A 57671-nucleotide genomic window follows, 5' to 3' on the forward strand; every position below is an offset into this window, starting at 1 on the left:
TATCTCTGGGGTGGCATCCGGCAAGGCATTGGTAAGGCCTTCGCCTCAGATCCGACCATCGCCTCCATCGGCGTCGATAGCTGGGCCGTGGACTTCGTGCCCGTGGATGAGGATGGAGCGGCCTTGTTGCCCTTTGTAAGCTATCGAGATGCCCGCACCGAAGGCATCATGCCCGATTTCTATCGCAGAAGCAGGATCAGCGCCCATGAGCTGTTCGAGAAGACCGGCATCCAGTCGCTGGAACTCAACAGTCTCTATCAGCTTTATGCCCTCAAGGATCATCCGCTGGAAAGCTACAGCCGGCTCGACCGCTTCATGCTGCTGCCCGACTGGATCCATTTCCAGCTGAGCGGCATCTGGTCCAGCGAATATACCAATGCCACCACCACCCAGATGCTCAGCGTGCATGACAAAAGCTGGGATCCGGATCTCCTTCAGCAAGTCGCCATGCCCCCCAAAGTGATGCCGCGCATTCGCAATGCTGGCGATATCCTCGGACCGCTCAAACCGGACTGGTGCTCTGAATGGGGCCTTGGCGAGGGCGCAGACCAGGCCCCGAACGTCGTTCTGTGCGGCACCCATGACACGGCCTCCGCCGTTGCCGCCCTGCCCTCCCTGACGCCAGAGCCCTATTTTATATCCATGGGCACATGGGCGCTGGTGGGCCGCGAGGCGCAGGTGCCCGATCTCTCCGACTATGCCTTCCGCCATGGCCTCTCCAATGAGGGCGGCGTGTTTGACACCTATCGCCAGCTGCGCAATGTGTCCGGCCTTTGGCTGATCCAGCGGGTGCGCGAAGAACTGGCCCCTGACAGCGATTTTGCCGACTGGGTCGCCGACGCCGAACAAGCCGAACCGGGACGATCCCTCATCGATCCCATGGCCGATCGCTATTTCCGCGCAGCCTCCATGGTCCAGACCATACAGACAGCCTGCCGGGAGACGGGCCAACCCGTGCCGCAGAGCCGGGGCGAGCTGGCCCGCTGCATTTTCGAAAGCCTGGCGCTCAATTTCGCCGACGTACTCATGGACTTCTCCAAGGGGAAAACGATCTCAGAGCTGCATATCGTTGGCGGCGGTGCCCGCAATGGCCTGCTTTGCCAGCTGACCGCCGATTTCCTCGGCAGTCCGGTGATCGCCGGGCCGTTTGAGGCATCCGCTCTGGGCAACGCCGTGGTGCAGATGATCGGCCTTGGCTGGATTGCGGATCTTGATGAAGGGCGGCGGATCATTCGCAACAGCGAAGACCTGCCCCAATATCAGCCGCATACCTCCCGCAAGCAGACATGCATTCGCCAGCGTTATCACATGCTATTTCACAAAGAAAAGGAACTGGCCAAATGACCCGCCTAAATTATGATGCCGCCCGCGACGCTTTTGCGGAATGGGGCGTAGATGCCGATGCTGCCATCAAACAGCTGGCCGATATTCCCATCTCCATGCATTGCTGGCAGGGCGATGATGTTGTCGGCTTTGAGCAAAGCGAAGGCGGCAGCGCCGGTGGCATCCAGATCACCGGCAACTATCCCGGACGCGCCCGCACAGCAGCAGAGCTGCGCGCCGATCTCGAATTTGCCTATGGCAAGATCCCGGGCAAGCATCGCCTCAATCTGCATGCAAGCTATCTCGACACAGACGAGACGCCGGCCCGGGACGAACTGGACTATCACCATTTTGCCAGTTGGGTCGATTGGGCAAAGGACAACGGCCTCGGGCTCGACTTCAACCCGACCTTCTTTGGCCACCCCAAGGTGGATGAGAATCTGACCCTTTCGCATCCGGACAAGGACATCCGCAACTTCTGGATTCGCCATGGTCAATGCTGCCGTGCCATTGCTGCCAAATTCGGCGAAGAGCTGGGCAGCCCTTGCGTCAACAATATCTGGGTGCCCGATGGCTACAAAGATACACCGATTGACCGGCTGGCCGCCCGCGAACGTCTGGAAAGCGCCATCGACGAGATGATCGCACAGCCCTATGATGCCGCCCATATGCTCGATGCCGTGGAAGCCAAACTGTTCGGCATCGGGGTGGAAGCCTGCACCGTGGGCAGCCATGAATTCTACATGGGCTATGCCATCCGCAAGGGCACACTCCTGTGCCTTGATATGGGCCATTTCCACCCGACCGAGAATGTGGCAGACAAGCTGTCCTCCGTCTCCCAGTCGGTCAAGGAAATCCTGCTGCATGTCAGCCGCCCGATGCGCTGGGATAGCGACCATGTGATCCTGCTCAACGACGATATTCTGGCCATGGCGCAGGAACTGGTCTTCGGCAACCTGCTGCCACGCACCCATATCGGGCTGGATTTCTTCGATGCGACCATCGCCCGCACATCCTCATGGGTGATCGGCACACGCAACATGCAGAAAGCTCTGCTGCGTGCCCTGCTCATGCCACAGGCCGAGCTGAAGTCGATCGAGGAAAAACTCGACTTCACCCAACGCTTCCTGATGACCGAAGAACTCAAGGATCTGCCTTATGGCGTGATCTGGGATGAATTCTGCGCGCGCAACAATGTTCCAACTGGCAAGGCGCTCATCGCCGACCTCAACAGCTATCAGGCCAGTGTGGCCCCCCGCGGATAAGGATTAAAAGCATGACAGTATTTTCGCACCCGATCCCCTTTGTGCAACAGGTCGCCTCTCTGGCGCGCCTTTGCTGGGAAATGGGATGGAATGAAGCCAACGGTGGCAATATTTCATGGCGTCTGCCAACCGATGAAGTGGAAAGCGTGCTCGCACGCCGCTACCCGAACGTGACACCCGCTGCCCCCGTCACACTGCCCCAGCCGCAGCCGACCCTCGATGGGGACTATTTCATCGTCACAGGCACGGGGCAATATTTCCGCCACGCCACGGAGTTTCCCGATCAGGTCTTCGGCATCGTCCGCATCGTTGAGGGCGGCTCTGCCTATCAGACCGTCTGGGGCTTTAGCAATGGCGGACGCCCAACCTCGGAATTTGCCACCCATCTGGCTGGCCATGCGGTCCGCAAGCGCGTCTCTGAAGGCCGCGAGCGGATCATCATGCATTGCCATGCCCCCGAATTCATTGCCCTCAGCTACATCCTGCCCCTTGATAGCAAGGAGTTGACGATGGCGCTCTGGACCAAGATGCCCGAATGCATCGTGATCTTCCCCGATGGCGTGCGCATCGTTCCCCCCATGCTGCCCGGCACCACACAGATCGCAGATGCCTCCATCAAGGAAATGGAAAAGGGGCGCATCATTTCCTGGTCGCACCACGGCATTTTCGCCTCCGAAGCCACACCGGATTCCGTCTTCGGGCTGATCGAAACCATCGAGAAAGCCGCAGGCATCCACCGCAAGGTGCTGTCCGCCGGTGGCGAAAAACAAACAATCTCGAAAGAACTGCTCGGCCAACTCACCGACTATTTCGAAAAACTGCTCGTCCAGAAACCCGACTTCCTGGACGATTAAAAGGCAACGAAAGAGGCCCTCTCGGGAGGAAAACCAAGGGCCTCTTTCATGCATTGAAAAACATAAATACCCTGAATGAAACCACGTCATCCCCACGTCCAGAGCGAATAAACCATTGCATCAGGGCCCAGCGTTAAAAGACTTGAGCGCCTTCTGAACGCAAACGAGTGCCTCTTCCAGACTCTTGCGGTTGGATGGCGAGCCTATGCAAAGGCGAATGCCTTCAGGGACTTTTACAAAATCTCGGCTGGCGACAAACTGCCTGAGGGGCGAAGCAACCACATTCCTCTCTTTCAACGCAGCCAGAAATTCGCCCGTGCGAATGCCCGAGGGCAAATTGAGCATCACATGCATGCTGCAAGGGTCCGTTATCAGGTCAAATCCACCCAACACACGTCGGACGATTTTTTGCCGCTTGGCAATCTCGCGCCGCTTCAGACTGACAACCGCTTCATAATGGCCTGTTGCGACCAGATCGGTCGCAACGGAAACCATCAAGGGTGTGCTCATCCAGACAGTTGCCCTCTGCGCTTTGTCGATCTGCCTTGAAAAGGCTGTTGGTGCCACCAGATAACAGATGCGCAATCCCGGAGCCCAGCTCTTTGACAATGTCCGGCTATAAAAGACATGATCAGGCGCGAGGTCGCTGAGAGACACTGGCGGCTGCTCCAGCAGGAACCCATAGGCATCATCTTCCAGAGCCAGAATATTGCGTCTTTTCAGGACGTCCGCAATCGCATGGCGCCGTTTGACGGACATCGTAACCGACGTCGGGTTCTGAACATTCGGCATGGTGAACAGCATCCGCACGCTTTCGTCGTCACAAACCGCATCAAGCGATGCGGGGCAAATGCCATCTTCGTCACTCTCGACAGTGACCACATCGAGGTGAAGCATTTCGCACGCAAGCCGAACGACCGGATAGGTATAGTCTTCCACGGCGACCGCCTGCCCCGCGTGACAGGCACTCATCAGCGCCAGCATCAGCGCATGCTGTCCCCCGGAACAGATGGTCAACTGCGCAAGATCAAACGGAGCTCCCTCCCGATCATCATTAAGCCAATCAGCGATCCGGCAGCGATCATATTCCGCTCCAACGCTGTTTCGATAATCAAGACTATCACAGCCCTTGTCGGCCAGCACTCTGGCAACAGAGTCAGCGAATAGCGCGTCCTGCTCGGGTAGGATGAAGCGGTTAAGACTAAAATCCACGATAGATTGATCCGGATCGGCCAAGGCGAAATCTACCGCCCGCCCTTCGCCCTTCATGCGCACGAATGTGCCACGCCCGACTTCCCCCACGGTCAGCCCCATCGCTTCCAATTTGGCAAACACACGTGTTGCCGTACCCTGAGACAAGCCAAAGCGGTAGGCAAGCTCTCGATGGGTGGGCAACCTATCGCCCGGCACCAGTTTGCCTGTCTGTATATCCTGAGCCAATTCAGCAACAACTTTTCGAAACTTGGTTCGCATGGCACCCGTCCGGAAGCATTCTCAGCTAATCACTTGATACAATTTCACATTGTATCACAATTATAATTTAGCCTGGAAGTCCCAGACGAACTGCACTGGTAAGTTATACTAATAATTGTCTTATATACATTCTGTCCGTTGCTCGACCATCTCATGACAATTTACAAATTGTAGCAAATCAGACTGATCCATGTCTGCCATTTCTGCATGAGGCAACCACCATGAAACTCCTTCCGACCCAAAGACATCTTTTCGATATTCCGCAAGACATTGCCTATTTCAATTGCGCCTACAACGCGCCGCTTCTGCGCGAAGCTGGCGCCGCGCTCACTGAGGGCGCCTTATCAAAATGCCATCCCTGGAACCGCACGCCGTCTGACTTTTTCGAGCCGGCAGAGGAATTCCGGCGACTGGCCGCGCAAGCCTTTGGTGGAGATGCTGATTGTTACGCCGTAATCCCTTCCGCTAGCTATGGCACATCAGCCGTTGGGCGGATTTTTGAAACCATTCTGTCCAAAGGCGACGAAATTCTAGGTCTCGACGAAGCATTTCCTTCCAACTATCTGCCATGGTTGCGCGCAAGCGAGACAACCGGGGCAAAACTGATCATTGCCCCAACGCCACAAGATCTGGACTGGACCCGCACGGTTCTTGACAGGATCACCACCAAGACAAAGCTGGTCGCTGTGCCCAATTGCCACTGGACCAATGGTGCCATTCTGGATCTGGAAGCCATCGCCGATGCCACCCGGTCAGTTGGCGCCTCCCTCGTTCTCGAGGTTACCCAGTCTTTAGGTGCCGTGCCGTTGGATCTTGACAGGGTCCGACCGGATTTCATGATCGCCGCGGGCTACAAATGGTTGCTCTTTCCCTATGGCCTCAGCCTGTTTTACGCCGCTCCCCAATGGCACCACGCACGCCCTTTGGAGGAAACATGGCTGGGACGTGATGGGGCCGAGGCATTCGAGAATCTGGTCAACTACACCGATCAGTACCAACCGGGCGCCCGTCGCTTTGACATGGGACAGAAATCCATTCCGACCCTACTGCCGGCGGGCCTTATCGGCCTGCGCCAATTGGGAGATTGGGGCATAGAGACGATCGCCACCTCTCTTCGCAGTATCAATGAGCGCATTGCCCAATTGCTGGAACCGGTCGGGTTTCAGCCCGTGCCGGAAGCCTTCCGTAGCCCGCATATTCTGGGCGCCTCCTCAGAAAAAGCCCTCTCGCCCAGCATCACCGCAGATTTGGCCGCCAGAAAGATCTATATCAGTCGTCGGGGCAATGCCTTGCGCTTCGCTCCGCATCTGCATGTCACAGAAAGCGATCTTGAGCAACTTGCCGACGCAATCAAAACGCTGTGCCCTTAAGCGACCAGCCAGAAGGCACGCACCGAACATCAAGACCAGTGGCACTTGATGCGCTGAAAACTCAGGAAAGGCGCTCTAAATCTGTGCGCCTCTCGCACACGTGAACGAACTTCCGTTGACATTAGACTTTAGATGGAGAGAATGGCACTTATCGGTTTCCTTATGGAATGAAAAGGGAATCCGGTGCGTGACCGGTTTTCATCGGCCATAAATCCGGAGCTGTCCCCGCAACTGTAAGCGACGAGTATTCCCCATGATACCACTGGATCAGGAAGGATCCGGGAAGGTGGGAGAGTATGACGACCCGCGAGCCAGGAGACCTGCCGATCACTGTTTCAACCAACCCGGGCGGGGCGTCCTGGTAGAGGGTAGCATGGCAGATCTGTTGCTTCCGCTTGCTGAGAAGGCGAGCCACATTGACCGTTCCATTCCCACCTCCTTGAGCCCTGTCGCAAAAGGAGCACGGGATTATGCTTGATGCCACAAACTCTCCCCCAAAGACCCCAGGCCGAAAGTGGTACCACCAATTGAAAACCGATCATTCAGACCGTTTCGTTGGTCCATTTCCAGAGCTGCGCGTGAGCACCCACCTGTAACCCATTTTTAGAAAGCGGGCCGACTTGCAGGTATTTGCCATTGCAGGGAGCAGACATTTTGTCCCTTTGCTCCCTTAAATGCGCTGTCCTTGTCAGTTCTTTGCCTCATCCAACAGGAAGTAATTTATGCCCTGGGATATGATTTTCACCTTCATCGTGCTCGGCGTCGCGGTGGTTCTTTTCCTTGCCGACAAGCTACGACTGGATCTTGTCGCCATCATCGTCATGCTGTCTCTTGGCCTGAGCGGCGTTCTTACCCCTTCGGAAATGCTTTCCGGCTTCGGCTCCACCGTGGTCATTCTGATCGCCGGCTTGTTCATTGTCGGCGAGGCGTTGGCCCAAACCGGCATCTCCTATGCCGTGGGCGACAAGATCGTTCAGATTGCCGGCGACAAGGAATGGAAACTGATCACACTGCTCATGCTGGCTGTTGCTGCGCTGGCGTCGGTCATGAGCGTTACCGGCTCGGGCGCTATCTTCATTCCGATTGCCATTCGTCTGGCCAACCGGGCAGCCATCTCGCCTTCCCGCCTGCTTTTGCCACTGGCCTATGGCGCCCTCATCGGCGGTATGCTAACGCTGATCGGCACGCCTCCCAACCTTGTGGCCAATGCGGAGTTGCAAAAGGCTGGTATGGAGCCGTTCAACTTCTTCATCTTCACCCCCATCGGCCTCATCATGCTGGCAATGGCCATCATACATATGCTCATCTACGGCCGGTTTCTGCTTCCCAGAAAAGCCAGTGGCGAACATGTGACCAACAAGGGTCGACGGACACTGCAAAGCCTGCTGAGGACTTACGATATCGAGGACAAGATTGTTCGCCTCACCGTCAATGCCGAGTCAAAGCTGGTGGGAGAAACCGTGGTCAGTGCCAGACTGCGCAGCGCCGTTGGCATCACACTATTTGCACTGGAGCGCAGAGGCGAAAAAGGCGACAAGCCTGAAGTGATCTCGGTGGATACGGAAACGACCTTTGAGGCAGACGATGTCCTGTTCGGCGTTGTCGATGCGCCACTATCCGAGGAAGAGGCCGCCTTTCTGGGAGTAAAAATAACGCCCCTGGGGGAACATGACTATCACCTTTCAGCGCGCGAACTCGGCATGGCCGATTTGGTCATTCCGCAGGAATCCAACCTTGTCGGTCAAACCATTCTGGAAGCTGGCTTTCGCTTGAAACACGGCTTGAGTGTTGTTGGAGCCATGCGCCGAGGCAAACCCCTACATGACAGTTTCGGCAAAACGGAGCTGGAATTTGGCGACCAGTTACTCGTCGTGGGTGACTGGGGGCGGATCAGGGAAATGCGGACCTATCGGGAAAACTTTCTGCTCCTGTCTTTTCCCGAGGAAATGGAAAGCTACCTGCCACGGCGAAAATTCGCGCCGATGGCGCTTGGTATTCTGGCCATCATGCTTGCGCTCATCATTTTCCGTATCGTGCCGAGCGTGACAGCTGTGGTTCTGGCAGCAACCGCCATGGTCTGCTCCGGCTGCCTTTCGCCAAAGCGTGCCTATGAGTCCATCAATTGGCCCAGTCTGGTGCTCATTGCGGGCATGATCCCCATGGCGGCCGCCTTGGACAAGACGGGCGGATTGGCGCTGATTGTGGATAGCATCGTGGCGCTCACGGGTGATCGTTCCCCCTATATTATGCTGATCGCCCTCTTCCTGCTCACTTCAATCTTCAGTCAGTTCACCTCCAACACAGCCACCGCCGTGCTGATTGCACCAGTCGCCTTTCAGGTTGCCGGTATCATGGGCGTACGGCCAGAACCGATGCTGATGAGTGTGGCCATTGCCGCTTCAACAGCCTTTTGTACTCCGGTCGCCTCCCCCATCAACACACTTGTGATGGGGCCCGGAAATTATCGCTTTATGGATTATGTCCGCATTGGCGTGCCTTTGCAGATCCTGTCCATCATTCTGTCGGCGTTTATTATTCCTGTTTTCCTGCCATTCTGATGGCATCAAACAAAAAAAGAGGCCGGTTTCAAACAAACCGGCCTTTTAAAATGTACCTTTAGCCTCAAGAACAGGCTGGACATATCGCAGCCAAAAACGACCCTCATGCCTCAAGCTTCTGCTCGGTGATATGATAGGCACATCGGCGGGCATCACTCAGGATATGCTCGACGCGCTCGATAGCCACGCCCGGCCCGAGCAAGGCGCGAAACACCTCCAGCTCGGAACGGCAAAAGCCCCGACACAAACGCGCAGCTGCACAAATGGGGCAGTGATTTTCATATAGCAGCAAGCTGCCGTCCGCCCTCTCCTCCATCGTCGACATATAGCCTTCGGCCGTACGCAATTCAGCCAGCCGCTCAACCCGCTCGGCCAGCGAAGAACACCGATCCAGCTCCGCGCGATAGCGCTCTTGAGCCCGAGCCCCGCGCAAGGAGACAATCTTGTCCAGCGCTTCTGGCCCCAGCGTTGTCTGTATTGAATCCAGCAGATCAACCGCCAAATCGGAATGCGAATCCGGGAAATGATCATGCCCTTTTTGCGTTAGGGACCAATAGACCGACGGGCGCCCGCGACCCTCGACGCGGCGTTCTTCGGCAACAAGCCCCTCTTCAGACAATCTGATCAGATGTTGCCGAGCCCCTTCTCCCGTGGTCTTCAGGCGTTTCCCCATCTGGGCAGACGTCATGGCACCGTTCATCTTAAGGGTCATCAACACCCTTTCACCGGCTAATCCTGAGGAGTTTTTTCTTTTTTCCAAGTTTTTACTTGACATATTCGGCCATTTGTTTTTCAAAGTAGTTACTTGTTTTAATATCAGAACGCGCTCGAAAACGCAAGCTCGGGCCGACCAAAGGAGAAAACCAATGGCATTTGAACTTCCAGCTCTTCCTTATTCCCATTCCGCACTCGCAGCAGCTGGCATGAGCCAGGAAACCCTCGAGCTGCATCATGACAAACATCATCAGGCTTATGTAACGGCCCTCAACGGCTTCGTTGACGCCAATGCAGATCTTCAGGGCAAATCTCTGGAAGAAATTATTGCTCTGACCTATGGCAATGACGCCCGCCAGGGCATCTTCAACCAGGCTGGTCAGCACTGGAACCACATCCACTTCTGGAACGCCCTGTCCCCGAATGGTGGCGGCATTCCGGGCAAACTGGAAGCCAAACTGATCGAAGCATTCGGCTCCGTTGACCAGTTCAAGGCAGACTTCAAGACCGCAGCAACCACCCAGTTCGGGTCCGGTTGGGCATGGCTGGTTCAGAAGGCAGACGGCACGCTCGCAGTCACCAAGACCCCGAACGGCGTCAACCCGCTGGCTACCGGCGAAGGCAAAGCCCTTCTCAGCCTCGACGTTTGGGAGCACAGCTACTATGTGGACTTCCGCAACCGTCGCCCTGACTATGTAACCAACTTCCTCGACAAACTCGCAAACTACGAATTTGCCGAAGCAAACCTTGGCTAAGGTGATGATTTGCCTTCACGTCTCGCAGCTCGGGGCGTGAGGGCAATGGAAACAGCAACTGACCCGCTTTTCCAGATTCAAGATGAGCCACGCCAGCTGCAAGGCGGCGTGGTCTCTTTTTCCTTGCCTGATGCCCCAATTTCCTCCTCCTTCCAAATTAAATGAACCGAGACAGGGTGCAGACAAACAATGACTTTTCTCTCCCGCGAAAACACCGCCCACCATGCACCGCTGCCCGACACCGAGCAGAGGGACGGCATATCCAGCACTGAGTTCCGTGGCGCCATGGCGGCACTGGCCGCGTCCGTCTGTGTTGTCACCGCTGGCAAGGAGCAAGCCCGACAAGGGCGCACAGTGACGGCAGCCTTTTCTCTGTCGATCGATCCTCCCACGATCCTCGTGTCCATTGATTCAAACGCGTCTCTTGCCCACATCATGAGTGCAGAAAAGGAATTCTCCTTTGCGCAACTTTCTGAAAAGCAGCAGGCAACAGCGGATGCCTTTGCGGGTAAGGAAGTGCCAGAAAAGCGCTTTGATCATGGCAACTGGTCGCAATGGTCCAGCGGCATGCCCTGCCTGTTCGATGCAGTTGCCGCATTCGATTGTGAGGTCACCGCAGAAGTCGAACTCTCGGGCCATCGCCTCTTTGCCGGACGCATCCGTAGCATGATTCTGGACAATAGCCTGCCCCCGCTCATCTGGCATAAACGGCACTATACATCCGTCTTTCTTGGCTGATCGCGGCATTTCGCGCGAACGCCATCCCCCCATTGTCCATTGTTGATGATGATGGGATCTCACTCTTTTTGCACCTTAAAACCTGAAACGGACTGGCCCGAATGACCGGCCTTTCCCAGAGAAGGCTGACCATGCCAACAGTTCCAATCCGATATCGGACCCCCGACGTCTCGTCTCCAGCCGCTGCTTTCAAACGCGGTATCCTCTCAGTACTGGGCGCGTTTTCCCTCCTTCATATGCTGGTGATCCCTGCACAGGCGCAGGGCAGACCTCCCATGCCCGTTGGTATCGTGGTGGTGCAACCCGATCAGGTTGCTATCTCCTCCGAACTGCCCGGCCGTGTCAGCGCAACCCGCATTGCAGAAGTGCGCGCCCGTGCGGGCGGCATCGTCGAAGAGCGTATTTTCGAACAGGGCAGCCTTGTGGAAGCGGGAGACCTGCTTTTCCGGCTCGATGCCGCGCCTTATGAAATCGCGGTGGAAGCCGCCAAGGCTTCGGTTGCCCGGGCGGAAGCCGTTCTGGCAGACACCCGCCAGACCGAAAAGCGACTTGTCCAGCTAAAGGAACGCAATGTCGCCAGCACGGCTGATCTGGAAACCGCCCAGACAAACCGTCTGCAAGCCGAAGCCAGCCTGGCCGAGGCGCAGGCCCAGCTGCGCGCCGCTGAAGTCAATCTCAGCTATACGGAAATTCGCGCCCCAATCGCCGGGCGTACAGGACGTACGCAGGTAACAGAAGGGGCTCTGGTCGCGGCCCAAGGCGCGGTCCTGACAACCATTCAGCAGCTCGACGTAGTCTACGCGGATATGCAGCAGCCCGTTTCCGAGCTGCTCCGCTTGCGCAGAGCCCTTGCTGATGGGGCCCTCAATGAGGTTGCTCCGGCAACGGCCGAGGTAGATCTCTATCTCGACGACGGGTCTCTTTATCCCCATTCCGGCCAGCTGCTGTTTGCCGAGTCAACCGTTCAGCGTTCAAGTGGTCAGGTAACCTTGCGTGCACAATTCCCCAATCCCGAAGGCACCTTGCTGCCGGGCATGTATGTCCGCGTTTCTGTCGAACAGGCAACGCAGGACGACGCACTCCTTCTGCCCCAACAGGCAGTGCGCCGCACCGCTTCCGGAGACGCGCAGGTGCTGGTGGTCAATGACAGCGGGATTGTTGAAACACGCCCGGTCAAGCCGGGACGTACCACGGGCAATTCCATCCTCATCGACAGTGGTCTGCAAGGCGGCGAAATGGTGATCGTGGACGGATTCCAGAAGATCGGCCCGGGTGCGCCTGTCGCTCCGGTCTGCTGGACTGATCCGGCAAAGCAGGACGCCACCCCGCCCGAAGCCTGTACACAGCGCGTTGATGCGTTGCCCAACAACGGATGAAGTGAGACCCGACATGGCCAGATTTTTTATTGATAACCCGGTTCTCGCCTGGGTGATCGCCATCTTCATCACCATCGCCGGATTGCTGTCGCTTCCCTCCTTGCCGATTTCGCAATATCCGGATGTGGCCCCGCCACAGGTGACCATTTCCACGCGCTTTGCAGGGGCATCCTCGGAAGATCTGTATCTGCAGGTCACCCAGCCGATTGAGCAGGAGCTGAACGGCGTCCCCGGGATGATCTACTTTGAATCGACCTCTGAATCCACCGGCGCAGTCACCATCACGGTAACCTTCGCGTCGGGAACAAGCGTGGCGCAAGCCGTGGTGGACACACAGAACCGCCTGAGACGGGTCGAGTCTTCCCTCCCTCCTCGGGTGCAGCAAGAAGGCTTGCTCGTTGAGGAAGCCGGCTCTAGCTATCTGATGTTCATTTCCATGGTGGGTGCGGAAGGATCCGGATATGACGCCGTTTCGATTGCGGATTATGCAACTCGCAATGTGCTCAACGAAATCCGCCGGGTGCCCGGCGTAGGCAAGGCACGGCTTTTCTCTGCAGAGCGCGCCATGCGGATCTGGATCGATCCGGCCAAGCTCGTGGGTCTCGATCTGTCGGTAACGGACATCACGGCCGCTATCTCGGAGCAAAATGCTCAGGTCGCCGCAGGTTCCGTCGGCGTTGATCCGGCCCCGGACGGACAACAGACACAGGCAACCATTCTGGTAACAGGCCAGTTACGCACACCGGAGGAATTCGGGCAGATTGTTCTGCGTGCCCATGATGACGGAGCACTCGTGCGCCTCTCCGACGTTGCCCGGGTTGAAGTCGACGCGGAATTCTACTCCTTCAAATCATTCCTCAACGGCAAGGACGCCGCCCAAATCGGCATTCAGCTTTCTCCCACGGGCAACGCTCTTGAGACGGCGCAACAGGTGCGCACATTGCTTGCGGAGCTGGAACCAAGTTTCCCGGAAGGCATCAGCTATGAAGTGCCATATGACACGACGCCCTTTGTTTCCGCCTCCATCGAGAAGGTGGTGCATACGTTGCTTGAGGCTATCGTGCTGGTCTTCATCGTCATGCTGGTCTTCTTGCAAAGCTTTCGCTACACGCTGATCCCCATGTTGGTCGTCCCCATCGCATTGGCCGGAACGCTGGCGGTAATGCTCGGAGCGGGCTATTCGATCAACGTGCTGACCATGTTCGCCATGATTCTTGCCATCGGCATTCTCGTGGATGACGCCATTGTGGTGGTGGAGAATGTGGAACGCATCATGTCAGAGGAAGGGCTCCCCCCCAAGGAAGCTGCGAAAAAGGCCATGGGCCAGATTTCCGGTGCGATCATTGGCATCACGCTGGCTCTTATGGCTGTCTTTGTGCCGTTGGCCTTCTTTCCCGGCTCGGTCGGCATCATCTATCAGCAATTCTCGTTGACCATGGTGGTATCGATCTTCTTTTCCGCGTTCCTCGCCTTGTCCCTGACACCGGCGCTCTGTGCAACCTTCCTCAAGCCGATTGCCAAGGGCCACAGCCATGCCAGAAAAGGCCCTGCGGGCTGGTTCAACCGGACCTTTGACCGCGCATCTAAGGGATATTCACGGCTGGTGGGCGGTTTAATCCGACGTGCAGGCCGAATGATGGTCATCTATGCGGCTCTTGTTGCGGGGCTTGGCTGGTTCTATGTCCAGATCCCATCCGCCTTCCTGCCTCAGGAAGATCAGGGCTATCTGATTGCAAGCATGCAATCACCGCCTGAAGCCACCTCCTTCCGTATGCGGCAGATCACCAAGGCCGCAGAGGGTTTTGCCCTGTCTCATGAAGCGGTCGACAATATCGTGACCGTTCAGGGCTTTTCCTTCTCGGGACAGGGGCCAAATTCGGCCATCAGCTTCATTACCCTCAAGGACTGGGCCGAGCGGGAAAGGCCCGATCTCAGTGCTGGAGCGCTTGCTGGGCAGTTTTCCGGTATGCTCTTCTCGCTCAGAGACAGCTTCGCCTTTGCCATTTCGCCACCGCCAATCCCCGGGCTCGGCACCGGCTCCGGTTTTGCCTTCCGCCTTCAGGATCGAACCAACCAGGGCAACGCCGCGCTTCAGGAAGCTGCCGGGCAGATCATGGCAGCTGGAGCAAAAAGCCCGATCCTTGGTCAGATGTATATTGAAGGTCTCTCCCCCGGACCGCAGCTACACCTCAAGGTGGATCGCGAAAAGGCCAACGCTTTCGGTGTCACCTTTGGCGAGATCAACCGCACCATTTCGGTTGCCCTTGGCTCTGGCTATGTCAACGACTTCCCTAACGAGGGAAGAATGCAAAGCGTCATCGTACAGGCCGAGCCATCCACCCGAGCCAGCATTGATGAAGTCATGAAACTCAATGTGCGCAATGTGCAGGGTGGTATGGTCCCACTCTCCTCTTTCGCATCAATGGATTGGGGGTTTGGACCGTCTCAGATCGTTGGCTATAACGGATACCCGACCATCCGCATCAATGGCGAAGCCGCTCCGGGTTATTCCTCCGGTGAGGCTCTGGAAGAGATGCAACGGCTGGCTTCTGAATTGCCGTCCGGCTTTGGCTATCAGTGGACCGGCCAGTCGCTGCAGGAAATTGAAAGCGGCAATCAGGCACCAATCCTGATCGGCTTGTCGATCCTCTTCGTTTTCCTCTGCCTTGCAGGCCTTTACGGAAGCTGGTCGATCCCCTTCTCGGTCATGCTGATCGTGCCTATGGGCGCCATTGGCGCCGTGGCTGCGGTCACTCTGACAGGGCTTTCCAACGACGTCTTCTTCACCGTGGGGCTGATCACCATCGTCGGCTTGTCGGCAAAGAACGCGATTCTGATTGTCGAAGTGGCAAAGGATCTCATCAGCGAAGGGAAAGGACTGCTGGAGGCAACCGTCGAAGCCTGTCGCCTCCGCTTCCGTCCGATCCTGATGACGTCTCTGGCCTTCACCATGGGTGTTGTTCCCATGGCCACGGCAACCGGCCCCTCGGCCGCCAGCCAGAATGCCATCGGCATCAATGTGGTGGGAGGCATGATCTCGGCAACGATCCTTGGCGTGCTGTTCGCTCCGGTCTTTTTTGTCTTCGTGATGAAGCTGACCGGAACCTACAAGCGTCTTGGCCCGAAAACGGAGACACCATCCGAAGCAGCCACTCAACCGGCTGAATAACAGCATTGATGGCCTATTGGAACCAATAGGCCATCATACTCTGCCTCACAAAGATCTGAATTTTATCGACTAAACAGCCCCATGCGTCCTTAGCTGCTCGATATCGCTTTTGGGAGGCAGGCCGAACAGGCGGGCATATTCGCGACTGAACTGGGAGGGGCTTTCATAGCCCACCTCAAATGAGGCGCTCGCGGCATCAAGGCGACTATTGAGCATCAGCTGTCGCGCTTCATTCAGCCGCAGCCATTTTTGATATTGCAGCGGGCTCATCGTGGTCAGATCACGAAAGTGCTGGTGAAAGGCCGAGCCGCTCATTTGCGCACGGGCTGCGAGGTCATCTACCCGCATGGACGCAGCGTAATTCAGCTTCATCCAGTTAAGAACTGTCATGATACGATGATTTGGGCTGCCAGAAGCGGCAAAGGACCAGAGGCGCATGCCCTGATCGCTCATCAGAAGTCTGTAATGGAGTTCCTGCTTGATCAAAGGTGCCAGAACCGGAATTGCATCTGGCTCATCAAGCAATGCTACCAGCCGCTCAACAGGATCAAAGATCCTGGGCGTCAACTCTCCGACAGCAACACTGCTGCGATCCTTGAGCCGTTGCGAGGGCGCAATCATATTCTGCGCAACCATTTCTGCCAGCAAACGCAAATCAAGCGTCAGGATCAACCCGAGGCAAGGAGCCTCCGGACTTGCTTCGATAATCTGGGTACGGCCCGGAATCTCGAGCGACGTGATCAGAAAGCGCGAAGGGTCATAACGATAGGGCACCCCACCAACCAGCATCTGCTTGGCTCCCTGCACGACAACCAGAAGAGCAGGTTCCACCAGACAGAGATCAGGCTCCGTTGGAAGAGGACGCCGAAAAAAACCAAGCCCGGGAATGGGGGTGTCAACATTCTCCGCCTCTGCCGTCCAAAGATCGATGATCTGTGCGAGAGGCTGCATGCTTGCGCTTGGTACATGATGGTTTGGCATCAATCCATCCTTCGGCTCAAAACCCAAGCCGCCCGAGAGCGGCTTGGGAGGGTGCATTACAAATTGTCGTTAAAGAATCCCGTGATCTTGTCGAAAGGAATCTTGTCCATCTGATCGTAGAGATCGGTATGGGTGGCTCCTTCAACAATCACCAGTTCCTTTGGCTCGGCAGCCGCTTCATAGGCGCTTTCACTGAAATAGCGCGAATGGGCCTTCTCACCGTGGATCAAAAGCATGGGCCGCGGGGAAATCTCGTCAATATAGCTCAACAGCGGCATATTCATGAAGGACAGCGGATTGGTCACCGTCCACGCAGCATTCGAGTTGATTGCACGAGGATGGAAGCCACGGTCCTTGGATTTGTAGTAAGCGGCATATTGCACGACGAATTCTGGCTCACCACCCTGAAGCTCAAGGGAAACGGGACCATAGGCCGGGCTGCCTTTCTCGGCATCTTCCCAGCGCTGACGCCCCAACTGCTCAAGAGCTTCAGTACGCTCTTGGGCCGTGGTGCTATCGAAGTAGCCTTTAGACATGACACGGGACATGTCATACATCGTGCTTGCGACCACAGCCTTGATGCGCTTATCCACGGCTGCGGCGTTCAAAGCCATGCCACCGAACCCGCAAATACCAATAATGCCGATACGATCGCGATTCACATTATCCAGTAGACCAAGACAATCCACCGCAGCGCTGAAATCTTCGCTATTGATATCTGGAGAGGCAACATTGCGCGGCTCGCCAGTGCTCTCGCCCGTATAGGACGGGTCAAAAGCCAGAGTAACAAATCCGCGTTCGGCCATGGTCTGGGCATAAAGGCCAGATGACTGTTCTTTCACAGCACCGAACGGGCCGCTAACGGCAAGAGCAGCAAACGGAGCCTTGCCATTCTTGGGCGTGTAGAGATCCCCGGCTAGCGTGATTCCATAGCGGTTGGTGAAGGTAACCTTGCGATGATCGACCTTGTCACTTTTGGGGAAGGTCTTATCCCAATCCTGAGTGAGTTCCATAACCTGTCCTTTCAACATTCATTCATCGACGCATTGTCGGATTATTGTTGTATATCGCCATCATGTGCTCGATCGGTAGATCAATATTGCAGAATACTTGCCTATTTCTCCAGAGTTTGGTTTTTTTGAACTCCAGTCGCCATCCCGTCGGCGCATGATTCCCGATAATCAATAGACGTCTGCTCTTTCAACTGGCATAGGGAATATTGATCCACCATATTTTTGCAGATGATAATTCGCAGGCTCTAACAACGACCGGGAACCTGAACACCCCAGGAAGCGCAAAAAGCCGCGGTTTCTGGAAGCTTATTAAAAACGATTAGCGTCTTATACCGGAAATGGGCATCAGCTATGTGCTAATACTCATTGCAGTTTGCATAAATATTATGCATGCTTTGCACAAGCTGTAGGCAATTATCACTTTTGGGTATTGACCCTCTTTGAGATTGTAGCCAGCTGTTCCCCTCTGGAAGGTGATTGCTCTGCGCACTAGCGCAGAAAAAACTTTATAGCTGAACTTCGGTTCAGCTATTTTTTTGCCCGAATGCATCTGGCCAGACCAGACATATCCCGCACGAAAATAGGCAATAAAACCCTTTTCAAATCATATCTTTATTATTTTCTCAGGTCCTCAATCGCGTTTGAGGTCTCGCGAAAAATATACCCGACCCATGATGCCTTCATCGATATTCTCAAACCTACTGGAGGCACAATGCGTCTGATTCTTTCCCTTCTAGCGATTCTCTTTTTCAGCCATTCAGGCACTGCAGCACCGACCGACCATATGACCGGCTTCCGACAAATCTCACTGGCAGGCAGCGATGTCATGATGTGGTACCCGACCGATCAAACAGCCCCTATCACCAAGGTTGCCGAGAACAAGGTCTTCTTCGGCGTTGATGTCATCAAACAGGCTCCCATCGCTGACGCGCCACATCCGCTGGTGATCCTGTCTCATGGTTATAGCGGCCTCTGGCGCAATCAGGCCTGGTTGGCTGGCCATCTGGCAAGGGCGGGATATGTCGTTGCGTCCTTTAATCACTCCGGCACCAGTTTTCCTGATATGAACCCGTCTTGGGCCAAGGATCTTACAGAGCGTCCCCATCAGGTTTCACGCATTCTCTCAGCCCTGCTGCAAGATCCCTTTTTCGGCTCGACAATCGATCAATCCCGCATCTCTGTCATAGGCCACTCGCTGGGAGGCTCAACCGCACTCCTTCTTGCGGGAGGAACATTTAGCCCGTCGCGTCTTCTCGATGCCTGCGGAGATGATACCAGCAAAATGGTCTGCACCGTTTATCGCAAGGGCGGGCTGACGCAGAGCATGGCCCCAGTCTCAGCCAGAGATGAGCGCGTCTCTTCTGTTGTATTGCTGGATATGGAGGGCATTCACGCTTTCACACCCGATAGCCTTGCCTCCATCGAGATTCCGCTACTGGCCCTCGCCTCCGGCGTGGAAGATCCGGCACTGCCTATCGATTGGGAGAGCCGACAGCAGGCCGCCTTGCTGCCAACTTCGGTCAGTCGCTATGCAGAGGTCATCGGAGCAACCCATTTCTCCTTCATGAGCCGCTGCAAACCCGGTGCCAGCGCCCTATTGGAACAGGATGCCTATGTCTGTGAAGGAGAAACCGCACCAAGAGAGCAACTGCACCAACAGATTGCCCAAACCATCCTCACCTTTCTGAGGTCCGGTAAGCACTTGGTGTCTGCCCTGCAAGCGCCTTGAAAACGCGGTTGAAATTGGACTTGGTCTGGAAGCCGGCCTCCAGCATGATCTCCGTCACTGACATGTCGGTTTCCCTCAAGAGACGCATGGCTTCCTCAACACGATAGCGATTGACCAGATCCGTTATCGTAACACCGTAAATATCATTCACGGCCCGGGAGATGGTCCGGGCTGGCACATGAGCCCGTCGCGCCAAACGCGCCAGCGTCAGGTCGTAATCCTTATAGAGCCCTTGATTGAACAGCGCCTCAACAATAGCCAGCGTTTCAACCACTTGCACATCATCTTGCTCTTTATACGAAGCGACTTCCGCAACGGGTGCGTCCTCAGCGGTGTTGGGATCAAGATCTGGCGGCATCTCCATGCCCGTCCGCCCCAGAAGCGCAACCATGATGACCAAAAGCACCACACTTACCGTCACAGCAACGACAGGCGCGGCGAAAACGGTATATCCCGAGCTTAAAAGCGCAGAGACAATCAGATCCGAAACAGCGCTCATGGCCAATACAAATGCCAGCCCCTTGCGCATGCGCGATATGGTCATCTCGCTGCCAAACCTGGCATTGGGCGAGATCCCGCTTTCCGGCTGGCTTGCATAAACAAGCCATGCATAAACAAGAAAGATCAGGCTGAGCAAAGGATCGATGGCAAAAGGCAGCAAGAACACAGCCAGAATGACTGCGACGGGCCCCACAGCATGCTTCCACCAGACAACAGGCCGATTATCAAGATCAGCGATGGCGAAATAGGCAAAGATCGGCACCAGCGATGCAGAGATCGGCTGCAAGGTTCGAAGCCAGTCGCTTTCCCAGCTCCATCGCAAGCCGACAATCGCAGTTTGAAACGCAGCAGCGGCAAGAAAAATCAGAAAAGTTTGGCTGGATGTTTGCCGCCTCAACAGAATAATCAGCAGAGCCAAAAGCAACGCTGTAGCGAGAAAAGGAACGGGTATTGCAGGCATGGCGGATCTCTCACGAGTGCGTTTTGAAAAGAGGCGCAGCCATTTCACATAACCATCATCGAGGCAAGATGCAATGACAAGAGCGCAGAGACGCCATATGGAAAAGCCCGCCGGATGACACCAGCGGGCTTTTCATTTAGAGCAGAAAGAAATGCCGACTATTCATCCGCATGGAACAAATGTGCCTGATCGGCATCAAACGTCAGATCAAGCCGCTCACCTGCTGTCAGGATCAAATCCTCATCAAAGGATGCAATCACCTTGCCGCCGCTTAGCAGAGACACATCAACAACGGTTTCCGTACCGAGGCGTTCGGTGAGAGTAACCGCGCCATGCAACATGCCTTCACCAGCCTTTGCCAACTTCAGATATTGTGGCCGAATGCCCATCGTGGCCTTGCCGCCCTTGGTGAAGGTGCGCCCGCGCGTTTTAACGGTGGTCGGTTCAAGAGCGCCATTGCTGACGACGGCACTGCCTTCACCGAGCTCCTGAACATCGACCTCCAGAAAGTTCATGGACGGAGCCCCCAGAAATCCAGCAACGAACTTGTTCGCGGGCTCGTGATATAGCTCCATGGGTTTGCCAACCTGCATCACCTTGCCATCCTTGAGCACGACAATCTTGTCGGCAAGGGTCATGGCTTCCACCTGATCATGAGTCACATAGATCATGGTCGCGGCGAGTTGTTCATGCAGACGACCGATTTCCATGCGCATATCCATGCGCAAGGCGGCGTCAAGGTTGGAGAGCGGTTCATCGAACAGGAAGACCGAAGGCTTGCGCGTGATGGCCCGCCCGATGGCAACCCGCTGACGCTGTCCGCCGGACAGCTGGCTTGGCTTGCGATCCAGAAGATCTTCCATTTGCAGAATACGCGCCGCCTCCTGCACCTTGCTCTCCTTCTCCTCCTTGGACGCCTTGGCGATGGTAAGGCCGAAGGCCATATTTTCCCGCACCGTCATGTGGGGGAAAATGGCATAGCTCTGGAAAACCATCGCGATGCCGCGCTCCTTGGGCTGCACGTCATTGACCACAGAGCCACCGATTTCCAGCGTACCGGAGGTGATGTCCTCAAGCCCGGCAATCATGCGCAACAGAGTTGACTTACCGCAGCCAGAAGGGCCGACAAAGACGACAAATTCCCCATCCTCGATGGTAATATCGACGCCTTTGATCACTTCAACCCGCCCAAAGCTCTTGCGAATATCCTTGAGAATGACGTCAGCCATGGTTCCCCCCTTGCTGGCTCTCTCCGGCCACATGCAGATAGCCCTGTTCATCAACACTCACCGGCTCAGGATCTCTTACCTTGCCGATGAAAGTCTCTCGTCCATTGTCATCAAAACCAAGGATGACCAGCCCTTCATCTGTTTTGAGAATCCGCGCAGCATAACGGCGGCATGGTAGCCCGCCATCCAGAAAGCCCGGCGCCACGGTCCACGGCCCACGCGGATTGTCGGCGATGAGATAATGGTTGCCGGTAACGGGTGGCGTGCCCGCCGTGGCCTTTTGCTCTTCAGACCAATGCTCTGCCGATGTGCAAAAGAGGCAATACCAACGCTCCCCGACATTGAAGACTTGCGGCACTTCCAACTGGCCGAACCCGCCAACGAAAACAGGGGGCTGAAGTGTCCAGTTATAAAGATCTGGCGAGGTCGCAAAACCAATGGCTCCCGCCGCATTGGCCTCGGCAATATCCGGTGCCCGGGCGGTGAAATACATCAACCAGCCATGGCCATCAGGATCTTTCATGACCCACGGATCGCGCATGGCCCGATCATGCCAATGACCAACCATATGCTCGGTTTCATACGCGCTGGCGACAGGGCCAACGAGATCTAGACAGGGCTGGTCACCAACCCGCGTCCAGTTATGCATATCTTTTGATGTGGCATGCCCGATCCGTTGATAAAGCGCATTCTCAGCCTTGCAGGTGCCGGTATAAAAGAGATGCCATGTGCCGTCCGGCCCTTGCAACACAGAGCCGGTCCATGTCGTCTTGTCATCAAAGGCAGGGCCTTCAGACGGAGCAAAGCAGGTGCCCAGATGGGTCCAATTGACCAGATCGGAACTGATCGCATGCCCTTGGGATACATTCAGGTGTCTGAGATCGGAATCCCCCAGTGCCTTGTCAGCCTTGAGGAAATATCCATGCCAGCAGGTGCCGTCATGGGCGTACCAACTGTCCCAGATCCATTGCTTTTCAAGTTCTATTACCATTGTTCTTTTAACCTTTGACCCCGGTGGACGCGATGGAGGCGATAAACGCCCGCTGCATGATCAGATAGAAGAGCAGAACGGGGATGGAGATGAGCGTCAGATAGGCCATCAGTTCACCCCACGCGACATCCAGTTGGAAGAAATAGCCAAGCCCCACCATGATCGGTCTGTGCGCTTCATCCTGAACAACGATCAGCGGCCAGAGATATTGCTCGTTATACATCTTGAGTGCCTTAAGAATGGCTGCTGTCGCCAGCACTGGCCCGGACAGGGGCATCACGACCCGCCGGTAGACTGCCAGCCAACTGGCTCCTTCCGCTCGTGCCGCTTCGATCAGCTCGCGCGGCAGATCCTTGAAATATTGCACGAACAGGAAGACCGTCAGCGCATCGACAATCCAAGGAATGATCTGTACCCGATAGGTGTTGAGCCACCCCCACTCCATGCCTTCAAGCCCCAGCCATGGCAGGCGCGAGACCAGCAGCAGAAGAGGCACGGCAATGGTCTCGAACGGAATGATGAGCGTTGCCAGAATGATCGACAACAACACATTGCGTCCCGTCCATTCCAGATAGACAAAGGAAAAGGCCGCAACAGAGCAGATAATGATCGACAGGATGACGGTCGTTACGGTGATCAGTACCGAGTTGAGCATGAAGCGCCCGATCGGCGCCCGATCAAACGCCGCGAAATAGTTATCAAGACTCACGTCTCCCACCGGCAGAAATGCTCTGAGAGAGCTGGTATCAGCCAGCAACTGCGCATCCGGTTTGAGGGATGACACCATCATGAAGATAAGCGGGAAGAGGAAGATCGCCGCCACCAGCCCCAGCACCAGATAGCGGGACACCAGCAGCAAACCTTCATTCTTTGGAGATACCTGTGCCATTAGCGTTTCTCCCTCGTCAGATAGCGCTGCACCAGCGAAATCAGCAGAACGATGAAAAAGAGGATGACCGAAATGGTCGACCCGCCGGAAATATCCTGCTTGCCATAGCCGCGCTCAACCGCCTGAAATACCAGCGTCTGGGTTGAATCCAGCGGTCCGCCATTGGTCATGACATCAATCTGGGCAAACAGCGCGAAGGCCTGCATGGTGATCACGATCAACACCAGAACCGCCGTGTTGCGCAGTCCCGGCCATGTCACATAGCGGAAGGTCTGCCAGCTTGAGGAACCCTCGATAGCGGCCACTTCATAAAGCGTTGCCGGAATGGTTTGCAGCCCCGATAGCCAGATCACCATATGAAAGCCCATGGCCTGCCAGGCCGACATGACGATAATGGACCCCAGCGCCGTATCCGTATTGCCCAGCCAGTCTACCGGCTCGAATGCCCCAAAGGTGAGCGCCGCCAGAACATTGTTGAGCAGCCCGTCATCCCCGTCATAGATGAAGCGCCAGAGCAGCGAAATCACGACAATGGAAATGACCACCGGCGTGAAATAGATGGCCCTGAAAGCGTTGATCCCCCGTAATTTCTGGTTGATCAGCAAAGCAAGCCCCAGCGCTCCGCCCCCTTGCAACGGAACGATGATCAGCACAAACAGCATGGTGTTGGTGAGCGCCTTCATGAAGACCACATCCTTGGCCACCACAACGCGGGCATTCTCGCCACTTTGCCAGCGGAACCACTCCCGCATGCCCTTATATTGCGGGAAGTCTGGATTGCGCGTGATCGTGCGCACGCGGGGATAGGAAATTGCCCCATCGGCATCCCGCACGACTTGTCCGGCCTCATCGCGCTCAGGCTCCAGCGTCAGGATCGAGACACCAAGCAGATTCTCGTAATTCGACAATCCGACAAATTCGGTCGGATTCGGCGAGATCAGCCGCTGGTTGGTCAGGGAAAACCAGAAGGCGAAAAAGAAGGGCAAAATAATGAAGAGAAACAGCAAGATAAAGCCAGGCAAGGCAAAAGCCCATCCTGCCCCATTCGAGCGTGTAAGCTTCGAAGCCATCATAATCTCCGGCTCAGCTGGGTAAGAGCAGGCATCCGCCGGAAGACATCTTCCGACAGGGCCACCCGGATAGGGGCTCATTCCCATAAGGAAGCAAGCCACACGGTGGTTCAGTGCTCAACGAAAAGAGCAAGGGCCCGCAGCTAAGCGGGCCCGAAACAGGATCAGTGTCCGTAACCGCTGTTTTTCTCGATGTCGGCATTGATCTCGTCAACGGCCGCATCAAGAGTGTCGGCAACATCGGCGCCATTGGCCAGATCTGCCATGGCCTTGGTGAAGACCTTGGACTGGACCACATAACCCGGCGTCACCGGACGTACCTTTGCTTGTGCGTTGGAGAGATCATAGAAGACAGCCAACGGCCCGCCATCCTTGTAGTTTTCCGTCATCTGAGCCGCAGAGGCCGTGGACGGAATGAGGCCGATACCATCGGAGAAGGCCGCCAGATATTTATCCTGCAAGGCAAATTCGATAAAGGCAGAAGCTCCATCCGGATGCTCGGATGTTTTGGCAACACCAAATTGCCAGGAACCGGCCCCGATCATCGGACCATTGCCCATGTCAGGAGCAGGCAGGAAAACGACATCATCCACTTCGGCCATTGTGGCCACTGCGCGCCAATTGCCGTTCCACTGGAAAGCAAAGCTGCCATCAATGAAGCCGGTCTGCTGATCAGCCGGACTTTCAGAGGTTCCCGGTGCGTAGCCTTCCGTAAACAGGCTCTGCCACCATTCGCCAAAGGCCAGCCCGGCGTCGCCGTTCAAGGCACCTTCAGCGGTCTTGTAGGTGGAGCGGTCCACGATATCGCCGCCAAAGCTTTGCAGGAATGGAGAATAGGCGTAAGGATACCACTCGCCCTGATCATTCATACCCAGATCCAGCGCATATTTATAATTGCCTGAAGCCTTGGCCTTCTTGAGGGCATCCATGAACTCGTCTTTTGTCCATGGTTTATCCAGCGTTGGTGTGCGCAGGCCCAACTCTTCCAGAGTGGAGGTGCGGGCGTAAAGCGCAACAGCGGCATCCCAAAGACCGATGGAATAGAGCTTGCCATCCCACACGCCCTTTGTACCGGGCAGGAAATTCTCGATCTTGGATTCATCAATCTGCAAGGGCTGCATATAGCCAGACCATGCCCAGTTCGGCATGATAGGGCCATCAACATCGATGATATCAGGCAGGTTGCCAGCCAGCGCAGCCGCCACAACGGAATCGTTGTAGCTTGTCTGCGGGAAGCTTTCGATGTTGACTTTCCAGTCACTCTGGCTGGTGTTGAAGTCATCAACGATCTGGTTAATGATCTTGCTTTCAACATCATTACCCGCACCATGATACCACATGGTCAGATCGGTTTGCGCCAAGGCTGCACCAGACATGAGTGTCGACGCGCAGAATGAAGCAACAAGTATCTTCGTGAGTTTCATTGGTTATTCCTCCCTTTAGAATTCAAAACACTGACTGTATTGAGCGCTGTCACCGATGACCGCCAGCACACAGGGCTACCCACCAGCCCCGGAAGCTCCGGCTTTTCCTCCTGCTCTGACATCAAAGCCAGCAAATGCCGGGCGGCAATCTGCCCCATGGTGAAATAGGGCAACTCAACCGTGGTGAGTGGCGGAAACAGAGTTTCGGCAATCACGCGATAATTGTCATAGCCAGCAACCGAGATATCCTCCGGCACCCGGATGCCGCGCGAGCGCAACAGGCCATACAGACGCAGCGCCATTTCATCATTGCCGCAGCAGATGACGGTTGGCGGTTCTTCAAGAGAAAGCAGGCGATCAAGCGCCTGCATCAATATCTGGCTTTCACGCTCCTGCCCTTCCTCATAGCCCATGCTCACCAGCTCATCGGCATAAGGAATATCAGCCTCGGCCAACGCCTCGCGATAACCGCGATAGCGCAATCCCGTTGCAACGAGTGTACGGTCCAGCGTCAGATAGCCGATCCGCCGATGACCGCTCTGGATGAGTTTGGCCACAAGATCCTTCTGCCCCTGCTTGTCATCAGGCAACACGCTCGGATGCCCTTCAGGATCAAAGCAGTTGGCGAGCACAATAGGAAAATCATCCGGCACCTTGGGCAAAGTCACCCGTTTGTGGTGATCGGCCACATAGATGATGCCTTCGACCCGATGCTGCAGAAAGGTACGGATCAGATGCGGCACCTGATCGGAAACACCATCGGTATCGGAGATCATCAATGTCTTGCCGCTGGAGCCCATGACATGCTGAATACCCTGCACGATGAAAAGATCAGGCAAGCCTTCCGGCTCGATGGGTTCGATGCCATGCGAAATAGCACCAGTGATCAAGCCAACCAGCCCTGACTTGTTCGAGCGCATCATGCGCGCCGCATTGGAGGGCACATAGCCCAACTCTGCCATGGCGGCATCCACGGCATCACGGGTCTGTTTCTTGACCGGCGCATCCCCGTTCAACACCCGCGAAACGGTCTTGGGTGATACACCTGCCAGCTTGGCTACATCGTAAATGGTTGCCACTTTGCTCTCGTCTTTCTCTTGATGACGAACCGAAATCATAAAATGACATCGGTGTCTGACATCGATGTCATAAAGTCAAAAAGAGTGAGTGTCAAGGCAATACCCAACCATCCTTGGTATAGGAACCGAGAGCAAAGCAAGTCAACAAACGCGTAAAAGCTTGAAATGACGCGCATTTGCTCAAGATGAAAAAGGAGAGAAATTTCTGCTGTGACGATTTGGATCGACAAATCTTCTAAGCGCGTCCAACACACCCATTTTATCGCTCAAAAGAGAAAACTCTCTTTCAGCTCTTCAGCATAGCATGAACGCATGCCCCAAGGGGGAACCCACCTTATAGCTTGGCAATTTCCAGATTGATCCCGCGCAGACGCAGCTTTTCAATCGCCTCTTCAGACAACCCTTCATCTGTGATGATGGTATCAAATGTCTCGGTCGGCACTGTGCGATAAAGCGCACGATCAAAGAAACGACTACTATCGAGCATCAGAACCGTTCTTTCAGCCGCCTCGATCATCGCCCTTTTCATCAGCATTACATCAAGCAGAGTTTCCGATGCGCATTCCAGATCCAGCGCCTGTGCAGACATGAAGAAGCAATCGCAGCGGATATCAACCAGAAAATCCAGTCCCGGCTGTCCGAGCAATCCGTAAGAACCGAAGCGACAGGAGCCCCCGGGAACAATCAGTTTGATATGCTCCTTGTAGGCAAGGGTCGTTGCAACATAGAGGTCGTTGGTGATGACGGTGAGCGGGATGGACTGGACCGAGAGTTCCTCGGCCAACATATGCGCAATCACGGCGCCCGAATCGATAATGATGCTCTGCTTGGGCTCGATCATCTGCAGCGTGTGACGCACAATCGAGTTCTTCTCCTCAATCGCGGTCCGGCGCGCCAGATCGGTCGAGGGTTCGAAATTGGTTCTGGAACGAATACGTACCGCCCCGCCATGGGTTCGGCGCACAATGCCCTCGGCCGCCAGCGAATCCAGATCCCGCCTCACGGTGGAGACGGAAATATTGAACATACGTGCCAATTCCTGGTTCGTACCGGACACATTGGTTTGAAACCACTGAATCAATTGTTGTCGTCGCTCAGCAGGCAACAGTTCTTCAGACAGAGATACAGGTGTTTCGACCAAGATAAACTCCAGTTGTTTCAGGATCGTCAGGGCTGACGGAGTATTTAACTAGGAAAAATACTTCATTCAACCCTGACTTGAACCTATACCGAAAATCGAGATTGGGGAAATGGACGATTTTATCCAATCCAGACCTAATCCAACTATAGTGCAGACGGCAGCCAAAGGACGATTTGCGGAAAAACGGCCAACAACGCAGTCCCCAGACACAGCAGGAAGAAGAAAGGAGCCGCAGCAAGAATCGTGGCGCCAAGACTTCGCTCTGTCAGAGCCTGGAGAATGTAGAGATTGAGCCCGATAGGCGGAGTGATCGTGCTCATTTCAATCATGATCACCAGATAGACCCCGAACCAGAGCGGATCATAGCCAGCCTGCATGATCAAAGGCACAGCAATCGGAACGGTCATCACCGTCATCGAGGTGCCGTCAAGAAACATGCCCAGCACGATATACAGAACAGCAAGGATCAACAGCACACCGTATGGCGACAGATTAAGCCCCGCGATCATCTCGGTGATCATGGTCGGCAGATGCATATAGGCAATGGCCGCCGACAGAAAGGCCGAGGAAGCAATCAGCATGCAGATCATGGAGGAGATGCGCAGCGTATTCATCAGACTTTCCACGAGCAGCTTGACGCTGAACTGGCCGGTCACGAAGGTGATCACAATAGCGCAGAACACGCCGACAGCCGCCGCTTCAGATGGCGTCGCAAGACCGGAATAGATCGAACCGAGCACAACAAACATCAATGTGGCAATCGGCACCAATTCGCCGAGTCCCTTGAGCATGGCCCGACCAGAGACATCACCATCATATTTCGGTGCCATATGCGGAAAGGCAATCGACATGATAGCAATATACCCTGAATAGAGGGCTGCCATCATCATGCCCGGAACGATACCGGCGATGAACAGCTTGGCAATGGAAACCTCTGCCAGCACACCATAAATGATCATGGCAATCGAGGGCGGAATCAGCAAGCCAAAGCTCCCTGCCCCGGCCAGAGAGCCGGCAGCAAGCGACATGCTATAGTCGCGCTTTCTCAATTCCGGCACGGTAATCTTGCCCACGGTGGCCGTGGTGGCTGTCGAAGAGCCGGAGATTGCTGCAAACAGGGTGCAACCGAATACGTTGGTGTGGAGCAACCCGCCCGGTATCTTGGCAACCAGAGGCGCCAGACCGCGGAACAGGCGTTCGGAAATATCAGTCCGGAAAATGATATCCCCCATCCAGATAAAGATGGGAATGGCCGCCAGTTCCCAGGAAACAGCGGAGGAGGAAATCACCTTGGTGGCAATGGCCCCGATGCGCACCCACGGAAAATCAAGAATAAGCCACATGGCCCCGGCGCCAGAAAGCAGCAGGCCGGCAAAAATCCAGGTTCCAGCGCCCAGGAACAAGGCGAGAAGCGCCAAAAGAAGAACTGAAGCAACAGCAACAGACATTATTATACCCTTTCAACACTCAAATGGTGAGCGAACGCTCTGATGTATGCCCAACGGCGAAAAGCCGGAGCACTCTGACAAGAACCTGTAGGCTCAACAGCACGAGCCCGATGAGGAAGAAGCTCTCAGGTATCCAGAGCGGGATCTTGATATAGTGTTGCCCGACCGTGCCGCGCGCCCAGTATTTGTAAACGGAGTGCCACTGGTAGCTAATCAGGAACCAGAGAATGGCTTCGACCGAAATCAGACAGAACACCTCGGCAATCCACTTACCATAAGTCGGCAAAAGATTGGTCAGCGCTGTCACCCGGATCATTGCCCCATGTTCCAGAGCCCAAGCGGCAGCAAGAAATGTGGTTGCTGCAACGCCATAGCCAACAAGCGTGTCCGCCATGAAGGTGGAAAGGGAGAAGAAGCGCAGACAGATTTCAAGGATGATCAAAAGCGTCATCAGGGCGATTATGACGGCCGAAATCACAGCGCAAAAGAGATTCAGGCTGCTGGAAATTCGGCTTAGAACTGCCAGCCAGACCGGATCATTCGGGTGAGATGGGAATGTAAATGGAGAAACATCAGAAGCCACTTCGTCTTCTGGTGCTTCAAATCCTGGATTCGTGGACATCTAGTCGTGACCTTAAGAAAAGGGAGGCGTGACTTGAAATAGAAACCGGTGCCTGCATGAGGCAGGCACCGGCGTAATATTAGCTGGATTTCTGGGCTTCAAAGGCTTCAAGCACAGTGGCACCTTTTTCGCCTGCTTCAGAGAGCCATTCGTCTCTGACCTTTTTGCCCGCATTCTGCAGCAGCTCAAAGACTTCATCAGGCACATCTTCGTCATGGGTGATTGTCATGCCATGATCAGCCATGACCTTGTAGGACTTCTCGATGGAATCGACGACAATCTTCCAGGCGTAGGCATCACAAGCATCACAGATTTCCATGATCGCAGTCTGGACGTCAGCAGGCAGCGCATCGAAGGCGGGTTTGTTGACGTGGCAGACAAACAGCCCCATGGCATAGTTGATCTCGGTAAAGTCGGAGACATAATCCCAGATGGAAAGCTGCATGCCACCATCAGCCGAGGTCAGAACCGCATCAATACCACCGGTGGAAAGCTGAGGGATAAGGTCCCCCCAGGCGATTTGCAGCGGAGACGCGCCAGCATTGACCAGCGTCTGGGTGCCGTTCACATCATAGGTGCGGATACGAAGACCTTCGATGGCATCAACCGAGGTGATCGGCATCTTGGCATGGATACCGGACGGCGCGTTTGGCATAGCCCAAAGCAGCTTCATGTCATGATCTTCAAAGATCTTGGAATATTCGGGCTTGGCAGTTTTCCAAAGCAGCATGGCTTCTTCAGGAGACCGCGCCATGAAAGGCAGGGAAGTAAGGTTGAACAAAGGATCGATGCCGCCCAACTGCGTCATCAGGGTAATGGCGATCTGAACCGCGCCATCTTCGACAGCGTCGAAATGGTCAGCAGACTTGTACCCCAGAGCGCCACCGCCCTGGTAGGTGATCTGCAGAGCATCGCCCACTTTTTTCTTGAGTTCATCAATAAAGAATTTGCAGGCCTGACCGGTCAGAGACTGACTGCCATATTCGTCAGCCAGATCCCATTTCACGCCAGCAGAAAAGGCAGGTGTTCCAACCAAGGTGGCTGCGCCCAGAATGGTTGAGTATTTAAGAAGGTCACGTCTTGAAATCGTCATTTAATCCTCCAGTCGGCATTCGACCCAGTGGTTCCGCTTCCGGCTCTTTGTTAAGAGCGAAATGAAAGGTGTGTCCCCATTTCTCCCATATGCAGCCACAAAATTCCAAATATTGTCAAGATACCTAATAGACACCGGTACCAAAAACCGACTAATTGCTAAAAATAAGCTCAAATGCTCAAAAATTGAGCGCTTCATGCTCGTTTTCCCGGTGGGTTACGAAAGAAAATGATAGAATTTCGGTTTACTGCGCATCGATTATGGATATATCCTCTCACCATCCACCAATTCCATCACGGGACGAAAGCACGATGAGCAAGACGCAAAATACAAGAATTGCTCTCATTAGCGGGGCAAATCGGGGCATTGGAGCCGCAATTGCGTGCCATCTGCGCGCAAATGGGTATGGAGTTTCTCTTGGGGCCCGTGATGTATCTATGCTAGAAAAGGTGCACGGCAAGCAAGATTCAACGATGCATTTTGGTAGATTTGATGCTTATGACAAAGTCAGCGCCAAGGAATGGGTTGAATCAGCAGTGAACCACTTCGGCCGCATTGATGCGCTGGTAAACAATGCTGGCAACGGAAATCGACTCAGTCTGCTGGACGACGATGAAGATGCGCTAGATGAACTTCTGGAAGTGAATGTCAAGGCGCCCCTACGCATGACAAGGCTGTGTCTGCCCCACCTGGCAAAGACAGGACACGGACGTATTATCAATATCGTTTCCCTGTCTGGCAAGCGGGTACGTAACGAATTTGTCGGTTACAATATGTCAAAGTTCGCAGCCATGGGGCTTACGCACACAACCAGACATGTCACCTGGGAACAAGGTATACGAGCGACTGCAATTTGCCCCGGTTTTGTCCGTTCGGACATGAGCTCCTACACCGCCAAGGTCTCTCCGGAAGACATGACACAGCCGGAAACCATCGCCCATCTGGTCCGCACCGCAATCGAACTTCCCAACAATGCGGCCATGGCAGAGATGCTGGTCAATTGTCGCCTCGAAGACATGCTCTAGAGGACAAAAACCATGCCTGTACCACTTCTAGAACGCATCACACCGCAAACCCACCAGCCCCAGAGTGCCGACGTGGTCATCATCGGCGCAGGCATTGCAGGTACCTCGGCGGCGCTTTTTTTTGCCGAAGCGGGCCTCAAGGTGGTCGTGTGCGAAAAGGGCCTCGTGGGCGCAGAACAATCAAGCCGCAACTGGGGTTGGGTCCGTCAGATGGGCCGCGATGCAGCCGAGCTGCCGCTGACCATGCGATCTCTCAGCCTGTGGCGGAAATTGGACGAAACATACGGCATTGAAACGGGCTTTCGTGAGACCGGTATCACTTATGTCGCCCGCACCCGCGCCGAAGAAAAGGAACTGACAGACTGGAGCAAGATCGGCCAGGCCGCCAATCTCAACAGTCGAGTGCTTGCCCCCAAGGAGCTGGAAGAGCTCCTGCCCGGCATCGCTCCCCGCTTTCGCATGGGCCTTTATACCGCCGACGATGGCCGTGCCGAACCGGGCAAGGCAGCGCCAGCCATTGCCGGAGCCGCCCAGAAGCTGGGCGCAACATTCCTTGAGCATTGCGCGGTGCGCGGCATTGAAACCGAAGCGGGCAAGCTTTCAGCCATCGTGACAGAACATGGCCCCATCAAGACGCCAACCGCCATCCTTGCCGCTGGCGCATGGAGCCGATTGTTCCTTGGCAATCTGGGGCTCAATTTCCCGCAATTGAAGGTTCTGGGCACCGCTGCCCGCGTGGAAGGCGTGTCCGATGTGCCGACCATGGCAGTGGGTGGTGGCGATTTTGCCTTCAGGGAAACAGTAGATGGTGCGCATTTCGTGGCACTCAGAAACTATAATATTGCCCCCCTCACCCCCGATCATTTCCGGCTCTTCTTTGACTACCTACCGGTTCTCATGAAGAGCTGGCGCGAGTTGAATGTGCGCCTGACCAAAATGTTCTTTTCCGAGCTCCGGGTTCCCCGCACCTGGTCCCTCAATGAAGAAACGCCTTTTGAGAAGGTGCGCATTCTTGATCCGGCTCCGCACATGCCTTTCAACATCAGGGCCTTGAAAACCCTGAAGACGGCATTCCCGAAGTTTGTCTCTGCGCACATCACGCATAATTGGGCAGGCATTATCGACACCACCCCCGACGCGGTGCCGGCGATCGGCCCGATCGAGCAGATCCCCGGCCTACATATCGCCTCCGGCTTTTCTGGACATGGATTTGGCATCGGACCGGGCGCGGGCGAACTCATCGCAGAGATCGTAAGGGGCGTAAAACCAGCGGTGGATCCAAAACCGTTTCGCTTTGACCGGTTTGGCAAAACCCAATCACCGAAGCTGAGTTAGTCAGTATAGTTCCATATAAGAGAGAGAATACAATGGTTTGGAGAATTGGAGTAGATTCTGGTGGCACCTTCACCGACATCTGCTTGTTTGAAGAGGAAACCGGACGCCTGGAAATCTGGAAACTGTCATCCTCTCCCGACGATCCGTCCCGTGCCATCGCACAGGGCGTTGTTGAAGGCCTGGAGCAGGTTGATACGACCGCAAGTGAATTGGGCTTTCTGGGCCATGGAACGACGGTTGCCACCAACGCTCTTATCGAGCTGCGCGGCGTCAAGACCGGCCTGCTGATTTCCGATGGTTTCCGCGATCTTCTCGAACTGGGCCGCCAGAAACGTCCAAGCCTGTATGACATGAATGTCGACAAACCCGAGCAGCTGGTCTCCCGCGACCTGCGCCGTCAGGTACCGGAGCGTCTCAAGTCCGATGGCACCGTCGACCTGCCTCTGGATGTGGACGCCCTCAAGAAAGAAGTGCAACTGCTTGCCGAGCAGGATGTGAAGGCCGTTGCCATTTGCTTCCTATATGGCTTCCTCAACACCGAGCATGAAGCACTGGCCAAGAAGATCGTCGCAGAAATGCTGCCAGACGTCTTCGTCTCCACCAGCCACGAGGTCGCACCTGAATTCCGTGAATTCGAACGGCTCTCCACCACAGTGGTCAACGCCTATCTCGGCCCAGTGATGAAGCGCTATATCGAAAGACTGCGCAAACGTCTCGAAGAAGTGGGCCTCAAGGTTGCCCCACAGCTCACCCAGTCCAACGGTGGCGTGATCGGTTTTGACGCAGCCGCAGACCTGCCTGTACGCACCGTGCTCTCCGGTCCGTCCACCGGCGTTGTCGCCGCGCAGGAAATCGGCAAAATGGCAGGCTTCCCCAACATCATTACCTTTGATGTCGGCGGCACATCCTCTGACGTTGCCCTCCTGCAGAACGGCACCTGCAATCTGACCGGTGAAGCCGACGTGCATGGCTATCCAATCAAGGCACCGATGCTCGACATCCATACCGTCGGGGCTGGTGGTGGGTCCATCGCCCATGTCGATAGCGGCGGCCTGTTGAAGGTTGGCCCACGCTCGGCTGGCGCCTATCCGGGCCCGGTCTGCTATGGCAATGGCAACGAAGAACCAACCGTGACCGACGCCAATATCGTTTTGCAGACCCTCAACCCGGTTGAGATCCTTGGTGGCCGCATGAAAGTGCGCCGTGATCTGGCTCTGGAAGCGGTTCAGCGCCTTGCAGACCAGCTTGGTCTGGGCGTCATGGAAACCGCAGACGGCATCTTGCAGGTTGTTATTGCCAACATGGCAAAAGCCATCCGCGTGATCTCCGTGCAGCGTGGCCATGACCCGCGTGATTATACCCTGATGGCCTTTGGCGGCGCCGGTCCACTGCATGCGGCTCGCCTCGCGCAGGAGCTTGATATTTCACGCATGATCATCCCGCTGACGCCGGGGGCTCTTTGTGCACTTGGTCTGCTGCTCACTGATCTGCGTGCCGACTTTGCCATCTCTCGCCTCACAGAACTGAACGCCAACTCTCTGGACGCCGTCGAAGGCGGTTTTGCAGAATTGTCCGCTCAGGCTCAGGAATGGTTTGTCAGCGACAACATTCCTGAAGAGCGCCGCAAGGAAGTCCGCACAGTGGACATGCGCTACGCCGGCCAGAATTACGAACTCTCCGTTCCTGTCCCCGCAGGTCCGATCACCCTTGATACCTTCAAGCAGCTGGAAGAAGGCTTCGAAGCCGTCCATAAACAGCGCTTTGGCTTCATCGCCAAAGGCGAAAAAATCCAGCTGGTCACCTTGAGGCTCGAGGCCATCGGCGAAGTCAAGAAAGCCCAGCTCCAGTCCTATCCGTTCGACGGTCCCTCGGCAGATGTCGCCAAGATCGGCGAACGCGACGTATGGCTGGCCTCTGCAGGCGACTTCGTAACCAGCCCGGTCTATGACCGCAAGCTTCTCAAACATGGCAACCAGATCTCCGGACCGGCCATCATCGAGCAGATGGACACAACCAGCGTCATCCTGCCTGAAATGACCGCCACCGTGGACGCCAACCTCAATCTTATTGTGGAGATCGCCCAATGAGCACGATCGATCCAATCACCGTAGAAGTCATCGGCTCCGCCCTGTCTTCCATCGTGGAAGAAATGGGCGAAGCACTGGTGCGCGCGTCATATTCCACCAATATCAAGGAACGCCGCGACTGCTCCACGGCCCTGTTCGACAACAAGGGCAACACCCTGTGTCAGGCAGAGCATATCCCGATGCATCTTGGCAGCTTCATCGGCATTCTGCCTCATATCATGAAGCGCTTCGATATCGCCGACATCAAGCCCGGTGACGTCTTCATCGGCAACGATGCCTACGAAGGCGGCGCAACCCACCTGCCTGATATCGTGATGGCAGAACCGATCTATGTCGAAGAAATGCTGGTTGGCTGGGCCGTGAACACCGCCCACCATTCCGACTTCGCCGACCTCGGCCATGAACATATCTTCCAGGAAGGCATCCGCATTCCGCCGGTTCGTCTCTATAAGGCTGGCGAGCTGCAGGAAGACATCCAGAACCTGTTCCTGCTGAACTGTCAGGTGCCGCACGAGCGCATCTCCGACTTGCGCGCCCAGATGTCGGCTAACCGCCTCTGCGTTCAGCGCATGCAGGATCTCTGCGCCAAATATGGCACGGAGAAAGTGCTCGCCGCCGGTGAAGAGTTGCAGGATTATGCCGAACGCAAGATGCGCGCCGGTATCGCAGCCATTCCCGATGGCACCTATTCCTTCTCTGATATTTTTGACAGCAACCAGTGGAAGGAACGCATGGAATTCTCGGTTGACATCACAGTCGCCGGAGATGAAATGACGCTCGCATTTGACGGCCCACCGCAGGTGCGCTCAGGCCTCAACATGATCTATACCTCGCTTCTGGCCTCTTGCTACTATGCGGTCAAGGCGGTGGTTGATCCGACCATCCTGCCAAATGCAGGTCTGGCCCGTCCATTGACGGTCACCGCGCCTGAAGGCTCAATCCTCAACTGCAAGCATCCCGCTGCCGTTGAAGGCCGCATCGCGGCTTGCCAGCGCGTTGCCGACATTATCGAAGGCGCTCTTGCCAAGGCCATCCCGAGCAAGGTTCCTGCTGCGGGTAACGGCTGCTGCACAGGCGCCATTTTCAATGGCACCCGCGAAGACGGGTCCATCTGGGTGTATCTGGAAACCATTGGCGGCGGCGGTGGTGCTCGCCCGACCAAGGACGGTCTGTCCGGTATTCAGGTACACCTGACCAACACATCCAACCTGCCCGTTGAAGCACTTGAGCTGGAATATCCGCTCACGCTGCTGCGCTACGAGCTGGTGGATGGATCTGCCGGTGGTGGGCAATATCGGGGCGGCATGGGCATTCGGCGCGTTTATCGCGTGGAACAGCCCTGCCGTTTCTCGGTCGAAGCCTCCCGCGTCAGTTCCTGCGCATGGGGACTGGAAGGCGGCAAGCCAGGTGAGATGACCCATCTGGACTTTGGCGACGGACGCACCGAGTTCAAGGGCATGGCCGATCTCAAACCCGGCCAAGTCGTCGAAATCGTCACCCCCGGCGGCGGTGGCTATGGCGATCCGGCCAAGCGGTCCGAGGAAGCCATCGAGCGCGATCTCGCAGAAGACCGCATCTCCAAGGATTATGCAAAACAGGTTTACGGTTACACGCAATAAGCAGCAACCTCGGGATCTCTGGCACCAGCTGGAGATCCCACCCTTTTTGCTTTTTCAAAAAACAGATGCAGCGGACCACCAGCCGCCCGCTGCCCACCCACATGGCTTTGGCCGCAAGTCCTTTCAGCCCCTTAGATGACAAAAACGCATGACGCAGCAATTCGGCAAACTCGCGACACCTGACCGGATAGAAAAAACCCAGTTCAGCCATGTGATTTCTCTTGGCAAGGAAAGGCTATCTCAGATTTCGATGACGAGATTCATGCGCGCGCTCGGGGTAAGCAGCATGGAATATTGCAGCGGCGTTTCCCGCTCGTCGCCATACACCGTCTTCTCCACCTCGAACATGATGTCCCCGCTGTTGCAGTGGAAAATCTCACATTCTTTCGGCGTTGAAACCCGGCAATTGATGACCCGTTTGGCATGTTTCACCTCGCGACCATATTTGGTCTGCATCAGGCTATAGAGCGACGTGTCATCATGAATCTCATCCAGCAATCCGGGAAAAAGATCCAACGAGAAGTAAGAGCTTTCAATCGTGATGGGCGTGCTGTCGGCTGTGATCAGGCGACTGATGTGAAGCAGTTTGCTCCCCGGCGCGATAGCCAGCTTGTCGCCAAGATCCTCGTCGGCGTCCTGCTCTCCCATCTCAAGAATTTCTTTTTCCACCCGATAGCGGCGCAAGGCAAAGCTTTCAGAGAAACCGCCAAGATTCAGCAGGCTGGTTTCCATCTTTGGCAGGGTGACAAAGGTGCCCTTGCCATGCCGCTTTTCCAGAACCCCTTCATCCTCAAGCTCCGTAATCGCGCGGCGCACGGTGATGCGAGAGACGTCGTAGCGCTTGCACAATTCGGTCTCCGTCGGAATCGCATCGCCGGGCCCGAGTGCGCAGGACGAAATCATTTCCTTGAGCGCAAATTTGAGCTGCTCATAGAGTGGGGCCGCTGCATTCTTGGCAAGTGGATTCGAATTCTCAGACAATCGCTTAACTTTCAGTTTCGGCTTCCGGATGCGGAACGCCCACACCCCACGTCCCCTATTCGGCCCTCGCACCTTAAAATCGCGCGGCGCATAAAATCAAGTTATGCCTCTTGCGCGCTCCAATCTGCGGCCCGATTCCCCGCCAGACTAACCGAATGGAGCGCAAAGACGAAAGCGCCTTTGCCATTTTCCAGCTTTTTTAGCCAACAACTGCAAAAGCTGTGTTGACTCCGGCTCCAACGAGGGAATAAATAATAGGACGTCATATAACGTCATAAGGATCTCATCATGAATGATCAAGTAAAAAATACCGGCCTTGATGAGGCTATTGCTGCGGTTGCAGCACGCGAGTCAGTCACGGAATTCTATTTTGTCGCATGTGGGGGATCCAACGCCCTTCTCATGCAGGGCCAGTACATCATGGACCGCGAGGCCAAAGGCGTCGCAGCCTATTCCTACAGCTCCGCTGAATTCCTTGCTCGTGCGCCTGTCCGTCTCGGCAAGAATTCCGTTGTTGTTACCTGCTCCCATTCGGGCAACACCCCAGAAACCATCGCTGCAACCCGCTATGCACGCGAAGCTGGTGCCCTGACCATCGCCTTCACCCACAAGCCGGAATCCGAGCTTGATGAAGCTGCTGAAAAGTCCATCTATTATGAATTCGATCCGCTGACCGTTGGTGAAAAGCACAACGCTCTGCTTCTGGTGCAGCTGGTTCTGGGCTCCCTGAAAGAGCTGGAAGGCAACACCAAGATCGATCAGGTCAAAGCCGCACTGCCAACGCTTCATGACAAGGCAGAAAAAGTCAAAGCTGCTCACGCAGACAATGCTAAAGCCTGGGCTGAATCCTACAAGCGCGAACCAGTCATCTACACGATGAGCTCCGGTTCCTGCTACTCCATTGCCTATTCCTTTGCTATCTGCCTTCTCCAGGAAATGCAGTGGGTTAACTCCGCAGCGATCCATTCTGGCGAATATTTCCACGGTCCTTTCGAAATCACCGATTTCGACACTCCGTTCATCGTTTTGAAAACCCTTGCCAATTCCCGCAAGATGGACGAACGCGCTCTGGCATTTGCCGAGAAATATTCCAAACGCCTGCTGGTTCTCGATGCTGAAGAATTCGGCGTTGAAGAGGTTGCCGGTGATGCAGCGGAATATCTGGTTCCAATCATGTTCACCGCCCTGCTGCGCACCTATGCCGTTGCACTCAGCGACTCCCGCGGTCATCCGCTGACCGTTCGTCGCTACATGTGGCGCATGGAATACTAATCTGTTTACGCAGGTGGCGGCCTTCGCCACCTGCTTTTCAATATAAAGATCATCAAGAATAATCGCGTCGGAACAGCAAGAATAATCGAGAGGCTGCGATATGACCCCTTCCCCAAACCGTGCAACCCTGCTTGGCATCGGAGATAATGTCGTCGACTTCTATCTCGACAGAAACGAATTTTTTCCCGGCGGGAATGCACTCAATGTCGCTGTTCTGGCCAAACGTTTCGGCCTTGATGATGCAGGCTATATCGGCATCGTCGGCAATGATGTGGAAGGTGGCCATGTTCTGGCTTCGCTCGCGGCAGAAAATGTCTGGTTTGAGCGCGTCAGACAGGCCTATGGGGAAAATGGCAAGGCCATCGTGCATCTTGACGAAAAGGGCGACCGCGTTTTCCTCAGATCCAACAAGGGTGGCATCCAGAAACGTTTGGGCCTGCGTATGGAAGAAGCCGATCTCGACGCCGTTGAACGCTATGGCCATGTACACAGCTCGCTTTTCAGCAACCTCGACCATGAGTTGCCAAACATCCGCGAAAGAGCTCAAAGCGTCTCCTTCGATTTCTCATGGCGCCATGAATTGGATTACGTCAAAAGCATCGCCCCCCATATCACGACAGCCTTCTTCTCTGGCTCGGCCCTCAATGATGGAGAGATCGACGATCTGATCGACACGGTTCACAAATTGGGCGTTTCCACCGTTGGCGTCACACGCGGCTCCGATGGAGCTTTCTGGATGGTTGATGGCAAACGTTACCGTCAGGGCATCAAGCCAACCAGAGTGATTGATACTCTTGGCGCGGGCGACTCTTTCATCGCGGGCTATATCTCCAGCACCCTGATGGGCAATGCAGTCGAAGAAGCCCTTGATCAGGCGGCCACCTTCGCTGCCAAAACCTGCACGGTGTTCGGCGCCTTTGGCCATCCCTACAAGGTCGAGGGCTAGAAGCCTCCGCTCGCTTTCCTTATTCGATGGTCACAGCGCCAAGACGCGCTTTATCCTCTTCCATTCCCAAGGCTGCATTGGCTCTTTTGAGCGCCAGAGCGGCCTGTTCTTTGGCAGCCTGCCGGAAAGCCACGCTCCCAGTTTGACCAAGAGCCTGAAGCGCCTTGCGTAAACGCAATTGTATTTCGATGTGGCTGGCCCCATCCCGCGCGATCTGCATGAAGGCATCCTCAAACAGATCTGTCTCTTCAATGGGCGGCACATAGATGTCCGGAAATTCCACATCCGTTACGGCCTCGCTCTGCTCATCTGACCAGAGGCCAAGCAACCGCGTCAGGCGCCCTATGATATCGATGGCGGTGCCGGAATCATTGATACCCGGCGAAAGCGCGCGTGTAGCGATTTCGCCAAGCACACAGAAGCCAAAGCGCGGATCCTGATCAAAGCTGCGCTCCTGCCCTATGGTGATTGCCTCTTCTAAGGCCTTGCCGACAGCTTCCATGGCCTTTTCATCCGCCTCCTCACCATCCGGATGCTCGGGCTCCAGCACAATGCGCGCCAACGGGGCATGATCGAAGATGAAATGGCCGGGAACAACACCAAGATAGACGCGCGCGCCAGCCTCTTTCACGCAATCATGCAAATGCTGCATGTCGATATGCTGCACATAGCCAGATTGATTGGAGCAGATAGTCTTGGCAGTTTCCGGCACGCGTTCTTCGCGTCTGAGCGGCTGGCCTCCTAGAAATGGCTGGGAAAGGCGCAACGATATCGCCTGACGTGTTGCCTGCTCAACCCGATCTGCCGCCTTTTCCACGCGCCCCAACTGGGTGAGATAATCAATCCATTTCAGCAAAGAGACAACGATCAGCGCGATAACAAGGATCGTCACCCCAAACAGCACGGCCCGTCCCTGCGGACCATAGGCCCCCGTCTTGAGCACAACAATGCCAACGATACTGAACAGGAAAGACCCGATAAAGGTCGACAGGACATTCTGAGACATATGATCCTGAATGAGCAATCGGGTCGCGCGCGGCGTCGCATTGCTCGTGGCGGAGCGATAGGCCGACGTCATGACACTGAGAGAGAATGTGGTGACCGTCAGCATGCTCGACGCAATGATGGTCAGAATGCTGTTCACCGCATCTGCACTGATATCAACACCCGGATTCCACGGCACAAGCGTTTCGGCCAATGTCGCCACTATGGCAGCGCCAATTCCCAGTAGGCCAATAAGCGCTGCGCGCACCCATAGCCGACGTGTCAATTGCAGCAAAAGCCACTGCCATTTTGTCATTCCCGTTCCTTTCCTCAACAAAACAGCATGAGCTGCCAGAGATCGGTCTATCAAATAAACGGACAAAGCCGGGCTTTGGTTCCCTTCCCCCTCACGCAAAGAAAGGGCCGCCTTCTCATGAAGACAGCCCTTTTCTCTTGAATGTGCCTATTTGGTCTTATCTTACGGCTCAAAATCAGCCAAGCGCAGTGCAATGCCTATTCATCAAAATAATGCAGGGTCGCAGGGTCAAAACCGAGCGTAAGTTGCTGATTGGGCGCAATGGCATGCTGGCCGAACAGGCGCACCGTCACCATATGCTCGCCAACCATCGCGATCACATTCGTATCCCCGCCAAGCTGTTCCACATGCTGCACCTTGGCCGAAAGCGGTCCATTCTCATCGAGATAGATATATTCCGGGCGCAAACCGATGACACGCGTGTCCCCGTCTTTCAGCAGGGAAGCTGGCAGGAAATTCATGGCTGGGGAGCCAAGGAACCCGGCCACGAACTTGTTCGCGGGCTTGTTGTAAAGCTCCATCGGGCTGCCCACCTGCTCCACGCGTCCATCGCGCAAGACCACAATCTTGTCCGCAAGCGTCATGGCTTCGGTCTGATCATGGGTCACATAGATCATGGTCGCATCGAGCTGCTTGTGCAGGCTTGCAATTTCCAGCCGCGTACTGACCCGCAAGGCGGCATCAAGGTTGGACAGCGGCTCATCGAGCAAGAACAGCTTTGGCTGCCGCACTACGGCCCGACCGATGGCCACGCGCTGACGCTGTCCGCCGGACAGCTCGGAAGGGAAGCGCTTGAGATAGTCATCAAGCTGCAGCATGCGGCTGGCTTCCTGCACGCGCTCGGCAATCTCGGCCTTACTGACCCCTTCCTGCTTCAAGGCCAACGACATATTGTTGGCCACATTGAGATGCGGATAAAGCGCGTAGGATTGAAACACCATGGCAATGCCGCGCTTGGAGGGCGGCACCGTATTGACCAGCTTGCCGTCGATATGCACCTCGCCCGCCGTAGCCTCCTCAAGGCCGGCAATCACACGCAACAAGGTGGATTTACCGCAGCCGGAAGGTCCGACAAAAACCACGAACTCCCCCTGCTCCACCTCGATGCTGATATCCTTGAGCACCTCGGTATCCCCAAAGGCCTTGTAAACATTTTTCAGAGTTAGCGCGCTCATTGCGTATTGTCCTCAAGAAGTACAGTCTTGCCGGTTCGGATGCTTTCATCAGCAGCAAGGCAAACGGCCAGCGACTGAACAGCGTCCTCCATATGGCGGGTCAAATCGATGTCTTCGCGTATGGCCTTCAGGATATAAGCCTGCTCGGCAGCACACAGCTCATTGTGCCCCGGCTCACCCGTCAGATCGATATGCTGATCCCCTTCTGGCCTATGCACCAGAATGCCACCGACCTTGGTGTGACCATCCACATCGGCACTCGCCCCCTTGTTGCCATCCACAATGGAGACAGCCCCATTCGGAGAAACAATGTCTTTGACGAAAAAGGCTGTCTCCGACATCATCGGCCCCCAGCCCGCCTCATACCAGCCAACCGAGCCGTCTGAGAAAGTCACCTGGAGCTGGCCATAATTATACATGTCCGGTCCGATTTCATCGGAGAGGCGCAGACCGATCCCGTTGACCTTGACCGGCTTGGCATCGGTGATCTGACACATCACATCCACATAATGCACCCCGCAATCCACGATCGGGCTGGTGGTCTGCATCAGAGCCTTGTGGGTTTCCCATTCATGGCCGCTTGATTGCTGATTGAGATTAAGCCGGAAGACATAAGGCCCGCCGAGATTGCGCGCTTCGGCAACAAAACGCACCCATGAGGGGTGATGGCGCAGGATATAGCCCACCACCAGCTTTTTGCCTGTCCGCTTGGCGGTCTCGACCACCCGTTTGGCGCCATCCACGGTCATGGACAGTGGCTTTTCGACAAACACATGGGCCCCGGCTTCCATGGCCGCGCAGGCGAAATCCACATGGGTATCGGTATAGGTTGCGATGACCACCAGATCGGGCTTGCTCGCGGCCAGAGCCTTGTAGAAGTCATCATTTACCGGATAGCTAGACAAGGGCCCTTCCGGCACTTCGCTTGTACGATTGACCAGCGCGACGATTTCAGAGTCTGGATGATTGTGATGGGCGAGCGCATGGGCGTAGCCCATGTTGCCCAACCCTGCAATAAGTGTCCGGATCATTTGACTGCCCCTGACGTGATGCCGCGGATCAATTGCCGCGAGAAAATGATATAGAGAATGAGAACCGGCAGAATCGCCATGGACAGAGCGGAGAGCACCGCATTCCAATCCGTGACAAACTGGCCGATAAAGACCTGGCTGCCCAGCGTCAGTGTTTTGGTTTCTTCCGCAGGCGCAAGGATGAGCGGGAACCACAGATCATTCCAGATCGGGATCATGTTGAACACCGCAACGGTCGCCATGGCTGGCCGCACCAGCGGCACGACGATACGGGCAAAAATGGTATATTCGCTAAGCCCGTCTACCCGTCCGGCATCTTTCAGATCATCAGACACCTGCCGCATGAATTCACTCAGGATGAACACCGCCAGCGGCAACCCTTGTGCCGTATAAACGAGGATCAGAGACCAGAGCGTATTGACCAGCCCCGTGGCAACCATCATTTCCAGAATGGCCACCGTGCCAATGCGGATTGGGATCATGATGCCAAGAGCCAGATAGAGCCCCATGATCATGTTACCCTTGAAGCGATATTCGCTAAGCGCAAAGGCCGCCATGGAGCCAAACAGCAGAATGAGAAACAGAGAGCCAACCGTGACGATCATCGAGTTCTGGAAATAGAGAAAGAAGTCCCCCTGCTTCATCACCGTTTCATAGCCGATCAGCGAAAAGCTGTCGCTATTGGGCATGGATAACGGCTCGCGAAAAATCGCCCGACGGGACTTGAAACTGTTGATCAGGATGACGAACACCGGAAACAGCGCAATCAGCGTGTAAATGATGAGCGCACCATGCATGGCGGCAGCGCTGACAGGATTGGATCGTGCCTTGTTCATGATGCCCTCCTAAAGCTGGTAGCGCCGCAGGCGCGTCTGGATGCCAAACAGATAGATGCACACCCCGACCAGAATGATCGCAAACATGGTCCCCGCCACGGCCGACCCCATATAGGGATCCCCCAGTTGAAGCTGGAACCCGAAGAAGGTGCGATAAAGGAAGGTGCCCAGAATGTCTGTCGAGAAATCAGGTCCGGCCAATGCCCCTTGGGCGGCGTAGATCAGGTCGAAGGCATTGAAGTTGCCCACGAAAGTGAGGATCGAGATGATGCCAATGGAAGGCAGGATCAGTGGCAACTTGATCTTCCAGAAAGCGTTGATGCCCGTAATGCCATCAATCTCCCCTGCTTCAAGAATTTCTTCAGGAATTGAGAGCAGCGCCGCATAGATCAGCATCATCGGAATACCAACAAACTGCCAGACAGAAATCAGCGATAGCGTTATCAGCGCATAGGCTTCCTTGCCAAGCCATGGAGCGAACAGGGATTTAAGCCCCACCGCATCCAGCATGGAAGGTGCAATGCCCCAGATCGGCGACAGGATCAGCTTCCAGGCAAACCCCACAATCACGAAGCTGAGGATCGTAGGAATAAAAATGGCCGAGCGATAAAGCGCAGCAAAGCGCAAACGCGGATGGCTGAGCAGCGCCGCCAGCGCGACCCCGATCGGGTTCTGCACCAGCATATGGATGAAGAAGAATTTGAAGTTGTTGCCCAGCGCATTCCAGAATTGCTCGGACCAACGCGGATCGCCGAACAGCATGTTGAAATTGTCCAGTCCGACAAAGGTGCGCACCTGATCGACATCGGTATAAAGGGCCAGGCGTAGGGTATTAAACAGCGGGAAAATCATAACCGCCGTATAAACAATAACCGCTGGTGCCAGAAAAATGACAATATGCCATCGGAAGCGGGAAGCTTGCATCACGATCTCCAGTAGCGAAAACCCGGTTTCCAGAACGCCGATACGGCAGCAGGCCATTGGCGCGAGGGCTCTGAAGGGTGTCGATGAGGGCACTCTCCCCAAAGGGGAAGAGAAGGCTCAGAGGCCGACTCATCGTCGAAGTCGGCCAGACAGAAATCTCTGCCTGACCGCATTTTCACAGTCGGGATGGATTATTTCTGGGGTTTATACCAGCTATCCAGACCATCCTGAAGTTTCTTGCCGAGCTCTTCTGGCGTAGCCGTTCCCTTGATGGCGGCAGCAGAAGCGCCCCATGTTTCGTTTTCAAGGTTTGGCGTGCCACGCGACAGGATCTGATAGGTGGAGCGAATGGTGGTTTCGCAATCACCGCGCCAGCTGACAAATTCTTCTGCAAGCGGATCGCTGATTTCAACCGGCGCACTGGAGAGCGGGAAGAAACCGGGAAGAGCGTTGCCGAAGATTTCCGCGAATTCCGGCGAAGCAACCCATGCAAGGAAAGTCTTTGCCGCTTCCGGATTTTCAGTCTTGGCGTTCATGCCAATGCCGATATCAACATGATCGGAGATATAGCAGGTGTCACTCTTGGCTTTGACAGGGGGCTTGAAGGCACCCATCTTGAAATCAGCCTGTTCGTTGAACATGGCAATTTCCCAAGAACCGGCAGGATAGATGGCAGCACGACCAAGGGTAAACAGGTTCTGGCTGTCCGGATAGGTCTGGGCTTCAAAGCCGTCGCCCAAATAAGGCGCCCATTTGTGGAGCACTTCATAAGGCTCGACCCACTGCGGGTCAGTCAGCTTCTGTTCGCCCTTGATCAGAGCCAGACGGCCTTCTTCACCTTTCCAGTAGGTTGGGCCGATATTCTGATAGCCCATGGTGGCAGCTTCCCACTGGTCGTTGGTGCCCATGGCCATTGGAATATAACTGCCGTCTTCCTTGATCTTGTCCAGAACAGCAAAGAATTCCTCTTCGGTTTCCGGAGCGGTAAGGCCAAGCTCGTCAAAGGCATCCTTGTTGTAGATGAAGCCATGAATAACAGATGCCATCGGCACACAGAAAGTATGCGCGGCGTCATCGGTCTGCCAGGCAGCCTTGGCAACATCGGAGAAGTTGCTCATGGCATCCATTGAGGTCAGATCTTCCAGATAGCCAGCCTTGTAAAGCGCAAGAGAGGCATCAAACGGACGGCAGCTGATCAGATCGCCAGCCGTGCCCGCACCGAGCTTGGAGTTGATGGCCGAGTTATATTCGGTCGGAGCCATTGGGGTGAATTTCAACTTGATGCCAGGATTGCTGGCTTCAAACGCAGGAATGATCTTGTCCTGCCAGAGTTTCAGATCGTCGTTCCGCCAGCTTTCGATGGTCAGGGTAACGTCTTCCGCATAAGCGGCGCTGCTGAGCAATGTTGCAGCCAGTATAGCAATTGGAGTGAACTTCATAACTAGGTTGAACCTCTCTGTTTAGGGTTGCCCGATCCTCGGTTATTCCGAATTGTTATTCTTGAATCTGGTCTGGTTTTGCGAGCCGCCCCAGAGCGCCTCGCAAGTTGCCTTTTGCCTTATCAAGCAGGGCTTGCGCCTCCTCGACGCAAAGATTGCCAGCCGCAATGAGACTGGCAAGTTTCACATTGCCGCTGGCAAGCGACATTGCATTTTCTGCCTGTTCGACGGGCACATCGGCAATGACTTGCACGATTTGGCTCGCCCGTTTCTTAAGCTTGAGATTATCCGCCTTGAGATTGACCATCATGCCATCATGCACATGACCCAACTGGATCGCCATCAAGGTGGATAGAGTATTCATGGCTATTTTCTGCGCTGTTGCGGCCCCCATGCGGGTCGATCCGGAGATCACCTCCGGGGCAGTCTGCAAGAGAATAGAGCAATCCCCTAGCGCGAGCAGCGGCGTATTCGGGTTATGGGCTATCGCAATAATGCGCGCCCCTTTTTGCTTCGCAATCCGAGCTGCTTCCAGCGTATAGGGAGTGGAACCACTGGCAGACACGGCCACAAGCGTGTCACTAGCCCCAATATCGGCAAGAGCAATGGACAGACTATCCGTCTCATCTTCGGTATCGCCAGGCATCTGGAAATTGGTCGGGATACCACCCGCCATAAGAACCCGCACCGCACCGGCTTCAATTCCGAATGTACCACCAAGTTCGAGAGCATCGGCCAGCATCATCAGGGCAGACGAGCCTGCAGCGGCATAAATCAGGGATCCACCGCTGGCGAGCGAAGCGGCCATATGATCCGCCCCAACGCAAAGATCAGGAAGCACATCAGCAACGACTGTCGCAGCCTCAACCTGGCTCTCAACGAGCAGAGCCGCAACCTCCAGCGGCGCCCGCGCATCCAGACCAACAGCATCGGCATGCAGCTTTTCAGTCATACTGACCACGGCCATCTCCCTGTTTTTTACATCTCAATATAATACCTATTAGGTACCAAATGTCTATCGCAAAATATGGCGCAATTTCATGCATTGTGGGCAAAAATTTTATGCATATGCAATTTTGGTATTGTTTTGGTCTTCCTTTAATTGCATCATTGCGGTATGAAATAAATAGACCAACGCGCAACCGGGGCTGACCTCATAATCAAAGCATACGCCCGGTCTGCCAGCGCTTGGGAAGACAGATCTGGCGAGGCATTCATAGCGACATGGGGACACCCCGAATGACTGTAGAAGACTTCCTTCGGCCCGGAGAGTGGCTCAGCAAAAAGACAGGACCGCTCTATGCTGTCCTGAGCCGCCGCATTGAAAAGGGCATTGAACAGGGGCTTCTGCTGCCGGGCCATTCGCTGCCTGCCGAGCGGGAAATCGCCGAGTTGGCCGAACTTTCCCGCGTTACCGTGCGCAAGGCCATTCAGGAGCTGGTGAAAAAGGGCGTCGTCGAGCAACGTCAGGGCTCCGGCTCCTTTGTGCGCGAACCAGCCAGCAAGGTGGAACAGTCGCTTTCCCATCTCACCTCCTTCACAGAGGACATGCTGGCGCGCGGCCTCAAAACATCCTCCAACTGGTTGGAGCGTGAAATTCGGCACCCTTCGCCGGATGAAATCCTGACCCTAGGCCTTTCCGCAAGCGGTCATGTTGCCTGCCTGCATCGCCTGCGTGAGGCCAATGGCCAGCCCATGGCGCTGGAACGGGCCGTTTTGCCCGTCGATATTCTACCCGATCCGGAAGAAGTCAAAAGCTCGCTCTATGACATTCTGGAGCGCAATGGCAATCGCCCCGTGCGCGCGGTTCAGAAGATCTCCGCAGTCAATCTGGAAGCCCCTCAGGCAGAGTTGCTCGGGGTCACCCCGGGCATCGCCGGGCTCAGCATCCAGCGCATTTCCTACCTGCAGAGCGGCAGAGCCATCGAATACACCAAATCTTTATACCGTGGCGACACCTATGATTTCGTCGCGGAAATGAGTTTTCCCAGATAAGCCCCAATCGGGTTTGCGATAAAAAGAAAGCTGTTTGTCATGACCAAAATGCGACAAGAAACCGAAGAGATTCCGGTAGCCGTCGCCCGGTTGCTCGAAACCGCACCTGAAACCATCGCCCCCATCGCCAAGGCCTTCAAGACCTTTGACCCTCGGGTCGTCGTCACCATCGCCCGTGGGTCTTCAGACCATGCTGCCTATTTCCTCAAATATGCCATCGAACTGGTGCTCGGCCTGCCCGTCGCCTCGCAAGGTCCTTCCATCGCCTCCATCTATGGCGCTCCGATGAAAATGGGAGGAGCAGCGACGATTGCCATTTCCCAGTCCGGTGCCAGCTCCGACATTGTTGCCATGGCCGAAACAGCGCGCAAGGGAGGAGCCCTCACCGCCGCCCTGGTCAACACCCTTCCCTCGCCGCTCTCGCAGGCCTGTGAGCATGCATTAGACATCAGGGCTGGCACGGAATATGCCGTTGCAGCGACCAAATCCTACGTCAACTCGATTGTCGCCGGCCTCGCCCTCATCGCTTATTGGGCTGAAGACGACGCCTTGAAAACAGCGCTTGAGCGTCTGCCCGAACAACTCGAAAAGGCCGAAAGCCTCGACTGGTCTCATATGTTGGAACCTGTGGCAAAGGCCCAGTCGCTATATATGCTCGGGCGCGGCCCGACTATGGCGATCGCGGCCGAAGCCGCCCTCAAATGCAAGGAAACCAGCGAGCTGCATGCTGAAGCCTATTCCTCGGCTGAAATGCTGCACGGACCGGTGTCGCTGGTGGATCGGGACTTCCCCGTCATTGCCTTTGCCGCACGCGACGCCGCTGAAAGCTCTATCGTTGACATCGTCAAGGGCGTTGTTGCCAAGAACCCGCATTGCTATATTTCATCCGACCAATCAGCCGATGCCATCCAGCTGCCCTTTGTCGCCACGGGTCATCCGCTGACCGATGCGCTGGCCCTGATCGTGCCATTCTATCGCTTCGTGGAGCAGCTCTCTCTCAAGCGCGGACTGGACCCGGACAATCCGGCTGCGCTCAAGAAAGTGACGGTGACGCGATGACCAAGCCGACAGCCTTTTGCGCCGACCGCATTTTCGATGGCAATCGCTTCACGGGAAAAGCGGCATTGCTTGTTGATGGAGACACGGTTACAGGCATCGTGAAGCAGGATTCAATCCCCTCCCATTATGCGCAGCACGCCAACAAGGCACCAATGATCGTGCCGGGTTTTGTCGATTTGCAGGTCAATGGCGGCGGTGGCGCTCTGCTCAACGAGACACCCACGCAAGAGGGCATCGCAACCATTTGTGAGGCACACGCTCGCTTTGGCACCACGGCCTTGATGCCAACGCTCATCACCGACGGGCCAGACGTGCGCGACCGGGCGCTGGAGGCAGGCAAACAGGCAGCAAAAGCAAAGACCGCCGGTTTCCTCGGCCTTCATCTGGAAGGCCCACATCTATCCGTGCCACGCAAAGGCGTGCATGTGGCCGATTTCATCCGCCCGATGGAAGAGCAGGATCTCTCCGTTCTCCTTGCCGCGCAAGGCACTTTCGGCAAGAGCATGATCACCATCGCACCGGAAAATGTCACCATTGATCAGGTCAAAGCCCTAGTGGAGGCGGGTTGGCATGTCAGCCTCGGACACACCGATTGCGATGCCGAAACCGCCTTTGCCTATTTTGAGGCAGGGGCCAGCATGGCAACCCACCTCTTCAACGCCATGAGCCAGATGCGCAACCGCGAGCCCGGTCTGGTGGGCGCTGTACTGACCACCGACAAGGCCTATTGCGGCATGATCGCCGATGGCTACCATATCGCCAACGCCAACATGCGCGTTGCCCTTCATGCCAAACAGGGGCCGGGACGCATTTTCTTTGTTACCGACGCCATGTCACCCACGGGCACAGACGTAACGGAATTCATCCTTAGCGGCCGCCAGACCTTCCGCCGCGACGGGCGTCTCGCCCTTGCTGATGGCACGCTGGCTGGCGCCGATATCGACATGATCTCCATGGTCCGCAAAGCGCTCGCAACGCTACCACTATCACTGGAAGAAGCCCTGAAGATGGCCTCACGCTATCCGAGCGAAGCCATTGGAGCGCAGAGCAAGGGCAGGCTCAAACCCGGCTCTGATGCTGATTTCCTCCTGCTGGATGAAACGCTTTGCTTGCAATCCACATGGATCGGCGGCACCTGCGCCCATAGCAACAATAATAACAACTAGGGGCCTGCTGAATGATCGTATGCTTTGATATTGGCGGCTCCACAATCAAGGGTGCTCTGGTGGACGATCCTCAAAAGATCAGCCCCGAGCCGCGCATTCCAACGCCGGGCACTGATTTCGAGGCCTTTGTCTCGGCACTACTGAGCGTCATTGATAGGGCAAAAAAGCCACCGCAGCGGGTTTCCATTTCCATTGCCGGTTTCCAGAATCCGAAAACCGGCCTTGGCATAGTTGCCAACATCCCTTGCCTGCATGGTCGCCCGATTGCCGCTGATCTGGAAAAGGCCCTTGGCCTTCCGGTGACTATAGCCAATGACGCCGACTGCTTTGCCATTGCGGAAGCCGAATTCGGTGCAGGCGCTGGCCATCGCGTGGTCTTCGGCGTTATTCTTGGCACGGGCGTTGGCGGTGGCCTCGTCATTGACGGGCAATTGATCAACAAAAACGGCGGTTATGCTGGCGAATGGGGTCACGGACCTGTTGCCGCCACCATGGCAGGCTCACCACCAGCAACCCTACCCCGCTTCGCCTGTGGTTGCGGACTGGAAGGCTGCATCGACGCCACATGCGGCGCCCGTGGCCTTGAAAAGATCCATCGCCACATCCATGGTATCGATGCCACCTCGGAAGAAATCCTGAAAAGCTGGCACGATCGCGCACCTGCGGCCTGCCGGACCATCGATATCTATCTCGATATTCTCTCCGCTCCTCTGGCCTTGATCATCAATACCGTCGGAGCGTCGGTCGTCCCTGTGGGCGGCGGCCTTTCCAACGAGCCGAAACTGATCACCGCCATCGACCGGGCGGTCAGAAGCCGGATGCTGGTTGACCCGGAGACCCCGTTGGTTGTTCCTGCCCAAAACAAGGTGGAACCGGGCCTCATCGGTGCGGCCATTCTGGGCATGAGGCAAAGCACATAACCCCATTTTGCAACAGATGAACGGAGGCACTCCGCAATGACTTCCAGCAAGCACGACGGCAAAGGCTCAACACTGCTGGAAATCTGCGTGGACAATAGGGACGGCCTTCAAACCGCGATCAGCTCGGGCGCCGACCGCATCGAACTTTGCTCTTCCCTTGCCTCCGGCGGACTCACTCCATCCATCGGCTTCATGGCCCTCGCGGCAAAAACAAGCCCGCTTCCAGTTCATGCTCTCATTCGCCCGCGCAGCGGTGACTTCTGTTTCAATGCGCAGGATATCGCCATCATGGCGCATGATATCGTGGCGGCGAGAAGCGCAGGCCTTGCCGGTGTTGTTATCGGGGCCTCAAAAGAGGATGGGCGACTGGACCTCGGTACGCTTGAAACCCTGATCAAGGCAGCAGGGCCATTGGACATCACCTTGCACCGCGCTTTTGACATGGTGTCGGATTTTACCGAAGCACTGGATCAGGCGGCCAGCCTTGGCATCAAGCGCATTCTCACCTCGGGCGGGGCCGCTTCGGCCCCTGAGGCAATCGATCACTTGCAAGAGTTGATCCGGCAAGGCGGCGATACCATAACCATCATGCCCGGCGGCGGTATCAACGCTGACACAGTCCAGCCATTCATCAAGATGGGCGCCAGAGAAATCCACGCCTCCTGCTCAAGCCCGCAAGGCCCGACGGGCAAGGTTGCAGACCTTGGCTTCTCTCTGCCCTCCGAGCGGCAAACCGATCCTGACAAGATCAGAGCGCTAAAAACCGGTCTCCTTGCTGTATAAAAAAGCGCGAGACAGGAGCCTGCCTCGCGCTTTGATTTTCAAGTCAAGGCTGGCCTGACGCTATCAGCCCATGAAGGAGGTGATGAGCTTGTCCCACTGGGGCAGATCATCTACCAGCTGATCCCAGAAAGCCTGATCCCGACGGCTGTCAAAATCTTTCAGCTCAACGCCCTGCTGCTCGACCCAGGTGTAGTAACCCAGATTGAAGATGCGCTCGCGATCAATGCGGGTAAGCTCTGACACATGATCCACCGAAGCACCGATGATCTGTGCGCCGAAGGCCTGCGCTGCAACGGTCTTGTCGAAGCGATTGCCGAAATATTTCTGCAAGGCTTTCGGCTGCTCGGTGCTATACATATCAGCCCCGTCGGTCGCGATTGTCATGATGACATCATCGGCCCCCAGCTTCTGATATTTGGCCAGCTTGATGGCGCCAAGCACGTTGGCAATGGAAGACAGTCCCAACGCGGACAGTTGTTCGATCAGCTCCGGCTCAACGCCACGATAGTCTTTCAGATAATCCTGCCCGTCCGGACGGTTGAACACCAGATTGAGCATGTCCGACCCGGCTTCGGAAAGACCGATGACATAGTCGGAATTCATCACATTATGGATGAGCGGCACATGCTTGTCGCCGATGCCCTGAATATTATGGTCACCATAGCCATTATAAAGCAGGGTTGGGCATTCAAGCGCTTCGACCACGGCGATGTCAGCACCATAATGCTGCTTGAGGTGATCCCCGGCGGCCAGCGTCCCCGAAGAGCCGGAGGCTGAAACGAAACCAGCCATATTGAGTGTGCCGTCCCCGTTGAGAGCATCGAAAATACGCCCCAGAGCCGCACCGGTTACCGCGCGATGCGCTGCATAGTTGGCAAATTCGGCAAACTGGTTGAGGATCACATTGTCAGGATCCTGACTGAGCTGGTTGCAGGCGTCATAGATCTCCTTGACGTTGCTCTCGCAGCCCGGTGTGCGGATGATGTCGTCATTGCTGAGCGTCCAGCTTTCCAGCCAGTTGAAGCGCTCCTGACTCATCCCCTCGGGCAGAACAGCCACCCCGTGGCATTCCAGAATACGCGAAATGGCGACCCCGCCGCGGCAATAGTTGCCCGTGGAAGGCCATACGGCACGCTGGGAATAGGGGTCGAAATTGCCCGACACCAATCGCTGCACGAGGCACGCATAGGCGGGCAACACCTTATGTGCCTTGATCATGGGGAAGCGGTTGCCAAGGGCGATGACGATCTTGGCATCAACGCCTGTCAGTTCCTTGGGCAGCACAATGTGATCAGGCACATCGACCAGTCCCTTGCGCTCGGCATCATTGTGCCAATGAACGCGGAACAGGTTGCGTGAATCCGCTGCATCGGGATCAACGCTCTTCAGATCCGCCGCCATATCTCCCAGATGCGCAACCGGGTCTATCAGCTCGGCAAACAGTGGCAGGCGAATATCGTATCGGCGAAAAGACTCAGCAACCTTCTTGAGGGCTTTCTCGTCGGCGATTTCAGGTTTGAACACAAATGTCATGATTTTTTCGGTTCGGTAATCGGGGTGTAGTTTTCGGGTTCACGGTAACGCTGGAAATTGAACACGTTCTTGCGGATCTCGTCGCAGCGATCCAGATCAGCTTCAAAGAAGACGAGCTCGTCTTCCAGCGTCTTGGCCTGCGCCACGATCTGGCCGGTCGGATCGATGATGCAGGAGCCACCGATCAAATCGCAGCCTTCTTCCTTGCCAGCTTTGGCCACGCCGACGATCCACATGCCGTTCTGATAGGCCCCCGCCTGCATGACGAGTTCATTATGGAAGTCCTGCAGATGATCATGTTCAGGCGCTTGCGGATAATGCACCGGGGTGTTGTAGCCGATCATCACCAGCTCCGCATCGCGCAGGCCCAGCACGCGATAGGTTTCTGGCCAGCGACGGTCATTGCAGATGCACATGCCCATCTTGCCACCAAAGGCATCAAAGGTCTGGAAGCCCAGATCGCCGCTTTCAAAATAACGCCGTTCCAGATGCTGGAAAGGACGCCAATCTTCATATTCACTATGACCGGGCAGATGGACCTTGCGATATTTCCCGACAATCTCACCGGTCTTGTCGACGATGATGGTGGTGTTGAAATGGCGCGTGGTGTCGCCTTCCTTGACCAGTTCTGCATAGCCGAGATAGAAGCCCATCTGGTATTTCTTGGCAGCATCAAACAGCGACTGGGTTTCAGCGCTTGGCATCTCCGTTTCGAAGAAGGAATCGATATCGGCCTGATCTTCAAAATACCAGCGCGGGAAGAAGGTGGTCAGCGCCAGCTCCGGGAAAGCGATCAGCTCAACGCCCAGCGCATGCGCCTCTTCCATCAGCTTGAGGCAACGGGCAACAACTTCCGTACGCGTTTCTTCACGCGCGATAGGCCCAAGCTGGGCCGCAGCAATTTTCAATGGACGGGACATAGCCTTATCCTTATTTTTCTTCAGCTTTAGTCAATGCAGCTTGCAGCAGCACGTTGGCGCCTGCCTGCAGCTCTTCGGGGGCGGTGTATTCTTCAATATTGTGGCTGATGCCACCCTTTGAGGGCACGAAGACCATTGCGGTTGGACAGTTGGGTGCAAACATCTGAGCATCATGACCGGCGCCAGAAGGCATCCGGCGCACGGCATAGCCCTGCTCTTTGGCCGTACCAGCAATTAGATCAACCATGGAGCTATCAAACATCACCGGCTCGAAGCGAGCGAGTTTGCGCGCGATATAGCTCACGCCTTCAGCCTTGCAGATGGCTTCGATTTCAGCGGCCAGCATGCTTTCGGCTTGCTGCAGCTTGACTTCATCGATATTGCGCAGATCCACTGTCATGCGAGCCTTGCGCGCGATCACATTGACCAGATTGGGGTCAAGCTCATTGACACCAACAGTCGCGACCTGGCTATCGCCAATTGCGCCAGCCACCTTGCGGGCGGCAACAGCAACTGCCGCGGCAGCAAACCCGGCGTCGTGGCGCAAACGCATCGGCGTTGTGCCGGCATGGTTGGATTCACCCTCGATGACATATTCGGTCCAAGAAATACCCTGAACACCGGTGACAGCCCCGATGAGATCGCCTTCCTCTTCCAGAACTGGCCCCTGCTCCACATGGATTTCAAAGAAGCAATAAGGATCGATATGGCCCGGATCGGTTTCACCGGCATAGCCAATGCGCGCCAGTTCCTCGCCAACAACAAAGCCCTCCGCATCCTTGATAGCCAAGGCTTCATCGAGCGGCAAAGAGCCGCGATCCACCGCGCTGCCCATCATATCAGGCGCAAAGCGCGAGCCTTCCTCGTTGGTGAAGGCAGCAACCACAATCGGACGCAGCGGCACATAGCCACTATCCTTGAGCACAGAAACCACTTCCAGCCCGGCCAGCACACCAAGGTTGCCGTCATAAAGACCACCGGTGGCCACCGTATCGATATGGGAACCAATCATGACCGGCGGCAGATCTTCACGACCGGGCAAAACGCCCTTGAGGTTCCCGACCTTGTCGACGGTAACTGTAAGCCCCAGCTCTTTCATCCAGCCGACAACCCGGTCGCGGCCGAGTTTGTCCGTGTCGCTGAGCGCCAACCGACACACGCCGCCGCCCTCAAGTGCGCCATCTTGCCCCAAAGCCATAAGGCGCCCGAGCAAGCGGTCGATATCGATCCGCAGATTGCTGAAAGTCGGGTGTGTCATTGTTCAAGTACCTCACTTGCTGATTTGCCAACAATTGTCTTGTAGGCTTCCGGATCCGTGTCCCCTTCGCTGTTGACTACGAAGATGCGGCTATCAGGTCCGAGCCCCATTTGTTTGCGTAACGCATCGTCCTGCGCGGCGGCAACAAGGCCAGCCAGACCGGAGATGCCCGTTTCACCAGCCACAACGGGGCGATCATCACCACCGCGTTCGGCCAGATAACGCATCATCACCGGCACGGCGCCATCATTGAGCGTCACCATGAAATCGGCGCCGGTCTTGAGCACTGGCCAGGCAATGAGCGATACCTCACCGCAGGAAAGTCCGGCCATGGCCGAGTCGATATCACCGGTTACGGGCACCGGCTTACCTGCAACAAGACTCTCATACCAACAGGCGCATTGTTCCGGCTCCACCAGCGTGGTCACCGGACGCTTGTCGCCATAAGCCTGCCAGAAACGGGCCGCGCTGGCCGATGCCATGCCGCCAACACCAGCCTGCAGAAAAATATGCGTGACGGGTGGCTCATCCTTGAGCTGTTCCAGCGCCTCATCAACCATCATCATATAGCCTTGAGTTACATCACGCGGCGCCGTCACCGTCTCGCCATCCGATGTATCGGGAATAACGAACCAGCCTTGTTCCTTGGCCGTCACGCCAGCCAGACGCACGGCATCATCAAACGAGCCATCCACTTCGCGGATCTCCGCCCCATAGGCGGCAATGGCATCCTTGCGCTGCTGGGTGACCGATGAGCAGACAAAAATCACACAACGACAACCAAACATCTGCGCCCCCCAAG

Annotated in this window: 48 protein-coding genes and 1 riboswitch (1 of these 49 running past the window's edge); of the genes, 21 read left to right on the plus strand and 27 right to left on the minus strand. The window is 55.7% G+C overall.

Annotation, left to right across the window (positions count from 1 at the left end):
• The 3 genes from BM258_RS20940 to rhaD all read left to right on the plus strand — a co-directional run.
• The coding region (locus BM258_RS20940; RefSeq protein WP_090075196.1) for a rhamnulokinase at positions 1-1344 on the plus strand (1344 nt) is incomplete at its 5' end.
• A complete protein-coding gene (locus BM258_RS20945) occupies positions 1341-2588 on the plus strand; it encodes an L-rhamnose isomerase (protein ID WP_090075197.1) in 1248 nt (415 codons plus the stop codon). The genes BM258_RS20940 and BM258_RS20945, both read left to right, overlap by 4 nt.
• An 11-nt stretch (positions 2589-2599) precedes the next feature.
• Complete coding sequence (gene rhaD, locus BM258_RS20950; protein WP_090075198.1) at positions 2600-3442, plus strand: rhamnulose-1-phosphate aldolase; 843 nt, start codon at positions 2600-2602, stop codon at positions 3440-3442.
• Between the two features lie 120 nt (positions 3443-3562).
• On the opposite strand, the gene BM258_RS20955 is transcribed toward rhaD, so the two are convergent.
• The gene (locus BM258_RS20955) at positions 3563-4915 is read right to left on the minus strand and encodes an aminotransferase-like domain-containing protein (RefSeq protein WP_090075199.1); all 1353 of its coding nucleotides are present in this window, start codon (positions 4913-4915) and stop codon (positions 3563-3565) included.
• Positions 4916-5136: 221 nt separating this feature from the next.
• On the opposite strand from BM258_RS20955, the gene BM258_RS20960 reads away from it, so the two are divergent.
• Both BM258_RS20960 and BM258_RS20965 read left to right on the plus strand, forming a co-directional pair.
• Positions 5137-6285 (plus strand): aminotransferase class V-fold PLP-dependent enzyme, encoded by a 1149-nt coding sequence (locus tag BM258_RS20960; protein ID WP_090075200.1) that lies wholly within the window; start codon positions 5137-5139, stop codon positions 6283-6285.
• 135 nt (positions 6286-6420) lie between these two features.
• Positions 6421-6627, plus strand: a riboswitch (cobalamin riboswitch).
• A gap of 380 nt (positions 6628-7007) precedes the next feature.
• Positions 7008-8843 carry an SLC13 family permease gene (locus BM258_RS20965; RefSeq protein ID WP_210186833.1) on the plus strand — a complete coding sequence of 612 codons (1836 nt, stop codon included), beginning with the start codon at positions 7008-7010 and terminating at the stop codon, positions 8841-8843.
• Positions 8844-8946: 103 nt separating this feature from the next.
• On the opposite strand, the gene BM258_RS20970 is transcribed toward BM258_RS20965, so the two are convergent.
• Entirely contained in the window at positions 8947-9555 is a 609-nt protein-coding gene (locus BM258_RS20970) for a helix-turn-helix transcriptional regulator (RefSeq protein ID WP_175528193.1), read from the minus strand.
• Positions 9556-9709: 154 nt separating this feature from the next.
• On the opposite strand from BM258_RS20970, the gene BM258_RS20975 reads away from it, so the two are divergent.
• The 4 genes from BM258_RS20975 to BM258_RS20990 all read left to right on the plus strand — a co-directional run bounded on the left by BM258_RS20975 (position 9710) and on the right by BM258_RS20990 (position 15595).
• Complete coding sequence (locus tag BM258_RS20975; protein WP_090075201.1) at positions 9710-10312, plus strand: superoxide dismutase; 603 nt, start codon at positions 9710-9712, stop codon at positions 10310-10312.
• 189 nt (positions 10313-10501) lie between these two features.
• Positions 10502-11050, plus strand: a complete 549-nt coding sequence (locus BM258_RS20980) for a flavin reductase family protein (RefSeq protein WP_090075202.1) — start codon at positions 10502-10504, stop codon at positions 11048-11050.
• 131 nt (positions 11051-11181) lie between these two features.
• Positions 11182-12426 carry an efflux RND transporter periplasmic adaptor subunit gene (locus tag BM258_RS20985; RefSeq protein ID WP_090075272.1) on the plus strand — a complete coding sequence of 415 codons (1245 nt, stop codon included), beginning with the start codon at positions 11182-11184 and terminating at the stop codon, positions 12424-12426.
• Positions 12427-12439: 13 nt separating this feature from the next.
• Positions 12440-15595 carry an efflux RND transporter permease subunit gene (locus tag BM258_RS20990; protein WP_090075203.1) on the plus strand — a complete coding sequence of 1052 codons (3156 nt, stop codon included), beginning with the start codon at positions 12440-12442 and terminating at the stop codon, positions 15593-15595.
• A gap of 69 nt (positions 15596-15664) precedes the next feature.
• On the opposite strand, the gene BM258_RS20995 is transcribed toward BM258_RS20990, so the two are convergent.
• Positions 15665-16576, minus strand: coding sequence for an AraC family transcriptional regulator (locus tag BM258_RS20995; protein WP_090075273.1), 912 nt, complete (start codon positions 16574-16576; stop codon positions 15665-15667).
• A gap of 56 nt (positions 16577-16632) precedes the next feature.
• Positions 16633-17589, minus strand: a complete 957-nt coding sequence (locus BM258_RS21000) for an alpha/beta hydrolase (protein ID WP_090075204.1) — start codon at positions 17587-17589, stop codon at positions 16633-16635.
• Between the two features lie 712 nt (positions 17590-18301).
• On the opposite strand from BM258_RS21000, the gene BM258_RS21005 reads away from it, so the two are divergent.
• The gene (locus BM258_RS21005; protein WP_090075205.1) at positions 18302-19318 is read left to right on the plus strand and encodes an alpha/beta hydrolase family protein; all 1017 of its coding nucleotides are present in this window, start codon (positions 18302-18304) and stop codon (positions 19316-19318) included.
• Here BM258_RS21005 and BM258_RS21010 read toward each other — a convergent pair.
• From BM258_RS21010 to BM258_RS21060, 11 genes are all read right to left on the minus strand, one after another.
• Positions 19266-20279: a helix-turn-helix domain-containing protein gene (locus BM258_RS21010; RefSeq protein WP_090075206.1), complete on the minus strand. Its 1014-nt coding sequence runs from the start codon at positions 20277-20279 to the stop codon at positions 19266-19268. The two genes, BM258_RS21005 and BM258_RS21010, sit on opposite strands and share 53 nt — an antisense overlap.
• Positions 20280-20437: 158 nt before the next feature.
• On the minus strand, positions 20438-21508 hold the full coding sequence (locus tag BM258_RS21015; protein WP_090075207.1) for an ABC transporter ATP-binding protein: 1071 nt from the start codon (positions 21506-21508) through the stop codon (positions 20438-20440).
• A complete protein-coding gene (locus tag BM258_RS21020) occupies positions 21501-22499 on the minus strand; it encodes a glycoside hydrolase family protein (RefSeq protein ID WP_090075208.1) in 999 nt (332 codons plus the stop codon). Before BM258_RS21020 ends, BM258_RS21015 begins: the two co-directional genes overlap by 8 nt.
• Positions 22500-22506: 7 nt before the next feature.
• Positions 22507-23388, minus strand: coding sequence for a carbohydrate ABC transporter permease (locus BM258_RS21025; RefSeq protein WP_090075209.1), 882 nt, complete (start codon positions 23386-23388; stop codon positions 22507-22509).
• On the minus strand, positions 23388-24458 hold the full coding sequence (locus BM258_RS21030) for a carbohydrate ABC transporter permease (protein WP_090075274.1): 1071 nt from the start codon (positions 24456-24458) through the stop codon (positions 23388-23390). The genes BM258_RS21025 and BM258_RS21030 overlap by 1 nt, the downstream gene beginning before the upstream one ends.
• 164 nt (positions 24459-24622) lie before the next feature.
• The gene (locus BM258_RS21035; protein WP_090075210.1) at positions 24623-25882 is read right to left on the minus strand and encodes an ABC transporter substrate-binding protein; all 1260 of its coding nucleotides are present in this window, start codon (positions 25880-25882) and stop codon (positions 24623-24625) included.
• Complete coding sequence (locus BM258_RS21040; protein ID WP_090075275.1) at positions 25879-26961, minus strand: LacI family DNA-binding transcriptional regulator; 1083 nt, start codon at positions 26959-26961, stop codon at positions 25879-25881. Before BM258_RS21040 ends, BM258_RS21035 begins: the two co-directional genes overlap by 4 nt.
• 334 nt (positions 26962-27295) lie before the next feature.
• The gene (locus tag BM258_RS21045) at positions 27296-28102 is read right to left on the minus strand and encodes a DeoR/GlpR family DNA-binding transcription regulator (protein ID WP_244544802.1); all 807 of its coding nucleotides are present in this window, start codon (positions 28100-28102) and stop codon (positions 27296-27298) included.
• A 143-nt stretch (positions 28103-28245) separates the two neighbouring features.
• Positions 28246-29550 (minus strand): TRAP transporter large permease, encoded by a 1305-nt coding sequence (locus BM258_RS21050; RefSeq protein ID WP_090075211.1) that lies wholly within the window; start codon positions 29548-29550, stop codon positions 28246-28248.
• Between the two features lie 19 nt (positions 29551-29569).
• Complete coding sequence (locus BM258_RS21055; RefSeq protein WP_090075212.1) at positions 29570-30172, minus strand: TRAP transporter small permease; 603 nt, start codon at positions 30170-30172, stop codon at positions 29570-29572.
• Positions 30173-30251: 79 nt separating this feature from the next.
• Positions 30252-31265 carry a TRAP transporter substrate-binding protein gene (locus BM258_RS21060; RefSeq protein ID WP_090075213.1) on the minus strand — a complete coding sequence of 338 codons (1014 nt, stop codon included), beginning with the start codon at positions 31263-31265 and terminating at the stop codon, positions 30252-30254.
• Positions 31266-31576: 311 nt separating this feature from the next.
• Here BM258_RS21060 and BM258_RS21065 point away from each other — a divergent pair, with 311 nt between their 5' ends.
• From BM258_RS21065 to BM258_RS21080, 4 genes are read left to right on the plus strand one after another with little or no spacing between them, the layout of a single operon-like run.
• Positions 31577-32290: an SDR family NAD(P)-dependent oxidoreductase gene (locus tag BM258_RS21065; RefSeq protein ID WP_090075214.1), complete on the plus strand. Its 714-nt coding sequence runs from the start codon at positions 31577-31579 to the stop codon at positions 32288-32290.
• 12 nt (positions 32291-32302) lie between these two features.
• On the plus strand, positions 32303-33625 hold the full coding sequence (locus BM258_RS21070) for an NAD(P)/FAD-dependent oxidoreductase (RefSeq protein WP_090075215.1): 1323 nt from the start codon (positions 32303-32305) through the stop codon (positions 33623-33625).
• Positions 33626-33657: 32 nt separating this feature from the next.
• Positions 33658-35712, plus strand: coding sequence for a hydantoinase/oxoprolinase family protein (locus BM258_RS21075; RefSeq protein WP_090075216.1), 2055 nt, complete (start codon positions 33658-33660; stop codon positions 35710-35712).
• Positions 35709-37331: a hydantoinase B/oxoprolinase family protein gene (locus BM258_RS21080; protein ID WP_090075217.1), complete on the plus strand. Its 1623-nt coding sequence runs from the start codon at positions 35709-35711 to the stop codon at positions 37329-37331. Before BM258_RS21075 ends, BM258_RS21080 begins: the two co-directional genes overlap by 4 nt.
• Positions 37332-37571: 240 nt before the next feature.
• Here the strand turns inward: BM258_RS21080 and BM258_RS21085 are convergent, their stop codons facing one another.
• On the minus strand, positions 37572-38312 hold the full coding sequence (locus tag BM258_RS21085; RefSeq protein WP_090075218.1) for a GntR family transcriptional regulator: 741 nt from the start codon (positions 38310-38312) through the stop codon (positions 37572-37574).
• Positions 38313-38600: 288 nt separating this feature from the next.
• On the opposite strand from BM258_RS21085, the gene BM258_RS21090 reads away from it, so the two are divergent.
• Together BM258_RS21090 and BM258_RS21095 are read left to right on the plus strand one after the other, a co-directional pair.
• Positions 38601-39584, plus strand: a complete 984-nt coding sequence (locus BM258_RS21090) for an SIS domain-containing protein (protein WP_090075219.1) — start codon at positions 38601-38603, stop codon at positions 39582-39584.
• Positions 39585-39684: 100 nt separating this feature from the next.
• Entirely contained in the window at positions 39685-40530 is an 846-nt protein-coding gene (locus tag BM258_RS21095) for a PfkB family carbohydrate kinase (protein ID WP_090075220.1), read from the plus strand.
• A gap of 19 nt (positions 40531-40549) precedes the next feature.
• Here the strand turns inward: BM258_RS21095 and BM258_RS21100 are convergent, their stop codons facing one another.
• From BM258_RS21100 to BM258_RS21130, 7 genes are all read right to left on the minus strand, one after another.
• Positions 40550-41830 (minus strand): DUF2254 domain-containing protein, encoded by a 1281-nt coding sequence (locus BM258_RS21100; protein ID WP_090075221.1) that lies wholly within the window; start codon positions 41828-41830, stop codon positions 40550-40552.
• A gap of 197 nt (positions 41831-42027) precedes the next feature.
• Complete coding sequence (locus BM258_RS21105) at positions 42028-43005, minus strand: ABC transporter ATP-binding protein (protein ID WP_090075222.1); 978 nt, start codon at positions 43003-43005, stop codon at positions 42028-42030.
• Positions 43002-44036: a Gfo/Idh/MocA family protein gene (locus tag BM258_RS21110; RefSeq protein ID WP_175528194.1), complete on the minus strand. Its 1035-nt coding sequence runs from the start codon at positions 44034-44036 to the stop codon at positions 43002-43004. Before BM258_RS21110 ends, BM258_RS21105 begins: the two co-directional genes overlap by 4 nt.
• On the minus strand, positions 44033-44872 hold the full coding sequence (locus tag BM258_RS21115) for a carbohydrate ABC transporter permease (RefSeq protein WP_090075223.1): 840 nt from the start codon (positions 44870-44872) through the stop codon (positions 44033-44035). Before BM258_RS21115 ends, BM258_RS21110 begins: the two co-directional genes overlap by 4 nt.
• Before the next feature lie 9 nt (positions 44873-44881).
• Positions 44882-45796, minus strand: coding sequence for a carbohydrate ABC transporter permease (locus BM258_RS21120; RefSeq protein WP_090075278.1), 915 nt, complete (start codon positions 45794-45796; stop codon positions 44882-44884).
• A gap of 191 nt (positions 45797-45987) precedes the next feature.
• On the minus strand, positions 45988-47235 hold the full coding sequence (locus BM258_RS21125) for an ABC transporter substrate-binding protein (protein ID WP_090075224.1): 1248 nt from the start codon (positions 47233-47235) through the stop codon (positions 45988-45990).
• 55 nt (positions 47236-47290) lie between these two features.
• Positions 47291-48187, minus strand: coding sequence for an N-acetylmuramic acid 6-phosphate etherase (locus tag BM258_RS21130; RefSeq protein ID WP_090075279.1), 897 nt, complete (start codon positions 48185-48187; stop codon positions 47291-47293).
• A 287-nt stretch (positions 48188-48474) separates the two neighbouring features.
• Between BM258_RS21130 and BM258_RS21135 the strand changes: the two genes are divergently transcribed.
• From BM258_RS21135 to BM258_RS21155, 5 genes are read left to right on the plus strand one after another with little or no spacing between them, the layout of a single operon-like run.
• Positions 48475-49230 (plus strand): GntR family transcriptional regulator, encoded by a 756-nt coding sequence (locus BM258_RS21135; RefSeq protein ID WP_090075225.1) that lies wholly within the window; start codon positions 48475-48477, stop codon positions 49228-49230.
• Positions 49231-49269: 39 nt separating this feature from the next.
• Positions 49270-50289 (plus strand): SIS domain-containing protein, encoded by a 1020-nt coding sequence (locus tag BM258_RS21140; protein ID WP_090075226.1) that lies wholly within the window; start codon positions 49270-49272, stop codon positions 50287-50289.
• A complete protein-coding gene (gene nagA / locus BM258_RS21145; protein WP_090075227.1) occupies positions 50286-51455 on the plus strand; it encodes an N-acetylglucosamine-6-phosphate deacetylase in 1170 nt (389 codons plus the stop codon). Before BM258_RS21140 ends, nagA begins: the two co-directional genes overlap by 4 nt.
• Positions 51456-51466: 11 nt before the next feature.
• The gene (locus tag BM258_RS21150) at positions 51467-52375 is read left to right on the plus strand and encodes an ROK family protein (protein ID WP_090075228.1); all 909 of its coding nucleotides are present in this window, start codon (positions 51467-51469) and stop codon (positions 52373-52375) included.
• A gap of 36 nt (positions 52376-52411) precedes the next feature.
• Entirely contained in the window at positions 52412-53158 is a 747-nt protein-coding gene (locus tag BM258_RS21155; RefSeq protein WP_090075229.1) for a copper homeostasis protein CutC, read from the plus strand.
• Between the two features lie 63 nt (positions 53159-53221).
• On the opposite strand, the gene BM258_RS21160 is transcribed toward BM258_RS21155, so the two are convergent.
• The 4 genes in view from BM258_RS21160 to BM258_RS21175 are tightly spaced (at most 10 nt apart) and all read right to left on the minus strand, a layout consistent with a single transcriptional unit that may run on beyond the window.
• Positions 53222-54691, minus strand: a complete 1470-nt coding sequence (locus tag BM258_RS21160; protein WP_090075230.1) for a pyridoxal-5'-phosphate-dependent protein subunit beta — start codon at positions 54689-54691, stop codon at positions 53222-53224.
• Positions 54688-55611: an N-carbamoyl-D-amino-acid hydrolase gene (locus tag BM258_RS21165; protein WP_090075231.1), complete on the minus strand. Its 924-nt coding sequence runs from the start codon at positions 55609-55611 to the stop codon at positions 54688-54690. The genes BM258_RS21160 and BM258_RS21165 overlap by 4 nt, the downstream gene beginning before the upstream one ends.
• 10 nt (positions 55612-55621) lie before the next feature.
• Positions 55622-56869, minus strand: coding sequence for a M20 family metallo-hydrolase (locus tag BM258_RS21170; RefSeq protein WP_090075232.1), 1248 nt, complete (start codon positions 56867-56869; stop codon positions 55622-55624).
• Positions 56866-57671 carry the 3' portion of a diaminopropionate ammonia-lyase gene (locus tag BM258_RS21175; RefSeq protein WP_090075233.1) on the minus strand. Its footprint extends 391 nt past the window's final position, so 806 of the gene's 1197 nt are visible here — the last part of the coding sequence; its start codon lies beyond the right edge, outside the window — the gene reads right to left on this strand; it ends in the stop codon at positions 56866-56868. Before BM258_RS21175 ends, BM258_RS21170 begins: the two co-directional genes overlap by 4 nt.

Origin of the sequence: Cohaesibacter marisflavi (assembly GCF_900115225.1) — a bacterium.
Lineage (GTDB): Bacteria > Pseudomonadota > Alphaproteobacteria > Rhizobiales > Cohaesibacteraceae > Cohaesibacter > Cohaesibacter marisflavi.

Excerpts from the sequence above, each read along its gene's own strand:
- BM258_RS20945 (WP_090075197.1), top strand. The coding sequence starts at position 1,341 with ATGACCCGCCTAAATTATGATGCCGCCCGCGACGCTTTTGCGGAATGG.
- rhaD (WP_090075198.1), top strand. The coding sequence starts at position 2,600 with ATGACAGTATTTTCGCACCCGATCCCCTTTGTGCAACAGGTCGCCTCT.
- BM258_RS20955 (WP_090075199.1), bottom strand. The coding sequence starts at position 4,915 with ATGCGAACCAAGTTTCGAAAAGTTGTTGCTGAATTGGCTCAGGATATA.
- BM258_RS20960 (WP_090075200.1), top strand. The coding sequence starts at position 5,137 with ATGAAACTCCTTCCGACCCAAAGACATCTTTTCGATATTCCGCAAGAC.
- BM258_RS20965 (WP_210186833.1), top strand. The coding sequence starts at position 7,008 with ATGCCCTGGGATATGATTTTCACCTTCATCGTGCTCGGCGTCGCGGTG.
- BM258_RS20970 (WP_175528193.1), bottom strand. The coding sequence starts at position 9,555 with ATGACCCTTAAGATGAACGGTGCCATGACGTCTGCCCAGATGGGGAAA.
- BM258_RS20975 (WP_090075201.1), top strand. The coding sequence starts at position 9,710 with ATGGCATTTGAACTTCCAGCTCTTCCTTATTCCCATTCCGCACTCGCA.
- BM258_RS20980 (WP_090075202.1), top strand. The coding sequence starts at position 10,502 with ATGACTTTTCTCTCCCGCGAAAACACCGCCCACCATGCACCGCTGCCC.
- BM258_RS20985 (WP_090075272.1), top strand. The coding sequence starts at position 11,182 with ATGCCAACAGTTCCAATCCGATATCGGACCCCCGACGTCTCGTCTCCA.
- BM258_RS20990 (WP_090075203.1), top strand. The coding sequence starts at position 12,440 with ATGGCCAGATTTTTTATTGATAACCCGGTTCTCGCCTGGGTGATCGCC.
- BM258_RS20995 (WP_090075273.1), bottom strand. The coding sequence starts at position 16,576 with ATGCCAAACCATCATGTACCAAGCGCAAGCATGCAGCCTCTCGCACAG.
- BM258_RS21000 (WP_090075204.1), bottom strand. The coding sequence starts at position 17,589 with ATGGAACTCACTCAGGATTGGGATAAGACCTTCCCCAAAAGTGACAAG.
- BM258_RS21005 (WP_090075205.1), top strand. The coding sequence starts at position 18,302 with ATGCGTCTGATTCTTTCCCTTCTAGCGATTCTCTTTTTCAGCCATTCA.
- BM258_RS21010 (WP_090075206.1), bottom strand. The coding sequence starts at position 20,279 with ATGCCTGCAATACCCGTTCCTTTTCTCGCTACAGCGTTGCTTTTGGCT.
- BM258_RS21015 (WP_090075207.1), bottom strand. The coding sequence starts at position 21,508 with ATGGCTGACGTCATTCTCAAGGATATTCGCAAGAGCTTTGGGCGGGTT.
- BM258_RS21020 (WP_090075208.1), bottom strand. The coding sequence starts at position 22,499 with ATGGTAATAGAACTTGAAAAGCAATGGATCTGGGACAGTTGGTACGCC.
- BM258_RS21025 (WP_090075209.1), bottom strand. The coding sequence starts at position 23,388 with ATGGCACAGGTATCTCCAAAGAATGAAGGTTTGCTGCTGGTGTCCCGC.
- BM258_RS21030 (WP_090075274.1), bottom strand. The coding sequence starts at position 24,458 with ATGGCTTCGAAGCTTACACGCTCGAATGGGGCAGGATGGGCTTTTGCC.
- BM258_RS21035 (WP_090075210.1), bottom strand. The coding sequence starts at position 25,882 with ATGAAACTCACGAAGATACTTGTTGCTTCATTCTGCGCGTCGACACTC.
- BM258_RS21050 (WP_090075211.1), bottom strand. The coding sequence starts at position 29,550 with ATGTCTGTTGCTGTTGCTTCAGTTCTTCTTTTGGCGCTTCTCGCCTTG.
- BM258_RS21055 (WP_090075212.1), bottom strand. The coding sequence starts at position 30,172 with ATGTCCACGAATCCAGGATTTGAAGCACCAGAAGACGAAGTGGCTTCT.
- BM258_RS21060 (WP_090075213.1), bottom strand. The coding sequence starts at position 31,265 with ATGACGATTTCAAGACGTGACCTTCTTAAATACTCAACCATTCTGGGC.
- BM258_RS21065 (WP_090075214.1), top strand. The coding sequence starts at position 31,577 with ATGAGCAAGACGCAAAATACAAGAATTGCTCTCATTAGCGGGGCAAAT.
- BM258_RS21070 (WP_090075215.1), top strand. The coding sequence starts at position 32,303 with ATGCCTGTACCACTTCTAGAACGCATCACACCGCAAACCCACCAGCCC.
- BM258_RS21075 (WP_090075216.1), top strand. The coding sequence starts at position 33,658 with ATGGTTTGGAGAATTGGAGTAGATTCTGGTGGCACCTTCACCGACATC.
- BM258_RS21080 (WP_090075217.1), top strand. The coding sequence starts at position 35,709 with ATGAGCACGATCGATCCAATCACCGTAGAAGTCATCGGCTCCGCCCTG.
- BM258_RS21090 (WP_090075219.1), top strand. The coding sequence starts at position 38,601 with ATGAATGATCAAGTAAAAAATACCGGCCTTGATGAGGCTATTGCTGCG.
- BM258_RS21095 (WP_090075220.1), top strand. The coding sequence starts at position 39,685 with ATGACCCCTTCCCCAAACCGTGCAACCCTGCTTGGCATCGGAGATAAT.
- BM258_RS21100 (WP_090075221.1), bottom strand. The coding sequence starts at position 41,830 with ATGACAAAATGGCAGTGGCTTTTGCTGCAATTGACACGTCGGCTATGG.
- BM258_RS21105 (WP_090075222.1), bottom strand. The coding sequence starts at position 43,005 with ATGAGCGCGCTAACTCTGAAAAATGTTTACAAGGCCTTTGGGGATACC.
- BM258_RS21110 (WP_175528194.1), bottom strand. The coding sequence starts at position 44,036 with ATGATCCGGACACTTATTGCAGGGTTGGGCAACATGGGCTACGCCCAT.
- BM258_RS21115 (WP_090075223.1), bottom strand. The coding sequence starts at position 44,872 with ATGAACAAGGCACGATCCAATCCTGTCAGCGCTGCCGCCATGCATGGT.
- BM258_RS21120 (WP_090075278.1), bottom strand. The coding sequence starts at position 45,796 with ATGCAAGCTTCCCGCTTCCGATGGCATATTGTCATTTTTCTGGCACCA.
- BM258_RS21125 (WP_090075224.1), bottom strand. The coding sequence starts at position 47,235 with ATGAAGTTCACTCCAATTGCTATACTGGCTGCAACATTGCTCAGCAGC.
- BM258_RS21130 (WP_090075279.1), bottom strand. The coding sequence starts at position 48,187 with ATGACTGAAAAGCTGCATGCCGATGCTGTTGGTCTGGATGCGCGGGCG.
- BM258_RS21135 (WP_090075225.1), top strand. The coding sequence starts at position 48,475 with ATGACTGTAGAAGACTTCCTTCGGCCCGGAGAGTGGCTCAGCAAAAAG.
- BM258_RS21140 (WP_090075226.1), top strand. The coding sequence starts at position 49,270 with ATGACCAAAATGCGACAAGAAACCGAAGAGATTCCGGTAGCCGTCGCC.
- nagA (WP_090075227.1), top strand. The coding sequence starts at position 50,286 with ATGACCAAGCCGACAGCCTTTTGCGCCGACCGCATTTTCGATGGCAAT.
- BM258_RS21150 (WP_090075228.1), top strand. The coding sequence starts at position 51,467 with ATGATCGTATGCTTTGATATTGGCGGCTCCACAATCAAGGGTGCTCTG.
- BM258_RS21155 (WP_090075229.1), top strand. The coding sequence starts at position 52,412 with ATGACTTCCAGCAAGCACGACGGCAAAGGCTCAACACTGCTGGAAATC.
- BM258_RS21160 (WP_090075230.1), bottom strand. The coding sequence starts at position 54,691 with ATGACATTTGTGTTCAAACCTGAAATCGCCGACGAGAAAGCCCTCAAG.
- BM258_RS21165 (WP_090075231.1), bottom strand. The coding sequence starts at position 55,611 with ATGTCCCGTCCATTGAAAATTGCTGCGGCCCAGCTTGGGCCTATCGCG.
- BM258_RS21170 (WP_090075232.1), bottom strand. The coding sequence starts at position 56,869 with ATGACACACCCGACTTTCAGCAATCTGCGGATCGATATCGACCGCTTG.